This window comes from Mycobacterium sp. IDUB_17 (genome assembly GCF_055419465.1).
On the sequence record NZ_JBVAXS010000009.1, the window covers coordinates 1 to 57,671 of the forward strand.

Genomic DNA, 57,671 nt, shown 5'->3' on the forward strand with positions numbered 1-57,671 from the left:
TCATACCCGCCGGCGGTGCCGTCGTTCATCGCCTTGTAGGACAGGAAGCGGTGCTTGGGCACGAACGCGTCCTTGACCACAAGGGTGTTGCTGCCGGTGCCGCGCAGGCCGACCACGTTCCAGACGTCGTCGATCTCGTAGTCGGTGCGCGGGATCAGGAAGCTACCGAAGTCGACCGGCCGGCCGTCCTTGATCACCGGGCCACCGACGAAGGTCCAGGTGGCGTGCGCAGATCCGGACGACCATTGCCATTCGCCGCTCACGATGTAGCCGTCGCCGGCCTCGGTCACGGTGCCTGCACCCATCGGGGCATACGACGACGATATGCGTGCGGCCGGGTCGTCGCCCCAGACATCCTCTTGCGCCTGCTGATCGAACAGCGCCAGGTGCCAATTGTGCACGGCGAGAACGCCGGCCACCCAACCGGTGGAACCACAGGCACTGGCCAGCCGGCGCACCGCCTCACAGTAGATGGTGGGGTCGCACTGCAGGCCGCCCCACTGTTCGGGCTGCAGCAGCTTGAAGAGACCGATGTCCTCCAGCGCCCTCAAGGATTCTTCGGGAATCGTGCGCGTGTCCTCGGTGACCTGGGCACGCTCACGGAGCAGCGGCAACAACTCGTCGACACCCGCCAGAACCGATTGGGTGTCGCACACCGCTGGGGCATTGAGTAGCTGAACTGAAGTCATGGAACTACCTTCCCAATTGTATTGAGTACATACATTTCTGAATCCTCGGCCGCTATTCGGGGACTGCCGCCGCAGCGTGCTGCCGAAGATTCTCCGCGACTTCGTTGCGCCAATATTCGTTGGCAGCAGCGGTATCCACCTCGTACTCGAACCGATCGGTCATCTCCGGCGTGACCTCTGCGGCGTCGACGTAGAACTGCTCATACCATCGGCGCAGCTGGTAGACCGGACCGTCTTCCTCGACCAGAAGCGGATTGTCGATACGGGTCTTGTTCTTCCATATCTCCACGTCTTGCAGGAACCCGCTGCTGACACCTTCGGTGAACGCCTTCAGCAGCATTTCCGTGGCCTCGGGGGTCAGCCCCTGCGGCCGGCGCACCATGATGCCCCACTGCAGCACAAAGGAATCCGGTGTCACCGGGTAGTGACAGTTCACCAAGATCGCTTCGACTTCGTAGCCGCTGTAGCTGTTGTGCAGCCGGTTGATCATGAACGACGGTCCGAAGTAGGACGCCTCGGAATCGAGTACCTGTTCGCCTGCGTAGTGCGAACCACCCAAGTTGACGTCGGGCCTGCCGATCGTCTGAAGATACTGGGACGCGACCTGCCCTTCGAACACGTTCTTGAAGTAGGTCGGAAACCCGAAATGGATGTAGTAAAAGTGCGCCATGTCGACGATGTTGTCGACGATCTCCCGACAGTTGGAGCCGATGAGCTCAGTGCGCCAAGACCATTCCGTCCAGGTTTCGTCACCAACCTCCGGAATTTCGGGAATGTCGAGGTGCGGCGAGGGCGCGTTCCCCTCCGGGTCGTGCCAGACGAACAGGAGACCTGCACGGACACTTGATATCCACACACGTGTACGTGCGAGGCGTGGAGCACGTTTTGCATACGGGACCTGTGTGCAGCGGCCATTGCCCGCCCACCTCCAGTCGTGGAACGGACACGCGAGGGCATCGTCTTTGACCTCGCCTTGAGACAGATCGCCGCCGAGATGACGGCAGTACGCATCGAGAACATGCACCGCGCCCTCGCTGTCGGAGAAGACGGCCAGCTTCGTCCCGAACGCATTGATCGAATGCGGCTTTCCGTCCAGAAACTGCGAGACCAGCCCCAGGCAGTGCCAGCCACGGGCAAACCGTGTCGGCGGCTTGCCGACATCGATCTCACGCACGCCAGCGCTGGTCGAATCCTTACTCAAATCCGTCACCTCCAGCTACCACTCAGCAAACTAGAACACGTTCCTGATTCCACTGGATCGCTACGTTAAACCCAGGCTACAAAGGCCCAATAGGGACTAATGGCCCTAGTTGCAGCTCGCGCCTGAGCGCAAGGTGATGGGGCGTTGTCATCGCCCGTCCCTGAGAAGCCGAGGAGCGCTCGTCACATGACTCGTCCGAATCTGCCCGAAGGCTTCGATCCGCTCGACGCTGACCTGAATCTCGCGGGCCTTCCCGTCACCGAACTTGCGGAGTTGCGTAAGACCGAACCCGTCCACTGGGTCGACGTCCCCGGCGGCACCGGAGGATTCGGCGACAAGGGCTACTGGCTGGTGACCCGGCATGCCGATGTCAAGGAGGTGTCGAAGCGAAACGACGTCTTCGGAACCTCCCCGGACGGCGCGATCCCGGTGTGGCCCCAGACGATGACCCGCGAGGCGATCGACTTGCAGCGCAACGTGTTGCTGAACATGGACGACCCTCAGCACGCGCGGCTGCGCAAGATCATCTCCCGGGCCTTCACCCCGCGTGCACTCTCGCGGCTCGAGGATGAACTCAACTTCCGCGCGCAGCAGATCGCCAAGAACGCCGTGGCCCTGAGCGCAGGCGATTTCGTCGAGCAGGTGGCGTGTGAGCTGCCGCTGCAGGCCATCGCCGAGCTGCTCGGTGTTCCGCAGGACGACCGCGACAAGCTGTTCCGCTGGTCCAACGAGATGACCGCCGGCGACGATCCCGAGTACGCCGATGTCGATCCGGTCGCATCGTCGGTCGAGCTCATCGCGTATGCCCAGAAGATGGCCGAGGAGCGCGGCAAGAACCCGACCGACGACATCGTCACCGCACTGGTCCAGGCCGATATCGACGGCGAGAAGCTCAGCGACGACGAGTTCAGCTTCTTCGTGATCATGCTTGCGGTCGCGGGCAACGAGACGAGCCGCAACTCGATCACCCACGGCATGATCGCCTTCTCCCAATACCCCGAGCAGTGGGAGCTTTTCAAGCGGGAGCGACCCAAGACCGCCGTCGACGAGATCATCCGTTGGGCCACGCCGGTATCGGCCTTCCAGCGCACCGCCCTCACCGATGTCGAGTTACACGGCGTGCAGATCAAGAAGGGCCAGCGGGTCGTGATGTCCTACCGCTCGGCCAATTTCGACGAGGACGTGTTCGACGACCCGTACAGCTTCAACATCCTTCGTGATCCCAACCCGCACGTCGGCTTCGGCGGCACCGGGGCGCACTACTGCATCGGCGCCAACCTCGCCAGGATGACGATCAACCTGATCTTCAACGCCGTCGCCGATCACATGCCCGACCTCCAGCCGGTCGGCGATCCCGAACAGCTGAAGTCCGGATAGCTCAACGGCATCAAGCACTGGCCTGTCGACTACACCGGCACATAGGTGCTGACTTTCTGGTGACGTCGACGACCGCCCGACTAGCTGTTGCGGGGCGAGACGTTGTTGACGGCTCTCGTCGCGGTTGACATTCAAGTTGGTTGAGGCCCGACGATGTTCGGGTGGCTGACCCAGAGTTGATGTCGATCGGCGTGTTCGCGAAGCTCGCCGGGCTGACCGCGAGCGCGTTGCGGTTTTATGACGACGCAGGCTTGCTTGATCCCGAGCAGGTCGACCCGCTCACGGGGTACCGACTCTATGGCGAGTCGCAGCTCGTTCGCGCCTCGCAGTTGCGTCAGCTGCGTGAGATTGGGATGCCGCTGCCCACCATCGGCAGGTTCTTCACCGCCGGCACCCAAGAGGCGGCGCAGTTGATCGACGATCAAGTCGCCAAGGTCGCCGCGGAGGCAGCCGGGATTCAACGAGCCGCCACGACGCTCAAGGCGTCTCTCGGGGAGCCGGCTCGCCTCAGTATTTGCGCGCTCTCGGGTCCGGTCCTCGCCGCAGCGATCGATCAGGTCGTGACTACCACGATTCACGATCCCGAGTTCCCGGTCCTGAATGGTGTGCGCCTGGAAGCAGATCCAGACGCCATTTCGCTGACGGCGACCGATCGCTATCGCCTGGCCACGCGGACGCTTGTGCCCAACCAACCGCCTGCCGCTTGCTGGGCAGGAACTCTGGCCGCAGACGATCTCCAGACCACAGCCTCGCGACTTCGACGAACCCCGATCGTGACGCTGGAAGCGAGCGAACGGAGCCTCAGCCTGCGCATGGCCGACAGCGCCGTGCTGCACTGCCGCCTGCTGACCGAGACCTTTCCTGACTACCGGCTTCTGGTCAGTTCACTTCCCCCTGTGTCACATCGCGTCAGCGTCGAGAAGCAGGACGTGCTCAAAGCGCTGGAGCAGCAGGTGCCGGAGAAGGTCGGCCTTCGGATGGCGGCCAGCCGGCCGAGCCTCCTACTGCCCGACAGCGCTGTCGAACTCAACGGCACCGTGTCTGGCCCCGACCTGACGCTCTGGTTCGAGCTGACCACGTTGTACCCAGCGGTGAGCCACGCAATTGGCAACGACTTGATGCTCGACCTCCGCGGGCCCGACCAACCGGCCACCGTCCGGTCGGCCGACGACGGTGATTTCACCACGCTCGTCATGCCATGTCGGCATTCTTCGAAGTAGGCCAAGCGATCGTAAGGCGATGGGAGGCCCGGGCGATCTCGGCTGCAACCGCTTTCAGGTTCGCCGGCAGACGTCCCGAAACACGACGCAGTCGGGTCATCTGGGCAAATTTGCGACGGGGCTAATAGGCGTTGTTACAGTGTGCAAGCACTTTGTCGGCTACATCACACTTCGAAGGCGGCCCGCTCGATGTCACAGCCCATCCCTCCCCGTCTGCACAAGGCCAAGGCAGCTGCCACCGCGGCGGCGATCGTCGCCACCACGGCGGCGTTGACCGCAGGTGTTGCGTCCTCCGCGCCGGAGGCGCTCGCGGCCCACAACCGCAGTGTGCAAGCGGATGTCGAGCTGGTCGCCGATGCCGGGCAGATCCCCGACATCGTCGGAATCTACGGAGTGGGCCCGATCTTCTGGACCGCGCAGATCCTCGGGATCACCCCCGAGAACGTGATCAAGGCCGCCGGGGGCTTGACCGGCAACACCGAGCTGGCCAACGTAGCCATCACACTGCTGAACGTTCTGGACAAGATCTCGCCGATCGACGCCGGGGTCAAGGGCCCGATGCCCAGCGACGTGTACAACACCGTCAATGACCTGGACTACACCTTCACCGGGCTTTCCCAGATGTTCGGGCTCGGCGAGAACAATGCCTTCATCAACTGGATCGTCAAACACGCCCCGGTCCTGAATCAGCGCCGCGACATCATCCTGTCCGAGAGCCTGGGCGGTCTCACCACCTCGATGGCCTACCGCGACATGATCAATGCGGTCCAGTCGAATGACCCGAACTGGGATGTCGGGGTGACGGGTCAGTGGCTGATCTTCGTCAACAACGTCAGTCGGCCGGGTGGCGGATTGTTCGCACTGGCAACACCTTTCACCAACCTCTTCGGACTCGACCTCACCACTCCGGATGCGGGCAGCTACACCAATGCCGACAAGACCAAGGTCCTGAACACCTCGATCCTGGATATCACCTGGGCCTACAACCCACTGTCGGATGTGCCCACCACGCTGAACCCGCTGGCCTGGGCCAACTCTCTGGCAGCCGGAGTGTTCCTCACCTACCTGCTCCCAGACGAGGGCAACAACATCGGCAGCCATGTCTTGCCGAAGTTGGGTGCCGGAATACTCGACGGCGTCAAGGTGATGCTGGACCCGACCGGTGGCCAAGGTCTGCAGATGATCCCGGTCCTCGGTGACCTGCTGAAGCTCTTCAACGTGAACGTCCTCAACTACCCCGGCAAGGCCACGTACATCACCTACGACTCGGGCAACCTCCCGTTGCTCGAACCGTTCCGCGTTATCCCGCATCTGGCCAATCTTGTTCCGGGCGTTCATATCCCGACTCCATTGACCGACAGCGTCGAAGATGCGCTGCGGAAGATGGTCAACATGGGCTACCAGGACGTCAACCCCGACACCCTGGAACGCACGTTCGGCGAAGCCGGCGATCAGGCTTACCTGTGGCACTCTCCCCTCACCCCGACGCAGCAGCTGGCCGCCAATCAGGTTGTGTTCAACGCACTGATCGACGGCATTCAGGAGCACGCCCTGAACCCGGAAGCCTGGACCCCGGCGCTTCCGGGTGCCGACTTCAAGCCGATCGTGCAGAACGCGCTGACGGTGGCGGTCGCCAAGGCCATGAGGGATGCGCTCGAAGTCGTCCAGAACGGCGCCAATCCCATGTTCGACGCGGTCGAGAAGGGCCTGGCCCCCGTCACGCACGCGCTCGATGGCATCAACGCTCAGATGGAAACGGCCATCGACAACATGCTCAAGGTCAACGGATCCACGGCCAACAAGCAGTCCGGCAAGCAGGCCATCACGTCCGTCCCGTCGGGCGACAACGTGCTGAAGACGCTCAGCCTCGAAGCCCCCGCCGCCGACATTGAAGGCACCGACGCCAAGGCCAAGGACGCCGACACCGGCGCCAAGCCCGCTCCCGGCAAGGATGTCCTCAAAGCTCTTGGTGTGGACAAGGACTCGCTGCAGAAGACGGCGAGCTCCCGGACGAAGGCCCGCCACGCCGCTGACGCCGGCGATCCCGTCAAGAAGTCCGTCCAGGAGACCGTCGCCAAAGTGCGCGGTGCGGTCGACGATGCCGCCAAGGACATCAAGGACGCCACCAGCGGCATGAAGAAGGATTCGAAGAAGGCGAAGCAGCCCCAGACCAAGAAGGTCAAGGCCGAGAAGAACGAGAAGTCGTCCGACGCGGCCGCGTAATCGCTGACACCCCCGGTGACGCGTCGGTAGCGTGGCCAATATGCCACGCACTGTGCTCGTCACCGGGGCGACCGGCACTCTCGGCCACCACGTGGTGCCTGAGGCGACCGCGGCCGGTCATCAAATCCGCGCACTGAGCCGTCAGGACCGGGTTGGATACACGGGCGTGCATTGGCACCAAGCCGACTTGCTCAAGCCCGACGGTCTGGATGTCGCACTCGACGGCGTGGACGTCGTCGTCCATTGCGCGACTCAAGCCGCCGGCAGTAAGGACATCAGGGCGGCCCGGAACCTGATCGAAGCTGCGCGACGCAAGGGCGTCGGGCACCTCATCTATATCTCGATCGTCGGGATCGACGACATCCCGCTTCCCTATTACAAGACCAAGTTGCGGGTCGAGCAGGCGCTCGAGACGTCCGGTGTCGGGCACACGATCCTGCGCGCCACCCAGTTCCACGAGCTAATCGAAAAGACGTTCTCGGTGCAGCGGTTCTCACCCTTTTTGTGGACGCTGCGCGACGTCCGATTCCAGCCCATCGACACCCGCGATGTGGCCACCCGACTGGTTGCATTGATCGATACAGAGCCGGCCGGACGGGTGCCCGACATCGGCGGCCCCAGCGTCCACAGTCACCCAGAATTGGGACAAATGTATCTCTCAGCACACAACAGCGTGCGTCGCGTGGCCAGATTCACCCTCCCCGGCCGCATCGTCGGCGGTTACAGGTCGGGAGCCAATCTGACCCCGGAAAACGCGGTCGACGGTGCATCGTTCCAGGACTATCTGGGCGCCGGCGGATAGATCGCCTACGCCGAACAGGGTTCACTGTCGCAACCATGGCGACACAGTTCGGCCATCGGTCTTGCATGTGACAGCGATCGTCGTAGGCTCGACACCGATGAGCACTTCAGCGCCGCAGGGCAGGTCGATGCGCGCTGCCGACACCGACCGCATTCAGGTGGCGCAGCTGCTCACTGATGCTGCCGCCGCGGGCCGGCTGCCGATGCCTGAGTACGAGGACCGGCTGGCAAAGGCTTATGCGGCTGAGACCTACGACGATCTGGCGCGGCTGAGTCGCGACCTCCCCGGCGCCGTGAACTGTTCGGCCGGCCACTGTCGCCCCGCCCCCTCGACGGTGCTGCTGGCGATCTTGAGCGGGTTCGAACGCCGCGGCCGGTGGAACGTGCCGAAGAAGCTGACGACATTCGCACTCTTCGGCGGCGGCGTGGTCGATCTGCGCTACGCGGATTTCACCGCGCCCGATGTCGAGGTCCGCACCTATTCGATCTTCGGCGGACAGACCATCCTGGTGCCACCCGAGGTGAATGTGGATGTCGATGGCATGGGCGTGATGGGGAACTTCGATGACAGCGTCGACGGGGCGGGCACGTCCGGGGCGCCGCGTGTGCACATCCGCGGTTTCTCGCTGTGGGGCAGCGTCAGCGTCAAACGCAAGAAGCGCCGTAACCAGACCGATTGAGCGCGGCCCTCACGGGCCTGACACCAAGGCAATAAAGAACGGGCGGGCCCGAAGGCCCGCCCGTCTCTGTGTCCAACGATCAGTGGTTGCAGCTTGAGGCGGCGACGCAGGTCAATGACTTGTTGGCGTTGGAAGGCTTCGCGCTCGAGGCGTTGACAGCCGATCCCGAAATCGCCTTCGGCAGGGTGCCCGGCAGGTCCTTCTCGTCCGGGAGGATCTTGTTGCCGAGGTACTGGTTCGAGTACTTCTGCGTCTCGTTGTAGTAGTACTTGCCGGCGTTGACGTTCAGCTCGCCCTGGATCGCACCGTTGGTGCCCTTGCTGGGATCGGCGTAGTTCCCGGTGCCGAAGTTGGTGTGGTACACCTCGCCCAGCGGGCTGTCGTCGAGCGTCTTGTTGACGCCGGGCGTCTGGTTGAACACCTTGTCGCCGACGGCCTGGGCCGCCCGGACTCCCGGCGCGGGGTTGTCGAACGCGGGCCTGCCCACCGCGTTACCCGACGCGCTGGAGTCAGCGGATGCCAGCCCTGTCGGCAAAGCCACCGCCAACGCACCGCCCGCGATGACACCCCCAACCAACGTCCGCGTCCGCACCGACCGCTCGGACAACTTCCGATGTTTTGCCATGCCTGTTACCTCTCGTGAGTGGCGTTGCGCCGCAGCTAAATTCGGGCCGCGCAGCTGACATTGCCACCGGCCCGCCAGCGAACCTAAGGCACCTCGGGCGCCAGCGATAGGTAGTGGCGACGTTGTTCATTTGCTGTTCGGCACATGATCACGAGAATTCACAGCTCGTCCACAGTGGTCCTCAAGGTACGTGAAAACGCAACGGCCCCCTCCGTTTTGGAGGGGGCCGTTACGTGAACTCAGGCGCTACTAGTCCTTGTTGTCCTTGGTGCCCTTGTTGTCTTTGGTGTCGGTGTTGCCGGCCTTGGCTCCGGAGGAGTCGCTGCCGGTGTCGGACTTGGCGGTCTCCTGCTTGCCCGCACCGGCCTTGGTCGTGGGCTTGAAGGCCTTCTCGAGATTCTTCGTGGCATTCTCGACGAACTTCTCGCCGGCCGACTTCTTGCGCTCGGTGGTGCGCGACTTGGGAGCGAACTTGTTCGGGCTCTTGCTGGCGACCCCCGCCGAACCCGTGTCAGCAGACTTGGTCGAACCCGCATCAGCAGACTCGGTCTTACCGGCGTCAGCAGACTCGGTCTTACCGGACTGCGCCTCGGACTCCTCCTGCGCCGCAGTCTCTTTGACGTCCTTGACCTCTTTGACCGTGGTGCTGGGCGTCAGGTCCAGACCCAGGTCCAGCTTCGGCAGCTTGGGGAGCTCGAACTTCGGAGCGTCAGGCTTCGGCACCTCGACGGCCGGGGTGACGGGGTCGGTGGCGCCCTCGACGACGGTGTCGTCGACCGTGGTCTCTTCCTTGAGGTCGACAGCCTTGACGAGCTTGGGCTCGGCGGGTGCCTCGAGCTGCTCAACCAGCTTCTTGAACGGCGACTCGAAGTTCGTCGGCAGGCTCAGGAGCTTGCTGACGTTCGGCAGGGTGGTGGAGCTGACACCCGACTCGGTTTCCGTCTTTGTCGTTGCCTCGGTCTCATCCTGCGCCGACAGCAGGCTGAAGGTGTTGGCCTTTTCTTCTTCCGGCGGGGCCGTCAACGCTTGCACGGTTTCCACGACGTACTTGACGACGCCCGTGATGCCATCGGTGTAGAAGGTGCCGTTGAGCCCCTTGACCCATTTGCCCACGGCGGTGTCCGGCAGGTTGTCGTTGATCACGCTGTAGACCACATAAGCGGCCCCGCCCGCGAAGAATTCGTCCACTCGCTTCGACAGCTGCAGCCGTCCGGTGGGATCGAACCCGTCGACGACGGCAGCGGCGATCACTGAACCGAGATAAGCGAAGGCTGTGGTGCCGCCCTCGAAGAAGATGTTGTCCAGATCGCCCACCGGCAGGATGTTGTCGCTGAGGTAGTAGGCCAGACCGGTGAAACCGTCATGGCACGCCGCGCCGGTTGCAGAGCAGTTGCCGGGATCGTAGACGTTTTCCAGGGACTTGTTGCCGGCCGCGTCGTAGAACTGGACCTTCTCGCCCATGTCGCCGACCGTGGCGCGGACGAGGTGACCATCCTTCTCGACGTAGAGGGCTTTGCCATTCGCGTCGAACAGTTCTGTCCCAGCCGGGGTCTCGGCCTTCGGATCTACGAGCTTGCCGTCCACAACGACGTAGCCGGCGGTGGGGACGGGAACATAGCCCTGGTAGTAGTAGCCGCCATAGCCATCGCCGAACGCCCCGAGGGCACCCTGCAGCGAAAGCGCCACCAGGTTGATCTGTTCCGCCGTCAGAGTCCGTTGCGCAGGAGCTTCTATGGCCGACGATGCCACCGTGATCTCGTCGCGGGGAACGAACAGCGCAGGGGTCCCGGCAACAAGCGCGCCAGCGCTGAGGAGGGCGACGCCAGTGGTGACAAGCGGACGGACTGCCATATGGGTGTGGCCCCTTTATCTCGTGCGTGAGCTGGATCCGTGAGAATCCGTGCAGGTACCTGCGTAGAACCTTAAAAGTCCTTGAGAAGGGTAATTCCCGTCACGACCTCCCGCAACCTTCATCTGCGGGGGCAGGAGCCACGGACGCACCACCGCAAGCACTCCATTGGCGACGCGACTCTGACAAAAATTTCGATGCACAACGGGACATTCCCGACCGGTGCATCGTCAGCTAATTTCGAATCCCGTTGCAGCCGGGCTCACTGTGCGCAAAGGCGCGGGTTACCGCCTGAGGAATCCGTGGCACACCCACCGCACGTGCGACCCCGGCACACTCGCGGATACGAGCGTGCCGGTTCTGCGGAGACGCCGCGACGAGTCCACCCATTTTCCTAGGTCAGCCCACCCGAAGCCGGTACCGATCGTTGCCGATCGCATCGCCGCTCGACGCGAGCCCCGCCCGGTGTCGCGCCCGCGTCGCCGCTGCGGCAGACCACGCCCGCGGGCCGGCCAATTACCCCCGGGATGCCGCCTTCCCGCACGCCGCGAAAACGGTGACCGCGGCCGCCATTGATTCAAATTGGCACCGCAGGGAAAGGACGGCAACCGGGGATGGGGCGGACACCCCGTTACACATAAGTCAATAAACCGAGGTCACAGGCCCGTAGCGAACACCTCAGGCGCCTTCAGAGCATGAGAGAAACCTGAGATCGCGTTCAGCGGCGGGACCCGTTGACTGTCGTCGGTATCGACGCCGACTCGCGGAGACAGGGCTACTTGTCGCCGCTGTCTCCCTTGTCGTTGTCCTTGTCCTTGCCGGCGCCGGTGGCATCGTTGAAGGCCTTGTCGAGCTTCTTGAGGAACTTGCTGCCGTTGGACTCACCCTTCGGCCCGCCGTCCCCGAAGAGAATCGTCGGCGTGACCTTGTTGCCGCCCTTCGGGTCGGAGCCCTTGTTCGGGTTTTCTTCCGCCGCAACCTCTTTGTCCCGGACCGTGCTCTTGGGGGTGAAGTCGGGCTTCGTCTCTGGCGCCTTCAACTCGGGCGCTTTGAACTCGGGCGCCTTCGGTAGCTCGAACTTCGGAGGCTCCGGCGTCGGAAGCCCGGCAACCAATGGGGCGGCTCCGCCCTCGCCCGGGTTCTCGGTGCCATTGACCACGTCTTGTTCGGTGACGTCAAGATTCTTGACGAGCTTGGGCTCGACAGGGGCCCCCAGCTGCTCCGTGAACTTCTTCCACGGCGACTCGACGTCGAGCTTCGGCGTCGGCAAGCTCAGAAGCTTGCTGAAGTTCGGCAGGCCGGTGGAGGTGGGGGTGGACTCCGTCGTGGTCTTGGCGAGCATCAGGGTGTTCTCATTGACCGGGTCGAGAGTCTGAACCTGATCCCCTGCCGGTCCGAGCGGATTGATGGCGTTCGGGTCAGGCGTCGGAGTGCCCTGCACGATGGCGTCCACCACGTAGGTGAACGCTGCGTAGATGCCGGTGTTGGTGCCGTATCCGAAGAAGAAGGAGTTGGTCACGCCGTAGGCGTAACCGTCCTGCGGCAGGTTGTCGAGCAGCAGATTGCCGACCAGTTTCGTTGCGCCACCGTCGAAGAAGTCGTTGACTCGCTTCTCCAGATCTAGACGCGGCACGACCTGGTCGATTGCATGGGCCACCGTAGCCAGCGCAACCTGCGCGAGCTCGGTGAAGCCGCCCTCGAAGAAGATGTTGTCCACGTTGCCCAGCGGCAGCAGTTCATCGCTGAGGTAGTACGCCAACCCGGTGAAGCCCTTTTGGCAGACCGCTCCGGTGGCCGTGCAGTCGCCGGGTGCGTCCTGTAAGGCCGGGGCGCCGCTGTTGTCGTAAAACTGGATGGGATCGCCCGCTGGACTGAGATCTCCGGTCGTCGCGGGCGTCACCCCGTTTTGCAGGAAGAGCTGGTTACCCGCCGCGTCGTACAGCGGGGCGTTCCCGCCCGGGACGTATTGGGCAGGAGTTTGCCCATTCGGGTCGAGGTAGGCAGTTGCGGGGACTTGACCCGGGGGTGCGTAGCCGCCATAGCCCTGGGTAAATGCCTGCCACGCACCCTGCAGCGACAGCGCGAGCAGATTGATCTGCTCCTGCGTCAACTGGGTCGGCGCCAGCGCAGTCGGGGCAGCGACGGTGACCTGGTCACGCGGTACGAACAACGCCGGAGTCGCGGTAATGAGAGCTGCCGCGCTCAGGAGCGCGGCACCGGTCGTGACAAGCGGACGTACAGCCATGCGGTGAGCCCCTTAGCTAGAGGACGAAACGGCCGTTCCCGAGAATCCGCACCTGCGCCGGCGGCAACTTAGAAACTGCTGAGAATGCTATGGGTCAGTTTGCTCTCCTGCAACCGATAAACGCTGCCAAAAAATAATCAATCCGGCGGCCGCAGCCCGCAATCAAGATCGCCGGATTGCCACCCAATTGGGCGATATCTTCGGCCAGCCCGTTCCACGTATGTCAACACCCCGGGCGCCCGCCTCGCGGCGTTGGGCCGCACATTTCCGCCACTGACCAAGTTCGCAGGTCAGAGCGATATCTATCCAACGATTCCGAGCCGAACCGCTGGGCCCGGTCGATCACCAGCCGCCCAATTTATTGCCAATGCAATGAATTGAAGCAGCCACTCCGGCACGCCTGATCATTGTTGCAGTACGCAATAGTTGTAGCGCCGAAGGCTGATTACACGCTCCACGGCGGCTCCGGTTATTGCCAATGCAAAGAAAAGGGGTTCCATTGACCCGTTGAATAATTTGCGGGCGTGTTACGGCATTGTTCCGAGCCGGGTATTTCCTCAGCTGGGGGTTGAAGCGCGGTCGCCTTCCGACGGTTCTGACCCCGGCGTCCTCGCGGCGCCCTCGCCGCGCAGCTTCTTGGTCCAGGCCCGCACTCCGTCGAACACCGGCTCGCCCGGCAACGCGGCTGCTCGCCGCGGGCCCGCGGCATGGTCACGGCCCAGCGCTTTCGGGGAGAAGTCCGGGCTCTTGCGCAGCAACGGACGCGTCGCCGGCACACGAACCTCCGCCGGCTCGGGTGACGGCCTGGCCGCGGAGCCGCCGTCGCGCAGGATGTTCGCACCCTCCTCGATCCCGGCGGTGAAGTCGTGGACGAAGCGCTCGGTTTCCGCGCGCGTCGGGATCAGTCGGGCCGGGGTGTACTTCTGCGGGTTGGCCAACGGGTCGTTGTCGGGGTAGCCGTAATCGACCACGGCCCGCAGCGCGGGGGTGGCCGCGTCGGCCAGCCGGTTGCCCGGCTCCCCGAACGCCCGCAGCGGTGACACCAGCGGCAGGTTCTCGGACTCGTAGCCGACGTAAGTGGTGTCGTCGACCTTGCTGATCGACACGGTGCCGTCGGCCGTCTGGCGCACGACCGTACCGCCCGAGTCCAGCGTTTCCTGGCACGTGGCGTCGCAATCACGAACGTTGCCCTCGGCGTCGATCGGGAAATCCAGGCTGTCCTGGTTGAGCCGTCGATCGAGATAGGCCATCAACGAGTTGGCCATCGCGGGTGCGTTCCACAAGTACGCCGGGATGTTGGAGTTGATGTCGTACTCGTAGACCACGTTGACCACGGGCACACCCGGGTCCGTCGGCGTCGGGATCGGGTTCACCCCGATTGCCGCGAAGAACGGCAGGCGCGTGCCGAATCCGCCGTTGGGGCTCGCCACGTTGTTGTCGAGGACATACAGAGCGGGCTGGGTGACCACCGGATCGTGGGTCAGCTTGCCGTATGTCAGCAGCAGGCTCGCGTTGGCCGCGCCCCAGCCCGAGGACAGCACCACATTGTTATCGTCACCGCTGTTTTCCCGGATGGCCTGATAGATCCCGAACGGGCCGGTGAAGAAGTTCGCGACAACCGGCTCGTCCCACACCTGCCGGTACAGCCCGCCATAGAAATCCGCGACGCCGTCACCGCCGGGGTTCGTCGAACTCGCACCGATGACGAGCGCCGACAATTGCACCGCGGTCATCGGCTGCGTGACCCCCAGCGCAGCCACCGTCGCCAATGCCATCCCGGCCAGAAGAGATGCCGGCAAAACACGTCCGCCCCAGCGTTGTGTCATGCCGTCGCCTCTCAGCCCATTTCGAATGAGCAGAAGCTACCCGACGGCAAACGACAACATCAGCAAATGCGGGCTAGCGGGGCATGGCTATGCGCATCCCGGCCAACATCACCTGAGCGTCGGCCATGTAGGTCTCGTTGTTGGGTGCCGTGCTCTGCGCGAGCGCCACCACGTTCCACACCTTCGACCCGAGCGGCACCATCACCGTCACCGCGGTCACGTAGATCGTCTTGCCACCTTCGCCGGGCGGCACGGTGTAGTTGGCCATCAACGCCGGGAACCCACAGATCTCGGCAGGTACCTGGGTGATGTTCTGTCCGCCACCGACTTCGAAGCCCTGGACACTGTCGTTCAGCAGATCCTTGGGCGACCTGTCGCCGTCGGTCGCATCCCCGGTGGCCACCGACACGGCGGGATTCGTCACGCCGTCACTGAGCGATACATTGCGAAGCACCAATTTGACTGCGTCCTTGGCCAACTCAGGCACCGGTTCCCAGCCCGGCGGCTGCGCGATGCGCACCCTGGGCTCGTCGGGAGCGGTCCCCGATAGCTCGATCCAGCGATCCGAATGCAGCTGCTCGCACGCCTGGGCCTTGTAGCCGGGCGATCCGGGCGCCGTCGGATCGGCCGAACCCGTCGAGTGCGCGGACGGTTCGAACCCGGCCGTCGCCGTGCCCTCCGTCGTCTGCGTACACCCGCTGAGAATCAGTCCGGCCGCCACCACGGCCACACCCGCGACTCGCTTCATTTCCCCCATCGCAAACTGAGACTACGCGAGCGCATTTCACGCCGAGTGCGACGCAGGGGTCGCTCCGCCGCGTTGCCGGCGACATCCGCATCGCACTCGGTGCGGCGAGGTCTCAGCGTCGCCTCGAGTGCAGGTAGTCGCCGACCACCGCTGCGCCCAGGCCGTCGAGATCGGGCACCACCACACGGCCCTGCACCCGCCGGGCAACCTGATCGATGAACCGGGCCAGGCCGGGATCGGTGCCCAGCCGGAAGATCGTCACCTGTGCGCCGAGGCGGGCCACCTCGTCGAACCCCCGGACGGTGTGAGCGATCGTGCGCGGGTGTGGCGGGTAATCGAAGAAGACTTCCGGCGGCTGAGCCGCCGAGTTAGGCCCGGGCCGTTCTCCGTATCCCTCCAGGTGCGCGGTGGGCTCACCATCGGTCACCACCAGCACGACCGGTTGGGCGTTCGGATGACGACGCAGATGCCGGGTCGCCAGGGCCAGCGCATGGTGCAGATTGGTGCCCTGCTCGTACACACCCTCCAGCCCGGTCAGCTCACCCGCGGTCACCGTGCGCGCGTACCGGCCAAAGGCGATGATCTGCAACTCATCTGAGCGGAACCGGGTGCTCACCAGATGGTTGAGCGCCAACGCCGTACGTTTCATCGGCAGCCAGCGGTTCTCCATCACCATCGAGAACGAGGTGTCCACCAACAGCGCCACGCAGGCCTGAGTGCGGGTCTCCGTCTCGGAGATCTCCACATCCTCGACCGCGAACCGAATGGGCCGTTCCACGATCCCGGTCCCGGCCTGGCGCAGCACGGCGTTGGTCACCGTGCGGGTGACGTTCCACGGCTCGGTGTCGCCGAACTGCCAGGGCCGGGTGGCCCCGGTCAGCTCCCCGGCCGCACCGGCCCGGCGGGTGTCGCGTTCCCCGTGCCGACCCGAAAGCTGTTGCGCCACATCACGCAGCGCGGTCTGGCCGAGCTGGCGCATGGCCTTGGGCGACAGCCGCCATTGGCCGTCGGAGCCGCGGTCGATGAAGCCCTGGTTCACCAGGGCCTTCTCGAGCTCGGACAAGGTGCGGGCATCGATCGCGGCGTCGTCACCGAGTTGACGGGCCAGCGCCTCGAGGTCGACGTCGTCCATCGACGCCCCGGAATAGCTCTGCGACAACGCGTCGGCCAACTGCTCCAGCTCGGCGATGTCGGACAACGCCTGGGCGCCCTCCCCCATGCCGAGCGGATCGCCACCGGAAAAGCGCTCCGAACCGGTCCAATCCTCGCCCGGCCGGGCGTCCTGCAGGTGCGCGTCGAGCCGGCCCAGCGCATTCATCAACGACGGCGAACCAAAAGCCTGCTGCGCCAGAGAATCCAGCTCGGCACGCTGCTCGGCCGACAGGCTGTTGCGGAACCGCTGCGCGGCGGCGGCCCGCTTGGCCAACGAGTCCAGCAGCTCGTCGATGTTCTGCGGGCCCTCCGGGAAGAACTCGCCGTGCCTGTCCATGAAGTCTTGAAAATCCTGCGGGGTATCCTCACCGCGGGCGTGCTTGTCCAGTAGATCGTTGAGGTCGTCGAGCATGTCGTTGACCCGCTGCCGATCCTCGTCGGTGGCGTTCTCCAACGCCTCCTTCATGCCGGCGAAACGTTGATCCAGCATCTCCCGGCCGAGCAGATCCTTGATCTGCTCGTACTTCTGCCGCGCCTCGGGGCTGCGCCAGTCGTAGTCGGCCAGTTCCTGAACGGCTTTGGCCGGCGACGGCGAGAGCGCCTCCATCTGCAGCTCGCCGAACCGCGCGTCGTCGTCGAGTGCGCGGGCCAGCTCCTTGCGCTCGGCCAGCACGGCCTCGTCGAGCAGCTTCTTGATCTCCTGCAACGTGCCGTCAAGGTTGTGTCGCTGCAACAGCTCCCGGCGCTTCCGGTTGGCCTCGGCGGCCAGCCGGTCGGTGCCGCGCATCCCCTCGGTGCCGCGACGCATCAGCTCGGAGAGGGCGCGGCGCGGCGAGCTGCCCTCCATGACGCTCTGACCGATCTGCTCGAGGGCGTCACGCAGATCGATCGGAGGTGCCAGTGGGTCGGGGCCACCGGTGTATCGCGAATACCGCGAGGTGTGCCCGTGCGCCCGACCGGGATCAGCCATAGACCGTCTCGCCCTCCCCCGTCACCTTGTCCACACGCTTGGCCAGATACAGCGCCTCCAAGGCCAATTCGACCGCTGCGGCCCGCTCACCGACCGACACCGCCCCCAACCTGGAGGCGAGCGTATCGACGACGGCCAGATCCGGCAGCGCGGCCAGGACGTCCTTGGCCGAAACCCGCTCACCGGTAGTCACCGGCGAGCCCTCCTCGACCGCGGCCACCAGTGGGGCGACGTCGATGCCGCCCAGCAGCCGCTGTGCGGTGTCAGCGGTGGCACGTCGCAGCAGGTGCTCCAGCACCGCCTGCTCACGCCCCTCCTCGCCCGTCTCGAACTCCAATTTGCCGCGCAGCACGTCGATCACGGTGGCCAGGTCAACCACCCGGGCCACCGGATCGTCCTCGCCGAGGATCGCCGAGCGGTGCCGCGCCGAGGCCGCCACCGTCTCGGCCGCGGCGATCGCGAACCGGGCCGACACACCGGAACGCTGGTCGATCGAGCTCGATTCACGCAGATTGCGAGCGAACCGGGCCAGCACACCGAGCAGGTAATCCGGGACCTCGGCAGCCAACTGGGCCTCCTGGCGGATCACCCCGATCTCGTCCTCGATCTCCAGCGGGTAGTGCGTACGGATCTCGGCGCCGAACCGGTCCTTGAGCGGGGTGATGATCCGGCCGCGGTTCGTGTAGTCCTCGGGGTTGGCGCTGGCCACGACGAGCACGTCCAGCGGCAGCCGCAACGTGTAACCGCGGACCTGAATGTCGCGCTCCTCCATGACGTTGAGCATCGACACCTGAATACGCTCGGCGAGGTCGGGCAGCTCGTTGACGGCCACGATGCCGCGGTGTGCCCGCGGGATCAGCCCGTAGGCGATCGTTTCCGGGTCACCGAGGCTGCGGCCCTCGGCCACCTTGATCGGGTCGATGTCGCCGACCAGATCGGCCACGCTGGTGTCCGGGGTGGCCAGCTTCTCCGTGTACCGCTCACTGCGGTGACGCCACTCGATCGGCAGATCGTCGCCGGAATCGGCGGCCCGGCGGATCGACTCCGGTGTGATCGGGCTGTACGGGTGCTCGCCCAACTCGGACCCGGCGATCACCGGCGTCCACTCGTCGAGCAGCCCGGTCAACGCACGCAACAGCCGAGTCTTGCCCTGGCCGCGCTCACCGAGCAACACCACGTCGTGCCCGGCGATCAGGGCCCGCTCCAGCTGCGGGATCACCGTGTCCTCGAATCCCAGGATGCCCGGCCACACGTCGCGACGATCCGCGAGTGCAGACAGCAGGTTCTCTCGAATTTCGGCTTTGACGCCCCGCTCACGATGGCCCGAGGCACGCAGCTCACCGACGGTACGAGGCAGATCGCCGGAGCCGGCTGGCCGGCGACCATCGTTTTTGGGTTGGCTCACCACTCCACGCTACGACTGAACACGCGCGCGCACATCGCCACCCGCCAGAATCACGACCCGCCGCGTGCGGCCACAGCCGGACATAGTCGTTGTCCGAGCGGCGCGACCGGTAGTCTGCGCTCCATGCCGTTGGCTAGCGGTCAGGAATTCGCAGGGTTCACCATCGTCAGGTTGGTGGGCACTGGTGGCATGGGCGAAGTCTATCTGGCGTCCCACCCGCGGTTACCCCGCGAGGACGCCCTCAAAGTGCTGCCCATCAGCGTCAGCTCGGACAATGAGTTCCGGCAACGATTCATCCGCGAGGCGGATATGGCCGCCACCCTGTGGCATCCCCACATCGTCGGCGTGCACGACCGCGGCGAGTTCGAGGACCGGCTGTGGATCTCGATGGACTACGTCGACGGACACGACGCCGCCAAGCTGCTGCATGATCAGTACCCCAAGGGCATGCCGGCCGAGGACGTCATCGAGGTCGTCACCGCCGTCGGCGACGCGTTGGACTACGCGCATCAACGCAAGCTGCTGCACCGTGACGTCAAGCCGGCCAACATCTTGCTCACCAGCAAACAGGGCGCCAAGCGCCGCATCATGCTGACCGACTTCGGCATCGCGCGGCGCGCGGACGAGGTCAACGGACTCACCTCGACCAACATCACCGTGGGTTCGATGTCCTACACCGCGCCCGAACAGTTGATGGGCCAACCCCTTGACGGTCGAGCCGACCAGTACTCACTGGCCGCGACCGCCTACCGCCTGTTCACGGGTACCCCGCCGTTCGCACACAGCAACCCGGCTGTGGTGATCAGCCACCACCTGAACTCCCCGCCACCCAAGCTTGCCGACACGAAACCCGAACTGGCCGTGTTCGATTCGGTGATGGCGAAGGCACTGTCCAAGGACGCCAAGGACCGTTACGACACCTGCCACGACTTCGCCGTCGCCCTCGCCGAGGCGGCCACCGGAACCACCCCCGAGGTGCGCACCCCGGCACCCGCTCACGAGCCGGCGCCACCGACCACCCCGTTGATCATCCCGAAGCCGGCGAACCCGCCGGCCGCCCCGCTCTCGCCGTCGAACCCGCGGGCTGCATCCCCGTCGGAACCGCCGGTGTTCACCTCGTCGTGGGCGGGCAACGAAATCTCCTCCCGCAAACCCGTTGCGGGCGGTGCGCCAGTCGGGATGCAAGGCCCCGCCGGGCCGTCAGGGCCCGTTGGGCCGCCGGCAGGACCGGTCGGGCCGCCACAACAGCAGACCAACTTCGGACCGCCTCCGTTGCCGCACAACCCGATCCCGAAGAAGTCGAACAACCGGCGCAACATCATCGTGGCCGCCGCCGCAATCGGTGCGGCGGTTCTGCTCGTCGGCGGCATCACGCTGGCAGTGACTGCCGGCGACGACAACAGCAACGGCGGCGGGGGCGAGACCACCTCCGCGGTCGCCACGGATACATCCGACCCGGAAACCACCACCGCTCCGAAACCACCGGGGCACGCCTTCACCATCGCCGACTACATCAAGCAGAGCGGCATCGTCGAAACGCCCGTCCACCGCGGCGAGCCGGGCGCACCGGTGTTCACCATGCCGACTCCGCCCGGATGGATCGACGCCGGTCCCCGCACCCCGGCCTGGGCCTACTCGGCGATCGTGAACGACCCCGCGAACCCGACCGAGCCGCCGTCGGTCGTCTCGCTGATCTCCAAGCTGGCCGGTGACGTCGACGCCAACAAGCTGCTCGAGTTCGCCCCCAACGAGCTGCAGAACCTGGCCGACTACAAGTTCAGCGGTGACGTGACCCGTGGCGAGATCAGCGGGTTCCCCACCGTGCACCTGGCCGGTACCTATGCCAAGGGCGGCCAGCGTCGCGCGATCACCCAGACCACTGTCGTGATCCAGGCGCCCGGCAGCGTCTACGTGCTGCAGATCAACGCCGACGCCAACGAGCGCGACAAGACGACGTTGACCGACATCAACAAGGCGATCGAGGCCCAGGCCACCATCGTCATGCCCTGAGTCGGGTCTGAACCGGGTGCGTTCAGGTACCCGGTACCCTGGGTATCGTGAATTCGCTCGATTGGCGTAGCCGGCCCACCACCGTGCACTTCGGCCCCGCATCTTTGCAGTCCAGGGCACTCGGCTGGACCACCGCGATCTTCGTCCGTCCATTGCTGGGCCTGCTGACCCTGATCGGAATGGGCATCAACCGCGTCGCCCCCGCCCTGCTGCAGCGCGCACACCTCGACGTCATCGACCGGCCCCTGCGGGTCATCAAGCCGCTGCCCGGCACCGAGGTGACACCGGTGGCGCTGCCCAACTGCCCGGCCGAATGGGTGATCGCCCCCGAGGCCCGCGACTCCGATCTGGTGATCGTCTACCTGCACGGCTCGGCGCTGGTGACCCTCGGCCTGAACTCGCACCGCCGCTTCGTGTCGAAGCTGTCTGCCAGCACCGGGGCACGCGTGCTCAACGTCGGCTACCGACTGGCCCCGCAGGCCGACATCGACGATGCCGTCGCCGACGGGCTCGACGGCTACCGCTTCGCACTGTCGCTCGGGTTCGCACCCGATCGGATTGTCCTGGCCGGTGATTCAGCCGGTGGCCTGATGGCCGCCGACACCGCGTTGGCCGCGCGCGACGCCGGACTGCCGGTCCCCGCCGGGCAGGTACTGCTCTCCCCGTTGACCTCGTCCGACATGGATCTGAAATACCGTGCCCTGCAAGAGCATCGCGACGTGCTGTTCCCGTTCATGACCGTGAAGTTCATCTACGACGTGTTCGCCACGGTCAACGGCACCCGGCCGACTCCGGTGATGCCGCCCGAGGCGGACCTGCACGGACTCGGGCCGTTCCTGTTCCAGGTCGGCACGCACGAGATGCTGCTCAACGACACCTTCGCCCTCGCCGACAAGCTCCAGGCCAGCGGTGTTCCCGTGTGGATTCAGGTGTGGGACAGGGCAATGCACATGTTCCAGCTGAGCTTCGACATCAACCCCGATGCGCGACACGCGGTCGAGGAGATCACGTCGTTCATCGAGTACGCGACCACCGAGGTCGAGGACGAGGCCAGCGCGTAGGGGGTTGGCGTTGCGGCCTGACGTCGGGGTCTCCCCTGCGCGTTCCCTTGCGCTTGCCTTGCGCTTCTCCCTCCACGCCGTTTTCTACCCCTGCGTCGTAGGCCGCGTGGGTTAGCGACCCTGATGTAGAAAACGGCGTCGGTGCCTTTTTCCCTCCACGCCGTTTTCGACGCCTGCGTCGTAGACCGCGTGGTTCAGCAACCCAGGTGTAGAAAACGGCGCCGGTGTCTTTCCCTGTGCGCCGCGCATTCCGCGCCATCCACAGCGCACGGTTCATCCACAGCCTCAGCTGAGACGCATGCCGGCGCCGTCAATCCGTCGGTCGCGCTGCTGATCGTCGTGGTCCATGAGCTTCCCATTAATCGGACCGGAAGCGGTCGCGGCCGGCAGCCTCACCCCGGGCCAACTGCGATGGCGATACGCCCCGGCGCATCCACGCGTCTACCTGCCGAAGGGCGCCGTTCGAACCCTGAAGGCCAACACCATGGCGGCATGGCTGTGGACTGGCCGTCGCGGGATCATCGCCGGCCGGGCAGCCGCAGCTCTGCACGGTGCGCAATGGGTCGACGACGATGCCCCGGTGGAACTGATCATGGAGCACGAGCGTCGCAGGCCCGGCATCATCGTGCGCGAGGAACGCATCAGGCCCGACGAGATTTGCCGGATCGGCGATTTCAGCGTGACCACACCGCTACGCACCGCGCTTGATCTCGCGCGTTTCCTTCCCCGTGACGACGCGGTCGCCCACCTCGATGCGCTGGCCATCGCCACAGCCGTCGACGCCGGGCAAGTGCTCGAATTGGCCGGCAGGTATCGCGGGCTACGTGGAATACGAAGCGCCCGTACAGCACTCGATTTGATGGATGCCGGTGGGCAATCTCCGCGGGAGACCTGGCTGCGGCTGCTTCTCATCGACGCGGGCTATCGGCGTCCGCGTACGCAGATCCGGGTGACCGACGGCTTCAATGAGGCGTTCCTCGATATGGGCTACGACGACGTCAAGGTGGGCTTGGATTACGAAGGTAAACACCACGCCACGGACCGTTCGCGTGTGGTGCGCGACATCGGCCGCAATGAGCTCATCGAACGCGAAGGCTGGATAGACATCCGTGTCGTGGTCGAACACAGCAGGGCGTTCATCCTGCACCGGGTTCGAGAGGCATTTGCCCGGCGTGGTGGTTCACCGTTTTCTACCTCCGGGTCGTGACGACGTAATCATCACAGCCCAGGGGTAGAAAACGGCGAGCACAACTAGTGCGCGCGACGCCGCTTTCTACGCCAGGGTCGCTAAACCACGCGACCTACAACCCTGACGTAGAAAGCGGCGGGCCAAATAGGCGGTGCACCGGGCCAATCGATTGAGACCGAAGAAACTAGTGCGCGAAATGCCTTGCACCGGTGAGGTACAGCGTGATGCCAGCGGCCTCGGCAGCAGCGGTCACCTCGGCGTCACGTACCGAGCCACCCGGGTGCACGATCGCCTTGACGCCGGCATTCGTCAGCGTCTCCAAGCCGTCGGGGAACGGGAAGAATGCGTCGGAGGCGCCCACCGAACCGGGCACGCGGTCGCCCGCACGCTGCACGGCCAACCCGGCCGCGTCGACGCGATTCACCTGTCCCATACCGACGCCCACGGTCGCGCCGTCCTTGGCGATCACGATCGCGTTGGACTTCACCGCGCGGCAGGCCCGCCAGGCGAACACGAGATCGCTCAGCGTCTGCGGGTCGGCCGGCTCACCGGTGGCCAGCGTCCAGTTCGCCGGATCGTCACCCTCGGCGTCGAGCGCGTCACGCTGCTGCAGCAGCACCCCGCCACTGATCTGGCGCATCTCGATGCCACCGACCAGCGGCTCCGACGCCACGAGGATGCGGATGTTCTTCTTGCGGGCCAGGATCTCGACCGCTCCGGCCTCATACGCCGGGGCGATGATGACCTCGGTGAAGATGTCGGCGACGGTCTCGGCCATCTCGACGCTGACCTCGGTGTTGGAGGCGATGACGCCACCGAACGCACTCAGCGGATCGCACTCGTGCGCCTTGCGGTGCGCGTCGGCCACCGACTCCGAGGAGATCGCGATGCCACACGGGTTGGCGTGCTTGATGATCGCCACGCAGATCTCTTCGTGGTCGAACGCGGCCCGCCACGCCGCATCGGCGTCGGTGTAATTGTTGTAGGACATCTCCTTGCCGTGCAGCTGCTCGGCCTGGGCCAGTCCGGGCCACGCGGAGTCGTCGCGGTACACCGCGGCCTGCTGATGCGGGTTCTCGCCGTAGCGCAGGACCGCGCTGCGGTGCCAGGTACCGGCGAACCAGGCCGGCAGCGGCTGAGCGGGCTCCTCAGGAGCCAGCGTCGACCCCATCCAGCCGGCGACGGCCACGTCGTACTCGGCGGTGTGCCGGAATGCCAACGACGCCAGCTTCTTCCGCTCGTCGAGGGTGAACCCGCCGGCCCGGACCGCGGCCAGCACACCGTCATAGCCCAGCGGATCCACGACCACGGCCACGCTGGGGTGGTTCTTGGCGGCCGCACGAACCATCGACGGCCCACCGATGTCGATCTGCTCGACGCACTCGTCCACCGATGCCCCGGACTCCACGGTCTCGGAGAACGGGTACAGGTTCACCACCACGAGCTCGAACGCCTCGACCTCGAGCTCCTGCAGGGCCGCAACATGTTCGGGCTTGCGGGTATCGGCCAGCAGACCGGCATGCACGCGCGGGTGCAGAGTCTTGACCCGGCCGTCGAGCACCTCGGGGAAACCCGTCACCTCTTCCACCGGGGTGACCGGAACACCTGCGGCGGCAATGGTTTTGGCGGTCGACCCGGTTGAGACGATGGCCACGCCCGCCTCGTGCAGGCCGCGGGCCAGATCGGCCAGGCCGGTCTTGTCATAGACACTGATCAGCGCTCGGCGGATCGGTTTCTTCTCGCTCACCCTATGGTCGCCTTTCGTCCAGTCCAGGTCACGCCGCGGGTTGCCAGCGCGGCCAGCACATCCACCAGCAGTCGACGTTCGACCACCTTGATGCGCTCATGCAAAGTCTCTTCGGTGTCATCATCGAGCACCTCGACAGCCTGCTGGGCCAGAATCGGCCCGGTATCCATGCCGGAGTCCACGAGATGCACCGTGCAGCCCGTCACCCGCACGCCGTACGCCAACGCCTCGGGCACCGCATGCGCCCCGGGGAACGCGGGCAGCAATGCGGGATGGGTGTTGACCACCCGGCCGGGGAACCGGGAAAGAAATTGGCCGCCCAGAATTTTCATGAACCCGGCCGAGACCACCAGGTCCGGCTCATGTTCAGCGGTGGCCTCGGTGAATGCGACGTCCCAGGCGTCGCGGTCCGCATGATCACCCAGCCGCACGGTGTAGGACGGCACCCCCGCCGCCGCCGCGATGTCCACCGCGGCACATTTGCGGTCGGTTCCGACTGCCACCACACGCGCCGGATAGTCGTCTTCGGCGGCGGCCAGTAGCGAGGCGAGCAACGATCCTGTCCCCGAAGCCAGCACTACCAGCCGTGCCGGTGTACTCGGAGGCACATGTAACGGTTGCTGCACGCGAGCAGCCTAGTCGCCCGCACGGCGAGGGTTGTCGCCGGTCACTGGGCCGTCTGGCATGTCGTCGACGATGAAGTGGTCCTCGGGGTCCTCATCGAGGTCGTCATAGCGCCGCGGGCGGGGCTCATAGACGGTTTCCTGCACGTCCTCGTAGTCGTCGGGCTCGTCCGCCGCCGGCTCCTCGGCCGACCACGACACCAACGGCTGGTCGGGTTCGAGCTCGGGTTCGGGATCTGCCTCGGCGTACTCGATGTCCTCGTCGACGTAGTCGTCGCCCACTTCGGACTCGAACTCGGGTTCAGGCTGCGGCTCGACCGGTTCCGGTTTGGGCGGGAGTACCGGTCGGGGCTTGCGGGTCAGGCCACCGGACATCGCCACGGTCAGTCCGCCGACCCCGGCGAACCAGAGGAACACCGCAGGCGCGAACGTCGATTGATCCACCCCGACGTCGCCGAAATTGCCCAGCCGCCCGCCGCCGGCGTAGCCGAGCAGCGCCATCGTCACGGCCGCCAGCGCCGACGCCACCAGCAACTTGCCTGTGGCCGCCCCGATCGGCTGGGGACGCCGCGCACACTGCTGGCCCAATGCGACTGCCGAGGCCGCACCCACGATCAGGAGCGCCACCCAGATGGGGCCCAACGGCGGCGTGGGCACCGCGGCCAGCACCGGCACCGCAGGGATGTCACCGCCGAACACCGTGAATGAACTGAAGGCGGCCAGCCCGACATGGGCACTGGATCCGACCGCGATCGCCGAGGCACCGACGATCACGTTGGGGATGTAGAGGATCGACAACAGAGTCAGGCTGAGCTGGCCGAACAGGCTGTCGGTGATCGCGAACAGGTCGTGCATCGTGGCCCAGTGCACCACCAGCGACACCGCCGTCACCGCCCCGGAAAGACCGAATAGGGCCAGCACACCGGCGGTCGCGGCACGGAACGCCTCGGGCAGCCAGTCCGGCAGCGGCGAGGCGGCCAGCGTCCGTCGACCGACCTTCGAGCCGACGCCGATCAGGGCACCGATTGCGTGCACGATCAGCACGCTGCAGAACGCGCGCAGGGCGCTGGGAGTCTGAAGTTCGCTGATCACCGAGGCTGCGTCATGAATGACGGCCAGCAGGAGCGCCGCGATCAGAATCGGCCCGCCCAAGGCCGAGGCGACCACCCAGCGGGTGACGAACCAGGAGGAATTGGGGGCGGTGGCCGCGGCCGTGGTGCGCGCGGTGCCCCAGATCATCGCCAGCACCGGCAGCAGGGGCATCACCCCGAGCTCGCGGCCGCCGATCGACACCGGCACCTGGTGCACGCCGAGCCACATGCTGGCGATCGCACCGAGCGCGCCCGTCATGTCGCTGTTGGCGATCAGCAGTTGCAACAGCACAACCGCGGCGATGACCACCAGCGCGACGACGGACGGCCCGAACGCGACCCGGAGCAACTCACGCGCCTGGCGGGTGCCGACTGGCCGGTTACTCACTTGGTGGGCTGCTCCTCGCAATGATCGGCGCGTGCGCGGGAAGCGCACGCGCCGATCAGCTTACGACGGTGCAGTGCCAGATTGCTGTGAAGGCGACTGCTGTGCCTGCGGCTGTGCCGGAACGGCACTGGTGGGCGCTGACGAACCCGACTGCTGCTGCGGCTGGCCGTAGGTGGGGTAACCGGTCGGAGGGGTCGGCGGGCCGCTCGGCTGCTGACCCTGCGGGCCCTGCTGGCCCTGAACGGGGAAACCACCGGTGTTCGGACCACCGGAGTAGCCGCCGTACTGCGACGGGTAACCGGGACGCTGCGGCTGAGCCTGCTGGTAGGGCTGGCCACCGTGCTGCGGCTGGTGCTGCTGACCGTAGTACTGCGACGGGCCACCGTACTGGCCGTACTGCGGCTGCTGATCGAACTGCGGCTTGGGTGCCGGAGGCGTGATCACGCCGGCGTCGAACAGGAGCGCGGCAATCGCGGCACCGGCCTGGATCAGGGTGAGGGCCAACAGCACCCACAGCGTCCAGTCACCTTCTCCACCGCTGGATACCGCGGCGCCGATCACGAACAGGAACGGAATCGTCGCGGCGATTGCGGCGGCTGCCGTGTAGTTCTTCTGTTTGGGCAGCAGGCTGACGCCGGCCAACAGACCCGCCAACAGCGGAAGCGCCACGAGCAGGATCATCGCCTGAGCGGTCGAGGCGTCGAGGGCGAAGCTCACGAAGTAGATGAGCAGGCCGGCAACGGCAACGACCCCGAGCAGGATCTCGGGCAACTTGTTCTCACCAGGTGCGGCACTGGCCGGTGCGGCCGGGGCGGCGGGCACAGGAGCGGGGGCAGCCTTGGCGAACTGCTGGGTTGCATCGAACTGCGAACCCGACTGCGGCGGGTATCCGGGATTACTGGGCGGGTAGGTCATGACCTCTCCTGTGCTATCGAGCTTCGCGACGTGTGTTCACGCAGGCATGAATACCGACCACGTGAGCGATTCGAGCTTCCACGCTAGCGCACCCAGCTGGGTGCCGGGCGCTCGTGTTTGGTGTCGGAGCGGTCTCAAGCTGATACCAGGACGGGCGCGTCGGCGGAATCCGTTTCGGTGGACTCGATTTCGCGGACGAGCGGCAGCACCTTGGCGCCGAAGTACTCGATTTCCTCTTGGAAATGCAGGAATCCGCCCAGGATGAGGTCCACGCCACGTTTGCGGTATGCGGCAATGCGTTCGGCGATCTGCTCGGGTGTGCCGATCAATTGGGTGCGGAAGCCGTCGTTGTACTGCACCAGGTCCTCGAAGCTGGAATCGGCCCACATGCCCTTCTTATCCCCGGTGGAGTTGCCGGCCTGCTGTACCGCGCCGCGGAAGCCCTCGACCGCGGGCTTGTTGGCCTTCGCGACGATCTCTTTGAGCGTCTCCTTTGCCTCTTTCTCTGTGTCGCGCGCGATGATGAACCCGTTCAGCCCGAACTTCACCTCGCGGCCTGCGTCACGGGCATGGTCGCGCACCTCGACGACCTGTTCGGTGATGCCCTCGAAGCCTTTGCCGTTGGAGAAGTACCAGTCGGCGTAGTAGCCACCGTTGCGCCGGGCGGCCGTCGAATTGCCGCCCTGGAAGAGCTCGGGATTGGGGCGCTCGGGCGTGTTGAGCGGCTTGGGCTTCAGGGTGAAATCGTGGATGCGGTAGAAGTCGCCGCGGAAATCCACGTCGTCTTCCGTCCATATCTTCCGCAGGACCTGGAGGAACTCCGCGCTGCGGCGGTAGCGCTCGTCGTGTTCGAGCCACGGCTCGCCCAAGTGGGTGAACTCGTCCTTGAACCAGCCTGAGACGACGTTGACGGCGAAACGGCCATTGCTGAGGTGGTCGGCGGTGGCGCCGAGCTTGGCCAGCACCGCCGGCTGCCACAGACCAGGGTGCACTGCGGCGATGACCTTGAGCCGCTGCGTGGCGAGCAACAGCGCGAGGCTGAAGCTGGTCGATTCATGCTGGTACTCCGCGCCGTAGCTGGCCTCATAGCGAACCTGGCTCAGGGCGTATTCGAAACCGTTGTTCTCCGCGGTCTGCGCCAGCTTCTTGTTGTAGTCGTAGTTCCAGTCGGTGCGCTGCTCGATATCGCTGGTGACCAGGCCGCCACTGACGTTGGGCACCCAATAGGCGAACTTGACGTGGTCGGCGATGCGTTCAGTCGTCATGTCGGTGATCCCAGCAAACGTGCGCGCACCCGTCGCGGGTATCACTCGCGGTGAAGTTTTCTCGCGGTCGGGACAACTAACGAGACGCACCGTCTTGCTACTCGGACTGAAACACGTTCTAATTCTGGTCATGGACTATGGGCTCGTTCTCTTCACCAGTGACCGCGGCATCGCCCCGGCCAAGGCCGCCAAACTCGCCGATGATCACGGCTTCACGACGTTCTATGTGCCCGAGCACACCCATATCCCGATCAAACGCGAGGCCGCTCACCCCACTACCGGTGACGAGTCCCTGCCTGACGACCGCTATATGCGCACCCTGGATCCGTGGGTGTCACTGGGCACCGCGTGTGCGGTTACCTCGCGGGTGCGGTTGTCGACGGCCGTCGCGCTGCCCGTCGAGCACGATCCGATCACCCTGGCCAAGTCCATCGCCACCCTGGACCACCTGTCCGGCGGGCGGGTGTCGCTGGGTGTCGGATTCGGTTGGAACACCGACGAACTCGCTGACCACAACGTTCCCCCGGGCCGCCGCCGCACCATGCTGCGCGAGTACCTGGAGGCCATGCGTGCGCTGTGGACCGAGGAAGAAGCCTCGTACGAAGGCGAATTCGTGAACTTCGGCCCGTCGTGGGCCTGGCCCAAGCCCGTGCAGTCACACATTCCCGTGCTCGTGGGTGCGGCCGGTAATGAGAAGAACTTCAAGTGGATCGCGAAGTCCGCCGACGGCTGGATCACCACGCCGCGCGACTTCAACATCGACGAGCCGGTCAAGCTGCTGCAGGACACCTGGGCCGCGGCCGGGCGTGACGGCGCACCTCAGATCGTGGCGCTGGACTTCAAGCCGGACCCCGAGAAGCTCGCACACTGGCGTGAACTGGGCGTCACCGAGGTGCTGTTCGGACTGCCGGACAAGTCCGAGGCCGAGGTGTCGGCGTACGTCGAGCGACTCGCGGGCAAGCTGGCCTCGCTGGTCTAGTTCTGGCTTCGCCAGGTTGAGCCGGTTCACGCCGGCCTTTCGCGCCGAGATCAACGCCAGGGTCGTGAATATTCGATGAGAACGACCCTGGCGTTGATTTCGTCGTTACGCTGACGCGGGTGCGCACCGCTGGACGTGGACGAGGCTGTTCTGAGGAGGGTTCACGTGAAGATTCACGCCGCCATGACGAGTGCAGCACTTCTCGCAAGCATCACCGCCTGTTCTGATCAGACGGCGACGCCCGATCCCACCACCACGCATGCCCTCCCGGCGATCAACGTGACGATCCCGTCGACCACACCGCCGCCGGAGTACCTGGAGGATTGCGGCGTCGTACATCAATACGGCCCGACCGAAGAACATGCCGTGCGTGGCAGCGCGAACATCGACTGCGCCGAGGCCCGTCGGGTCGGCAAACTCTGGTACGCGACGCCCTCAGGACGGTCTGCCGGCTACTACGTGACATTCGAGAACTGGGAGTGCATTGGCGGCAACGCCAACGAGTACCTGACCCGTTGCGTCCGCTCAGATTCCGCAGTGGTTTACCTACGGATCCACACCGCCGAGTGAGCGGGTCGGGATCCGCGCGGCCGCGCTACGCCAGCGTCGCGGTGTTCCGCTTCTCGCCGGACTGCACGACGATCGATGCGCCAAGCGGCTCACCGTCGGAGAGTAACGTCACCAGCGCCTCGTCGGTCGTCGTCGCCAGGAACCGGCTGCCGTCGGAATCCAGACGCCCGACGATGATGCCGGTGCGCGGCGTCCAGTCGTAGCGGACCGTATAGGTCTCGATTGTGGCTGGGCCGTCGGCCTTTTCGATGATCGTCACACGCTCTTGCGCGTTGAACTCGTCCTGCAGAGCAGCGCTGCCGTCGGCCACCCAGTCCGCCGCCTCGGTCGAGTAGATACCGACCGAGTACTTGCTCGCGATACCACCATTGCCGCCGACAAGCGCGAATTGGCCCGGCTTGTCACGCATTTCATTGACGGCCTCGGCGATACCGTGCATCGAGTAGTTGTTCCCCGGGCCACCGAAGAAGGGCAGGCCACCGGTGAGCGTCAAGCCGCGTTCGTCGTCGGGCGCCAGGCCGGTGCCGTCGCAGATGTTGAACACCGGGAACGGGAAGCAGCTGTAGAGGTCGAAGGCCGCGACGTCGTCAAGCGTGATTCCGGCAACCCGCAAGGCCTCATTGACCGCGATCACCGCGGCCTCGCTGTAACCGAGTTCGGTGCGCTCAAGGAGCTTGATTTCCTTCATGTCGGCGTGCCCGCGCAGGTATACCCACTTCTCCTCGGGCACATCGAGTTTCCGGGCGGTCTCGACCGACATCAGCAGTACGGCCGCACCCTGGTTGACCTGATCGCGCGCCACCATCATGCGCGGGTACGGGTCACAGATCATCCGGTTGCTCTCGGTAACCGTGGCCAGCTCCTGGGCCGAGCGCTCCACCGGGGCAGACGAATACGGGTTCTTGGCGGCCACCTTCGAAAACGGTGCGAACAGTTCCGCCATCTGGGTGCGATAGTCGGCCACCGACAACCCCTGCCGGGCGCGGCGCGCGTTCTCCAGCAAGCCGTACTGCACCGGGGCTCCGATCAGCCCGTGCTTGATCGTGTACTCGTCGAAGATGCCGTCGTATCCGTAGCCGCGGTCCTCGAGCTGACCGTCGATGGTCTCGGAGTGGTCCGGCTTGTCGTCGCACTTGGAGAAGTGGCGCAGCGTCGAGGTGTTCTCCGAGCCGAACAGCAGCACCACCTCGGCCTCGCCCGCCGCGATGGCCGCCGAGAACTCGGTGACGAGGTGTTGGGGGCTCTGACCGCCGATCACCTCGAGAATGGCGCGCGCCGGCTCGGCTCCGACGTTGCGTGCCACCGAGCGCGGGTAGTTGTCAGACACCCCGAGGGTTGGCGTCTGCGGGCCGGAGATCTCGAACTGCCGCGTACCCGCCACAGTGTCGATTACCTGCGCCACGGCGGCAGCGTCGGCCCCGCAGTCGTGCAGAGCCGCCTTGGCTGCCTCAGTGGCCAACTCGACCGAGGACATCCCGCGATACCCATCGAGGTCGATGCGTTCGGTGAACTGTCCGACGCCGACGATGACGGGGGTGCGCGGATCGACCATGACAATCTCCTTGACGGGTGTTAATTCGCGAGGCTAACCGATTGGGGTTTCGCGAGTGAAATCGGTGCATATCTGCCCTCATCAGGGGCGTTGAACCTTCTGGATCCGTCGCTTTCGACACCCGGGTCGCTCGCCGAAACTCACCACGACCGTGGTGCAGAAAACGGCGACGAAAACCCCGCTCACCAGCACACCTTGACGGCACTGTCACTTAGTGACACATTAGAGCTGTCACTAAGTGACAAGTACTGGAGGTGAGGGCGATCGGCGAAAAACAGGACCAGGCGCGCCTCGCGGTGTCACGACATGCCTGCGCATTGTTCTGGGAACGCGGCGTCGCCGGCACCAGCGGTGACGACATCGCCGCGGCCGCAGGGCTTTCCACCCGTACGATCTGGCGTTACTTCCGCGCCAAGGAAAGCTGCGTCGAACCGGTGCTGGCCAAATCCGCGGACCGGTTCATCGACATCCTGAACCGCTGGCCGCATGAGTTGTCATTGGCCGAACACCTTGCCGCCGATGGGATTTCGCATCCATTGGCACCCCAGGACGTCGAGGACGAGATCAGCGCGATGCGGATCGCCACCATGACCCCGTCCGAACCCGCCCTGCGCACGGCTTACCTGATGGTGCATGACCGAATGGAGCAGGGCTTCATCCCGGTGATCGCCGACCGCCTGGGGCTGCCCGAGACAGACCTCACCGTGCGTCTCTGCGCGGCCGCCGTCACCGGGGCGTTCCGTGTCGTCGACGAGGACGTGAGCGTGGCGGTGATCGTCGAGGGCAAGAAAGTCACCGAAGAGCAGGCGCTGGCCCTGATCGACCGGGCGATCCGTGACGCCACCAACGGGCGGTTGGGCGGGCCAGTCGAGTCCTGATCACAACCCGAAAGAGCTTGTCCGCACCCGCGAAAGGAGCGTCATGGCGTTGCCCGAAATGATCTCGGTAGAGGATTTCTTCAGCCCACCCGAGCGCACAGCCGCCAAGATTTCACCCGACGGCACCAAGATCGCCTACCTGGCGCCGTGGAAGAACCGCCTCAACGTCTGGGTTCAGGATCTCGACGGCGACGCACCGCCGCAGTGCGTCACCGCGGACGAAACCCGCAGCGTCTACCTCTACTTCTGGACCGACGATCCGCGCTGGCTGCTCTACATGCAGGACTCCGGCGGTGACGAGAACTGGCACATCTATCGCGTCGACCTGGATCACCCCGAGGCCGCGGCCGTCGACCTCACCCCGTTCCCCGGTGCCAGAGCAGACCTCGAGCTGCCGAAGGGCCGCCCGGGAAAGGCCATCGTCCAGATCAACAACCGCACGCCGGAACTGCTCGATGTCTACGAACTCGACGTCGCCACTGGCGAGCTCACGATGCTCGCACAGAACCCGGGCAACGTGGTCGGCTGGCTGTCCAGCCGGACCGGTGAGCTGTTCAGCTCGACACTGACAGCTGACGGCGATGTCGAACTGTCGCAATGGGATCCGGCGACCAACTCGCTGCGGACGATCATCACGTTCGACGGGACCGACTACCCGCTGGGCATGCACCCGATCACCATCACCCCCGACGGCACCGGCATCTGGCTGGGCGCCAACACGGGCACCGACCGCACGCGCCTGGTCCGGATCGATGTGGCGACAGGTGAGGAGACCGAGGTGGACAGCCACCCGACATTCGACCTGGCCGCCCAGATGGTGCTGCCGTCACCGATGATCCTCAGCGAGCGCACGGGCGAACTGATCGGTGCCCGCTACTACGGCGAACGTCAGGTGATCCACGCCCTGGATCCGAATTTCGCTGCGGTACTGGAGAATCTGACCAAACTGTCCGACGGCGACCTCGGCGCCATCTCTTCCGACGACAGCGGACAGCGCTGGGTGGTCAACTTCACCCATGACCGCGATCCCTGGGCCACCTACTTCTACGATCACGCGACTGGCGAGAGCCGGCTGCTGTTTCAGCCATACCCGAATCTGAATTCAGATTCATTAGCACCGATGACCCCGGTGACCATCACCGCGCGCGACGGACTGCAGCTGCACTCGTACCTGACCCTGCCCGTCGGGGTCGAGCCGACCGACCTGCCGATGGTGCTGCTGGTACACGGCGGCCCGTGGGCGCGGGACTGCTGGGGCTTCCAACCCGACGTGCAGATGCTGGCCAACCGCGGATATGCGGTGCTGCAGGTCAACTTTCGCGGCTCGACCGGCTACGGCAAGGCCTTCACCAAAGCCGCTATCGGCGAGTTCGCCGGCAAGATGCACGACGACCTGATCGACGCGGTGGACTGGGCCGTCAAACAGGGGTACGCCGACCGTGACAAGGTGGCGATCTTCGGCGGCTCCTATGGCGGCTACGCCGCGCTGGTGGGCGTGACGTTCACACCGGACGTGTTCGCCGCGGCGATCGACTATGTCGGGATCTCCAGCCTGGCCAATTTCATGCGCACGCTACCGACGATCGCCCGGCCGTTTCTGGCCAACAACTGGCACCTGTACGTGGGAAATCACAACGATCCCGAGCAGGAAGCCGACATGCTGGCCCGCTCCCCCATCACGAAGGTCGATCAGATCCGCACGCCACTGCTTGTGGTCCAGGGCGCCAACGACTCTCGCGTGGTCCAGGCCGAATCCGACAACCTCGTGGAAGCGCTCCGGAAGCGCGGCGTCGAGGTCGAATACATGGTCAAGGACGACGAGGGGCACGGATTCCTCAACCCGGACAACCAGATCGACATGTACCACGCCGTCGAGCGGTTCCTGGCCGAGCACCTCGGCGGTCGCGTCTAGCCCCCAAAAACGAAACTGCGCACAGATCGTGAATATCGACGAAAACCCGATCTGTGCGCAGATTCGACGCAAAAGAAAAGGCCCCCGCCGCAGCGGGGGCCTTTCCGTTGAACAGACTTACAGGTTGGCGAGCAGCTCGCGCGCCTTCGCGGCGGTCTCGGACGGCGTCTTGCCGACCTTCACGCCGGCAGCCTCCAGGGCCTCCTGCTTACCGGCCGCGGTGCCCGCGCCGTCGGACACGATGGCGCCGGCGTGGCCCATCGTCTTGCCCTCCGGAGCGGTGAAGCCCGCGACGTAGCCGACGACCGGCTTGGTGACGTTGGCCTTGATGTAGGCCGCGGCCTTCTCCTCTGCGTCGCCGCCGATCTCACCGATCATCACGATCAGCTTGGTCTCGGGATCCTTCTCGAACGCCTCGATCGCGTCGATGTGGGTGGTGCCGATGACCGGGTCGCCGCCGATGCCGATGGCGGTGGAGAAGCCGAGATCGCGCAGCTCGTACATCATCTGGTAGGTCAGCGTGCCCGACTTCGACACCAGGCCGATCGGGCCCTTACCGGTGATGTTGTTCGGCGTGATGCCGACCAGCGACTCGCCGGGGGTGATGATGCCGGGGCAGTTCGGACCGATGATGCGGGTCTTCTGCCCCTTGTCGACGTTGTAGGCCCACGCATAGGCGCTGTCCTGCACCGGGATTCCCTCGGTGATGACCACCAGCAGCGGGATCTCGGCGTCGATGGCCTCGATGATGGCGTCCTTGGAGAAAGCCGGCGGCACGAAGGCGATCGACACGTCAGCGCCGGTCTCCTTCATCGCCTCGGCGACCGAGCCGAAAACGGGCAGCTCGACGTCGTTGCCGTCTTTGTCCTTGTGCGACACGGTGGTTCCGGCCTTGCGGGCGTTCACGCCGCCGACGACCTGGGTGCCGGCCTTGAGCATCAGAGCGGTGTGCTTGGTGCCCTCACCACCGGTGATGCCCTGGACGATGACCTTGGAGTCCTTGTTCAGAAAAATCGACATGTCAAGTGTCCCTTACTTGTTCGCCAGCTCGGCGGCCTTGTCGGCACCGGCGTCCATGGTCTCGGCCTGGACAACCAGAGGATGGTTGGCCTCGGCGAGAATCCGCCGGCCCTCTTCGACGTTGTTGCCATCCAGGCGGACGACCAGCGGCTTGTTGGCCTCGTCGCCGAGGATCTGCAGCGCCTGCACGATGCCGTTGGCCACCGCGTCACAGGCGGTGATGCCGCCGAACACGTTGACGAACACGCTCTTGACCTGGCTGTCGTTCAGGATGACGTCCAGACCGTTGGCCATGACCTCAGCCGAGGCGCCGCCGCCGATGTCGAGGAAGTTGGCCGGCTTTACGCCGCCGTGCTTCTCGCCCGCGTAAGCGACCACGTCCAGCGTCGACATCACCAGGCCGGCACCGTTACCGATGATGCCCACCTCGCCGTCGAGCTTGACGTAGTTGAGGTCGTTCTCCTTCGCCTTGAGCTCGAGAGGATCGGTCGCGTCCTTGTCCTCGAACTCGGCGTGGCCGGGCTGACGGAAGTCGGCGTTGGCATCCAGGGTGACCTTGCCGTCCAGTGCCAGGATCTGGTCGTCAGGGGTGCGCACCAGCGGGTTGACCTCAACCAGGGTGGCGTCCTCCTTGACGAACACCTCCCACAGCTTCTGGATGGTCACGGCCGCGGCGTCGAGCACCTCGGCGGGCAGGTGACCCTGCTCGGCGATCGAGCGCGCGAAGGCCAGATCGACACCCTTGACGGCGTCGACGGGAACCTTGGCCAGCCGCTCGGGCTTGGTGGCGGCGACTTCCTCGATCTCCATGCCGCCCTCGACCGAGCACATGGCCAGGTAGGTCCGGTTGGAACGGTCGAGCAGGAACGAGATGTAGTACTCCTCGGCGATGTCGCTCGCCTCGGCCACCAGCAACTTTTTGACGACGTGACCCTTGATGTCCAGACCGAGGATGTTGGTCGCGTGGGTGAACGCGTCATCGGGGGTGGCTGCGTACTTCACACCGCCGGCCTTACCGCGGCCGCCGACCTTCACCTGTGCCTTGATCATCACGGGCTTGCCGATTTCGGTGGCGATCGCCTTGGCGTCCTCGGCCGAGTCGGTCACGCGGCCCGGAGTCGTGGGGACGTTGTGCTTGGCGAACAGCTCTTTTGCCTGATATTCGAAGAGATCCATGTGCTTCCTAGATAGGCGTTGTCTGTCTGCGTTGACTTAGAAACTGCCCGGCCTGTACTTGCCGGACGGGCCCGCTGGCACTTTATCCACCACCGAGTGATGGATTAGCATCGCCTCCGGCTCATGTGGTAGATCTCACCGCCCATGGGAGGTGATACGGATCACATTCCGGCGCGGAATAGACCCATAAGTTGCCACCATCATTGGGATTTGGTTAACGTGCCTCTGGTCCAGATAACGTTCAGGTCACGACGAAGAAGGATTCTCGAGTCTTGCCGCAGCATCGTTCGTCCGCAGCTCCGCGAGGGGTGCCGACGGACGCGCGCCGGCACAGGCACCGTGTTTCACCTGATGAGCTGGACGCCGCAGAGGTCACCGACGTCATCCCGTTCAGCGCTTTCGAAGCGTTCGACGATCGCGCCGAAGAAGATCACGGCGACTCAGATGACCGCGAATCAGGTGTGATCTACGCCCCCGAACTCGACGACATGGACGACACCGACGATCTGGTGCCCGTCCGCCTTGCCGTCCCCTCACGCTTCCGCCCCGACGCGGGCAGCGAGCGCAACCCCCGGTATGCCTACCGCGACAGCCACACCGATGTGAGCGACGGCATCGCCGCGACGGACGTGATCAACATGTCCGGTCGCCGAGGCGCCCACCGCAAGGAGCACGCCGGCGCCGTCAAGAGCCGCCTGATGATCGCCGCCATGGCCGCGGGAGCCACCGCCGCAGGCGCCTACTCGTTGGGCAACCCCACCGAGACACAGGCGGACGACACGATCCTGGCGTCCGAGGGCACCCGCGTCGAAGGTGCGTCCGTCACCGGCTCGGTCGACGGAATGCAGATCGTCTCGGTCTCCTCGACCGCCGACACCTCGGTGCATGCCGAGGAGATCACCAAGGCCGCCGCCTTCGCACAGGAACGTGCCGAGCGCGAGGCCCGGCTGTCGCGCCCGCTGTTCGTCATGCCCACCAAGGGCTACGTCTGGACTTCGAACTTCGGCTACCGCTGGGGCGTGCTGCATGCCGGCATCGACCTGGCGAGTCCGATCGGTACCCCGATCGTGGCGGTCTCCGACGGCGTCGTGATCGCCGCTGGCCCGACCGCGGGCTACGGCGCCTGGGTCAAGCTGCGCCACGCGGACGGCACCGTCACGCTCTACGGTCACATCAACACCTGGCTCGTCAGCGAGGGCGACCGTGTGATGGCCGGCGACCAGATCGCCACCGTCGGTAACCGGGGTTACTCCACCGGCCCCCACCTGCATTTCGAGGTTCTGCAGAACGGCACCAGCCGCATCGATCCGGTGCCGTGGCTGAACAAGAGAGGTCTCAGCCTCGGCAGCTATGTTGGCTGAGTGAGCGACGACGGGCAGTTGGCAGCCGATCACGCCGACGAAGACGACGACCGCACTCGCATCATCAGGCGTCAGCCGCAGGAACCCGTTTCCAAGCCTGTACCGGTCGGCGACGAACCGCAGACCAGCATCATCCGGCGCCATCCGACGGGCGCCATTCCCACCGCAGCCGGCGCGGAACCCCAGACCAGTCTGATCTCCGGCGTCACCGGCAATGAAGCGCAGACGGGCCTTATCGGCCGTGCGGAAGACGACGCCAGGACGAGCTACGTGCCCCGCATCCGGGCCGTGGCCATCCCCGACACCTCGGTGGGCACCGACCCCCGCACGGCGATCGTGGCGGCCACTTTCGCGATCCTCAGCGGCTGGGCCACCGGCGTCATCGCCACCGATCTGATCGCCGGCTGGTGGCGCACCGACCGATTGTTCTGCGTGGCCATCGGTTTCCTGGCGGCGATTTCGGCTGCAGCAACCATCGGCGGGCTCATCGCATTGTTGCTGCGGCGGCGCATGGGCCGGCTGCTGGTCATCGTCGGCGCCGTCATCGGGCTGCTGATCTTCGCCAGTCTGTTCATCGCCGGGGCCCGACTGCATCCGGTCGTCTACGCGATGCCGGCGCTTCCGCTGACCGCCATCCTGTTCACGGCGCTGCCCTCGACCGGGCGCTGGAGCGCGCGGAGTCAAGCGTGAAGGCATACGCCCCGGAGAAGTCCCCTAGAACCTGACCGGCAACCTCGCCCAGCCGCGAACACTCGACGTGTGGGCGCGAAAAGCATTGGGATAGTCGACTTCCCAGTCCGTCCACCGCTTCAGGACTTCCTCGAACGCGACCCGGGCCTCCAGCCGGGCCAGCGCCGAGCCCAGGCAGAAATGCAGGCCCTGGCCGAAGCTCAGATGACCGCCCGTGCGGTGGATGTCGAAGCGGTCGGGATCGGTGAACTTCGACTCGTCGCGATTGGCCGATCCGTTGAGCAGCAGCATGTATGAGCCCTCGGGGATCGCCTGCCCGTAATGCTCGACATCCTGAGCGACGTACCGGGCCTGCACCGGTGACGGCGGTTCGAAGCGCAACGTCTCCTCCACCGCACCCGGGATCAGGCTCGGATCGGCCACGAGCTCGCGCCGTTGGTCGTGATGCTCGCCGAGCAGCTGCCCCATGAAACCGATGAGCCGAGCGGTGGTTTCGTTGCCCGCGCCGGCGATCATCGCGGTGTACGCGAGCACCTCGGTGCGGGTCAGCAGCCGCTGCCTTCCGGCCCCGTCATCCACCTCCGCGGTGAGCAGATCGGTCATCAAGTCATCGGACGGATGCGATGCCCGCCAGTCGATGTATTCGGCGAACATCGTGATGGCGTCCTGGAAAATCGTCGGGCTCACTCCGTCTGCACTGGCATCGACCGAGGCGACCGTGATGGCCTTGTCATTACGGTCCCGGATGCTCTGCTGCTCTTCCTCGGGAATGCCGAGCAGATAACCGATGGTCCGCATGGGCATGAACGCCCCGAGGTCCGCGACGAAGTCCAGACCGTCCTGCCCGCGCAGGGGGTCCAGCGCTTTCGCGCAGAAGTCGCGGACCAGTTCCTCGACCGCCAGCATGCGGCGCGGCGTGAAGACCCGGGAGAGCAGCCGACGGTGCAGATCGTGCAGCGGCGGGTCCTCGAACAGCAGGATGCCCGGCGGGACCTCGATACCGCTGAACAGGATGTCGGCCGTGGTGCCGCGTCCCGATCGGTAGGCCTGCCAGTTGGGTAGTTCCCGGGCCACATCGTCCCAACGGCTCAGCGCATAGAAGTTGTACTTCTCGTTGAAGTAAAGCGGCGCCTCGCTGCGCATCCGCTTCCAGATCGGATACGGGTCGTCGTCGATGTCATTGTCGAACGGGTCGTAGTAGAGCTCCACCGCCTGTTGCGTCGTCACCGATCCACTTCCCCGTCCTCCGTACCAAATAGTTGTTCCAACGTACTTTGGGACGCGTCCCCCGGTCAATCACCCGCTCACAGTGCCTTTTAGAACAGCGGGTTAACAGTCAGCATGAGCCAAACCGTCGACCCGAAATCGGGCCGGGAGTCTACTGGGGCGGATTCGCGTGTGTGCTCACGCATTGACACCCTTCGGAGGCCCGCTCCCATGTTCAACCGCTTGTTGCGCACCGCCTTTGCGCTCACCCTCATCACCACGGCGATCTCCTGCAGCAGCAACGACGACAACGCCGCGGGCTACACGCTGCGGGTCGGCGCCACGTCGGTGACCGGGACTCCCGCGGGCTCGCTGGGCTGGGGTGACAAGCAGGGCATCCTCACCGAGCAGCTGAAGTCCGCGGGCGTCGGCAAGATCGAGTACTCGTTCTTCCAGTCCGGCAGCGATGTCGCCTCGGCCCTGTTCGCCGGCGCCATCGACGTGGCCGCCATCGGCGACAACCCGGCCCTGCGGGCCCGCAGCCGAGACCCGAAAGTCGTTCTGCTGTCGCTTGATTCGATCAACGGCGACGCGTGGCTGGTGGGCGCCAAGGGCGGCCCCACCGAGATCAAGGGCTTGGTCGGCAAGGACATCACCGCCCCGCAGGGCACCATCCGTGACCGCGCCGCCCGCCAGCTGATCGATGCCGCCGGCCTGACCGACCAGATCCACGTGCGGGACGTGCCGACGCCCGAGTCCATCGCCGGGCTGAGTTCCGGCAAGATCGACGCGGCCATCCTGACCGGCGCCAGCGCGGCTGAGCTGGAATCCAAGGGCTTCCCGATCATCGACAGCCTGTCGCGTCACGGCTTCGGCAGCACCGGCACCAACATCGCGCTCACCTCGTTCACCGACGCGCATCCGGAGTTCGTCGGCGCCTGGCAACAGGCCGTCACCACCGTCAACCGCGACATCACCGAGAACTTCGACGACTACCTGGCCTGGGTCGCGAAAACCGACGACACCGACCTGAAGTTCGTGCAGAAGTCCACGCAGGCTGACGAATTCAATACCGAACCGTTCCCGGCGGCCGGTGTCGACCAACTCGAAGCCGCATACAAGTTCCTCAACGCCGACGGATCGTTCGACAACGAATACTCGGTCCGCGAGTGGGCCGGAGCCAAGTCGTGACCGCAGCTGTCACCAGCACCACGGCAGTCCGGACAGCGGCCACGCCCCTGGAACTCGTCGAGGTCGTCGGCGGCCGCGGCCGGCGAAAAGGCCTGTGGGCGCGCCTCCCCCGACCGGTACGCCGGCTGATGGGCCCGGCACTGATCCTGGCGGCCTGGACCATCGGCTCGACGACGGGGCTCCTCAACACCGACCTGTTCCCACCCCCGACCGAGGTCGCGGCCACCGCGTGGCGGCTGCTCGGTGACGGCCAACTCGCCACCCATGTCGGCGCCTCGGCCGTCCGCGTGCTGACCGGCACGGTGCTGGGCATCCTCATCGGCGTCCTGCTCGCGGTCGTCGCCGGACTCACCCGCACAGGCGAGGACCTGCTCGACTGGACCATGCAGATCCTCAAGGCCGTACCGAATTTCGCGCTGACACCACTGCTGATCATCTGGATGGGTATCGGTGAGGGTCCCAAGATCGTGTTGATCACCACGGGTGTGGCGATAGCGATATACATCAACACCTATTCGGGTATCCGCGGCGTGGACCGGCAACTCGTCGAGATGGCGCAAACCTTGGAAGCTTCGCAGCGGACACTCATCTCGCAGGTGATCCTGCCCGGGGCGATGCCGAATTTCCTTGTGGGCCTGCGGCTCGGGCTTTCCAGCGCGTGGCTGAGCCTGATCTTCGCCGAGATGATCAACACCACCCAGGGCATCGGCTACCTGATGTCACGGGCCCAGACCAACCTGCAGTTCGACGTCTCGCTGCTGGTGATCGTCATCTACGCGGTGGCAGGACTGCTGTCCTACACACTGGTGCGGGCCTTGGAACGGCTGCTGCTGTCGTGGCGTAACGGGTTCGAGGGACTCGGAGCCGAGGGATGAGCACCGTCGTCGACGTGCACGGCCTGCAGCGCGCATTCGGCGATCAGCAGGTGCTGAAGGATCTCGAACTTCAGATCGAGGACGGCGAATTCGTCGCGATGCTGGGGCGGTCCGGTTCCGGCAAGAGCACCTTGCTGCGCGTGCTGGCCGGCCTCGACGGCCAGGTCACCGGATCGGTGCGGGTGCCCCGATCCAGGGCGGTGGTGTTCCAGAACCCGCGGTTACTGCCGTGGCGGCGCGCCCTCGCCAACGTGACCTTCGCCCTGTCCGACGCCGGACCCGACGCCCCCAGCCGGGCCGCTCGGGGACGCGCCGCACTCGAGGAGGTGGGTCTGGCCGACAAGGCCGTCGACAAAAGCAGAGCCTGGCCCCTCTCTCTTTCCGGCGGTGAGGCGCAACGCGTTTCATTGGCACGTGCCCTGGTCCGCGAACCTGACCTGTTACTGCTCGATGAGCCGTTCGGCGCGCTCGACGCGCTGACCCGGCTCAAGATGTACGGGCTGCTGCACGAATTGTGGTCACGCCGGCACATGGCAGTCCTGCACGTCACCCATGACGTCGACGAGGCGATCCTGCTGGCCGACCGGGTGGTGGTGCTCTCGGGCGGACGGGTCTCACTCGACCGCCGCGTCGAGTTGCCCTTCCCCCGCACCCGCAGCGATGACGGATTCGACGACCTGCGCCGTGCGCTGCTGGCCGAACTCGGCGTCCGAGAAGAGGTAGGTCATGACCGCTCCCGCTGACCCCGACGAACTGAGCACCGATGTCCTGGTGATCGGCGGCGGCCCCGCAGCCACCTGGGCCGCCATCTCGGCCACCGAATCCGGGGCCCGGGCCATCCTGGTGGACAAGGGGTATTGCGGCACCAGCGGGGCGACCGCCGCCGGCGGCAACAACCTGTGGGCGATCGGGCCCGGCCCGCGGCGCGAGGATTCCGTACGTGAACGCGAACTGGCTGCCGGCCGGATCACCGACTCCGAGTGGATGTTCCGGGTACTGGCCACCTCATGGGACCGGCTCGGACACCTCTCCGAGTGGGGCTACCCGTTCCCGGTCGGTGCCGACGGTCGCGAGATGCGCAGCAGCCTGCAGGGCCCCGAGTACATGCGCCGCATGCGCCGCAAGGCCCATCGCAGCGGCGTACGCATCCTCGATCACCACCCAGCGCTGGAACTGACCGCCGACCGCGACGGCGTCATGACCGGCGCCACGGGCATCGCGCGCCAGGACGGCGGCCGGCCGTGGCGGATCACCGCGGGCGCCGTCGTGCTCGCCACCGGCGGAACCGCCTTCCTGTCCGGGACGTTCGGCACCAACGTCGACACCGGCGAAGGTCTCCTGATGGCCGCCGAACACGGGGCGCACCTGTCCGGAATGGAGTTCTGCACCGCCTACGCGCTGGCGCCCGAATGGGGCGTACACACCAAAGGTCGAATGCTGCAGTGGGGCAGCTTCTATGACGAGCACGGCCGTCCGTTCACCACCCAGCGCGGGCTGAGCGGACGCCAGGACGCCCAGCGGGCGCTGACCCGCGGCGAGCGGGTGTTCGCCCGCCTGGACCGGGCACCCGAACACCTCCGTCAGACCATGCGCGACGCCCAGCCGAACTACTTCCTGCCGCTGGACAAGGCCGGCATCGACCCGTTCACCACCGCCTACCCGGTCCGCATGGTCTACGAAGGATCGGTGCGCGGCACCGGCGGCCTGCGACTCGTCGGGCCCGATTGTGCGACAACGGTTCCCGGCCTGTATGCGGCAGGTGATGCGGCGACCCGCGAGCTCATCACCGGCTCGCTGTCCGGCGGCGGCAGCCGCAACGGCTCGTGGGCGATCGCCTCGGGCACCTTCGCCGGCCGCGGTGCCGCCGAGTTCAGCCGCACCCGGCGCGGGCACGTGGCCGGGTCCGCCTCGATCACCCCGCGCTCACGGATCGGCGCACCCTCCGTCGAAGAGGTGGTGGCTGCCGCGCAGTCGCACGTCCTGCCACCCCAGCGCAGCTACCTGAAATCCGAACAGCGGCTTCAAGAGTCCGCCAATGCGCTGGAGACCCTGTGGCGCGACATCGCCGGCGGCCTGGCCCCGCTGCCGGCCCGCGACGTCTACAAACTGCGCCAGGCGGAGGCCATGGTGGCCGCGGCGCGCTGGATCACCGCCGCATCCCTGGCCCGGCCTGAAACCCGCGGCCTGCACCGCCGCGAGGACCTGCCCGATTCCGATCACCGCTACGAGCACCGCATCCTGGTCGGCGGCCTGGACCAGGTCTGGACTGCGCCCGATCCCGTTGCCCCGCAGCTCATCTCCTCGGAGGCAGTGGCGTGATCGAAATCGTCAGTGAGACGGCCTGCATCAAGTGCGACGTCTGCATCAAGGTGTGTCCCACCGACGTGTTCGACCGGGGCGCTGACGGGACACCTGTCATCGCGCGCCAGTCCGACTGCCAGACCTGCTTCATGTGCGAGGCCTACTGCCCCGCCGATGCGCTCTATGTCTCCCCGGTCGCCGCACCCGTCGGCGCCGACAGCCCGCATGCTTCCGAATCCGCGGTCAGCGGTGCGGGGTTGCTCGGCGGGTACCGGGAGATGGTCGGTTGGGGCGGCGGCCGCACACCCGGATCCCGCCTGGACCAGAACCCGGTGCTGACCTCGATTCCACCGCTGGCCGAATCACGCCTGGGTGCTCCTGCGGTGCTGGCGGAGGGACCCTGGAATCACCGCCAGGTGTGAGGGCGCTAGAGCTTCTGCACCGGAGCGTGGTTGTGCATCAGCTTGACCCGACCGGCACTACCGAAGTCGATCAGTGACATCGCCGTTTCGCCCATACCCGTGACTTCCTCGACGCGGCCCAGCCCGTACTTGTCGTGGGTGACCCGGTCGCCCGGTTCCAGCGTGATCACCGGACGGTTGCGGGCGGGCGCGGGCCGCGACGGCGACGGGCGTGGGCTGCCATAGCTGCCCGCGTTACCGACCGGCGCACTGAACGAGGACGACGGCTGCTCGATGCGCCGCCAGTTGATCAGGTCCTCCGGAATCTCGCGCAGGAACCGCGATTCCGGGTTGAGCATGGGCTGCCCCCACGACGACCGCACCTTGGCCCGGCTCAGATAGAGCCGTTGGCGCGCACGGGTGATGCCGACATACGCCAGCCGTCGTTCCTCAGACAACTCGTTGGGATCACCCAGGGCCCGCATGTGCGGGAACATGCCGTCCTCCCAGCCGGTGACGAAGACCACCGGGAACTCCAGCCCCTTGGCGGTGTGCAACGTCATCATCGTCACCACGCCCGCTCCGTCTTCGGGGATCTCGTCGGCGTCGGCCACCAGCGACACCCGCTCCAGGAACTGGGCCAGCACCCCGGTGTCGGGGATGTCCTCGTCGACCGGCTCCCCCTCGCCCTGTTCGGCCAGTGCCCGGGCGTTGGCCAGATCGGTGCTGAACTCGTGTGCGACGCTGACCAATTCGTTGAGGTTGTCCAACCGGGCCAGATCCTGCGGATCGCTGGACGCCTCCAGCTCCCGGCGGTAGCCCGTGCGCTCCAACACCGCTTCGACCAGGTCCCCCAGCTCGTCATCGAGCTTGCCGCGCAGCGAGTCGAGCAGCTGAACGAACGATGCGATGGCCTTCTCCGAGCGGCTGTTGAGCATCGGCACCCGCCCCTCGGCGGCGGCCTGCAACGCATCGTTGAAGCTGGCGCCGGTGTTCTCGGCGTAGACGGCCACACAGGCCTCGGCCCGGTCACCGATGCCGCGGCGCGGGGTGTTGAGGATGCGGCGCATGCTCACCGAGTCACCCGGATTGTCCAGCACCCGCAGGTAGGCGACGATGTCGCGGATCTCGCGGCGCTCGTAGAACCGCACGCCGCCGACGACCTTGTACGGGATGCCTGCGCGGATGAACACCTCCTCCAGCGCGCGCGAGGAGTTGTTGGTGCGGTAGAAGACCGCGACGTCACCGTATTTCACGCCCTCGCTGTCGGCGAGGGCGTCGATCTCCTCCGCGACGAAGCGGGCCTCGTCGTGCTCGTTGTCGGCCACATAGCCGACGATCAGCTCGCCCTCGCCCTCCTCGGTCCACAGCCGCTTCTCGCGGCGGCCCGCATTGCGGGCGATCACCGAGTTGGCCGCGTTCAGGATGGTCTGGGTGGAGCGGTAGTTCTGCTCCAGCAGGATCGTCGTCGCGTCCGGGTAGTCGCGCTCGAAATCCTCGATGTTGCGGATGGTCGCACCGCGGAACGCGTAGATGGACTGATCGGCGTCACCCACCACACACAGTTCCGACGCCGCCACCCCGTCGTTCTCGTCGAGATGGTGACCCACCAATTCCCGCACCAGCACGTACTGCGCGTGGTTTGTGTCCTGGTACTCGTCGACCAGGATGTGGCGGAACCGGCGGCGGTAGTACTGCGCGATCTGCGGGAAGGCCTGCAGGATCCCGACCGTCTCACCGATCAGATCGTCGAAGTCCAGCGCATTGGCCGCGCGCAGCCTGCGCTGATACTCGCCGTAGACCTGGGCGATGATGCCGGCCATCTCCTCGGCGGCCTCCGAAGCCTCGGCCGCGGCCTGCTCCGGCCCGATCAGCTCGTTCTTCAGATTGGAGATGCCGTTGGCCAGCAGCCGCGGCGAATACCGCTTCGTGTCCAACCCCATGTCCTTGCCGATCATCATCAGCAGACGCCGGGAGTCGTCGGAGTCGTAGATCGAGAAGTTGGAGTTCAGGCCCGGCAGCAGCGAGGCCTGGTTCCGCAGGATCCGCACACAGGTCGAGTGGAACGTGGAAACCCACATATTCCGAGCTCTGGGGCCCACCAACTGGACCACGCGCTCGCGCATCTCGGCGGCGGCCTTGTTGGTGAACGTGATCGCCAGGATCTGCCCCACCCCGACGTCACGCGCGGCCAACATATAGGCGATACGCCTGGTCAGCACCGCCGTCTTACCCGACCCCGCGCCCGCGACGATCAACAGCGGCGAACCATGGTGCAGCACCGCTTGGCGCTGCTGCGGGTTCAAGCCGTCAAGAAGGTCATCAACATCTGCAGCAGCCGGCGGTGCCATGTGGGAAGTAGTGGTCATCTTGCGTTCAAACTTACCGCTGAGCGGGGACAGTTTTGCGCTGGCACGAGCCGACTGGGACTATCAGCTTGTGCCTGAGATCGATGACCTGCGTCGGGAGATCGACGAACTCGACGCCACCATCATTGCCGCCATCCAACGACGCGCCGAGGTCTCCAAGGAGATCGGCAAAGCCCGGATGGCCTCCGGCGGCACCCGGCTGGTGCACAACCGCGAGATGCAGGTCATCGAGCGCTACAGCGTGCTCGGCCCCGAGGGCAAGGACATGGCGATCCTGCTGCTGCAGCTCGGCCGCGGCCGGCTGGGCCACTAGAGCCTTATCGGCCCGCGGGCTTCGCCGGCGTCTTCAGCGAGTCCAACAGCCAAGGCGTCAACCACTGCACCGCCTCGGACGTCGGGTGCACGCCATCGCTGCGCATCCTGACCCCGTTGATCTTCGCGGTGTACTTGCCGTCCGGGTTGAGCTTGTCATTGAAATCCAGCACCGACACGTTCGGCCGTTGCGCGGCCACATTCCGCAGCATGGTGTTCCACGCCTGCACCCGGCCGGGCTGGTCCTCGGGGTACAGCGTGCCGTCCGACCGCTCACCGCGCCGGTTGTACGGCGCAGTGGTCACCACGACGCGGGCCCCCGTCGAGCTGAGAATGTCGAGCGCACGCTGTAGCTCACCCTTGAGATAGGCGTCGAAGGCGTCGTTGCCGATATGCGTCCACCGCCCGCGCCACATACGGTCGACGGCCTCCCAACGCCCGATCATCAACAGCACGGTTTCCGGGCGGTCGTGGGCGATCCGCTGCGCCCAGCGCTCCGGCCAGGAGTCGCACTCCGGCTTCTGGTTCAACGTCTCCCCGGCCGACCGGTACGGGCCGCCGCGGGCGATGCCGCAGCCGATCGTCGTGTAGTCGCTGAAGTGAAAACCCGGGCTGGCGGGCAGATACCGCATCAGCGTCCACGCCACCGAGTCACCGAACACCGCGACCGTCCGCGTGCCGGGCGGCAGCGCCGGCGGCGGTCCCACCGGGACGGGCCGCTCCGCGCCGACGTCCTGCTCGGACGCGGCCGCGGCCATCACGTCTGGGCCCGCGGGCCGGGTCGGCACCCCGACCGGAACGACCGTCATGGTCGCCACCGCGGCGGTGGCCACCGTTGCCGCGGCCAGCCGCAGCATCGGGACATGCTGCGGGCGCCAGTGCCGGACCGGCTGCTCGATCGCCCACCACGACACCCACGACACCGCGATCGTCACGGCACACCGCAGTGCGAGCAGCGACCAGCCCTGCAGGCCGGTGCGCTCGCCGTTGAGGATCTGGAAGATCGGCCAGTGCCACAGGTAGACGCCGTAGGAGATGACGCCGAGCGTGACGAGCGGATACCAGGCCAGCGCGCGGGCGACGTAGCCGTCCTGGTCGAGTGCGACCGGGGCGACGACGAACACCGCGCCCAGCGCCACAATGATCAGCAGACCGTGGTGGAACTCGTCGGCGCTGCCGGCCGCCAGGTGCGCGGCTGCCGCCAGGACCGCCACCCCGATCACCGGCAGGACCCAGGCGATCCAGCGCCGCCACCGGGCCCGGATCAACGTGCCCGACATCGTCAGCGCCGACCAGTCACGCACGAGCAGTGCCGCGGCGGCCGCACCGACCAACAGCGCCTGGGCCCGGGTGTCGGTACCGAAGTACACGCGGTTGAGCTCACCGGCATCGCCCGACATCCAGATCGCCGCGACCGCCGAGCCGACCAGCCCGAGCACCGCGAGCACGAACACCGTCACCCGCACCGCGCCGGCAGAGCGGCGACGCACCAGCAACGCGGCGGCCAGCACCAGCAGCGGCCAGATGACGTAGTACTGCTCCTCGACCGCCAGCGACCAGGTGTGCTGCAACGGCGACGGAGCACTGCCCTGACTGAAGTAGTCGGTGTCGGTGGCGACGAACATCCAGTTCGCCATCCAGAAGAACGCCGCGACGGCGTCCTCGCGAAGCGTGGTGACCGCATCCGACGGGAACAGGGGCCGGGCGATCACCACGGCCAAGGTCATCAGCACCATGGCGGGCAGCAGGCGCTTGGCCCGGCGGATCCAGAACCCCTTGAGGTCGATGCGCTCGGTGCGGCGGTACTCGTCGAGCAGCAGTGACGTGATCAGGAATCCACTGAGCACGAAAAAGACGTCGACGCCGATGAACCCCCCGGCCATACCCGGCACTCCGCCGTGGCCGGCCAGCACCAGGGCCACCGCGATGGCGCGGATGCCGTCCAGTGCCGGGATGTCACGGCGGATGGAGGCACGCCGACGCCGGCTGGCAGCACGGACTGGCGCCGCAGTCACGTCATGCCCTCCCGTCTTGGCGTCCGAGCCCCAGAGTTTAGGGGGCATCGGGCGCCGAGTCGGGAAGGCGCGACGGAGCGCTAACGGGTTAGCGCAATATATTTCGTATCGAGGTACTCCTCGATGCCCTCGGTGCCGCCCTCACGGCCGAAGCCGGATTCCTTGATGCCGCCGAACGGTGCGGCCGCATCTGAGATGACACCGCGGTTGACGCCGACCATGCCGGACTCGATGCCCTCGGCCACCCGCAACGCGCGGTCCAGCGACTGCGTGTAAACGTAGGCAGCCAAGCCGTATTCGGTGTTGTTGGCGGCGGCCACCCCCTCGTCCTCGGTGTCGAACCCGGTGATCGGGGCGACCGGGCCGAAGACCTCCTCCTTGAGGATGCGGGCATCGGCGGGCACATCGGCCAGCACCGTGGCCGGGTAGAAGTTGCCCGGCCCGTCCGGCGCGACGCCGCCGACCGCGACGGTCGCACCGCGCGACACCGCGTCGGAGACCAGTTCGGTGACGGTGGAGACCTGCTTGGAATTGATCAGTGGGCCCAACGTGGACGTGGGGTCGATGCCCTTGCCGAGGGTGAACTCGCTCATCCGTTTGACGAGCTTCTCGGTGAACTCCTCGCGCACCGAGTTGGCCACGTGGAAGCGGTTGGCCGCCGTGCAGGCCTCACCGCCGTTGCGCATCTTGGCCAGGATCGCGCCGTCGACCGCTGCGTCGACGTCGGCGTCGTCGAACACGATGAAGGGGGCGTTGCCACCGAGCTCCATCGACGTGCGGAGCAGCTTGTCGGCGGACTGCTTCACCAGAGCCTTGCCCACGCCCGTCGAGCCGGTGAAAGTCAGCTTGCGCAACCGGCCGTCATCGATCAGCGCGGTGCTCACCGTGCCCGGGTTGCTGGTCGGCAGCACCGAGAGCACGCCCTTGGGCAGGCCCGCCTCATCCATCAGCTTGGCCAGCAGCAACATGGTCAGCGGGGTTTCCTGCGCGGGTTTGACGATCATGGTGCAGCCCGCGGCGAACGCCGGGCCCATCTTGCGAGTGCCCATGGCCAGCGGGAAGTTCCACGGGGTGATGGCGTAGCACGGGCCGACCGCCTGCTTGGTGACGAGAATGCGGCCGGTGCCCGCCGGTGCCGGGGTGTAGCGACCGGCGATGCGCACCGCCTCCTCGGAGAACCAGCGGAAGAACTCGGCGCCGTAGGCGACCTCGCCCTTGCTCTCGGCGAGCACCTTGCCCATCTCGAGGGTCATCAGTGCGGCGATGTCGTCGGCACGTTCGGTGATCTTCTCGAACACCGAGCGAAGTATCTCGCCGCGTTTGCGCGGTGCGGTCGCGGCCCACTCGGCCTGGACCGCACAAGCGGCGTCCAATGCGGTGACGGCATCGGCGGCGGTCGCGTCGGCCACCGTGGCCAACACCTGATCGTCGCTCGGATCCAGCACATTGAACGTCGATGCGGCCTGGCGTTCCTCACCACCGATCCACAGACCCGTGGGCACGGATGAAATCAAGTCTTCAATGGCCATACATCCATCATGTACACCCATCAGCCGAGCGCCACACTAAGGTCAGCGGAATGAGTGCTGACATCACCGCAACCCCGGCATGGCAGGCATTGTCGAAGCACTACGACGAGATCCGCGACATCCATCTGACGGAGCTTTTCGCAGAGGATCCGAACCGCGGCACCGAGCTCGAGCTGACGGTCGGCGACCTCTACATCGACTACAGCAAGCACCGCATCACCCGCCGGACCCTGGAATTGCTGGCCGATCTGGCCCGCGCTGCCGGGCTGGAAGCCCGCCGCGACGCGATGTTCGCCGGTGAGCACATCAACACCTCCGAGGACCGCGCGGTACTGCACACCGCGTTGCGGTTGCCTGCGGACGCGTCGTTGACCGTCGACGGCCAGGACGTGGTGGCCGACGTGCACGAGGTGCTCGATCGCATGGGTGGGTTCACCGACCGGCTCCGGAGCGGCGAGTGGTCCGGGGCCACCGGCGAGCGCATCAAGACCGTGGTGAACATCGGCATCGGCGGTTCGGACCTGGGGCCGGTGATGGTGTACGACGCACTGCGCCACTATGCCGACGCCGGCATAACGGCCCGCTTCGTGTCGAACGTCGACCCGGCCGACCTGGTGGCGACGCTGGCCGACCTGGACCCGGCCACAACGCTTTTCATCGTCGCATCCAAGACGTTCTCCACCCTCGAGACCCTCACCAACGCGACGGCCGCGCGTCGCTGGCTGGTCGATGCACTCGGCGAGGACGCGGTGGCCAAGCATTTCGTGGCAGTGTCCACCAACGCGAAGCTCGTGCAGGAGTTCGGCATCGACACCGACAACATGTTCGGGTTCTGGGACTGGGTGGGCGGGCGGTACTCGGTGGACTCGGCGATCGGGCTGTCGGTGATGGCCGTGATCGGCCGCGAGCGGTTCGCCGAATTCCTGTCCGGATTCCATCTGGTCGACGAGCACTTCCGCACCGCGCCGCTGGCCGAGAATGCTCCGGCACTGTTGGGTCTGATCGGGCTGTGGTACTCGAATTTCTTTGGTGCACAATCGCGTGCAGTGCTGCCCTACTCGAACGACCTGTCCCGGTTCGCGGCCTACCTGCAGCAGCTGACCATGGAGTCCAACGGCAAGTCCGTGCGCGCCGACGGCTCCCCGGTGACCACCCAGACCGGTGAGATCTTCTGGGGCGAGCCGGGAACCAACGGCCAGCACGCCTTCTACCAACTGCTGCACCAGGGCACCCGTCTGGTTCCCGCCGATTTCATCGGCTTCTCGGAGCCCACCGACGACCTGCCCACGGCCGACGGCACCGGCAGCATGCACGACCTGCTGATGAGCAACTTCTTCGCCCAGACCCAGGTGCTGGCGTTCGGCAAGACCGCCGAAGCCATTGCCGCCGAGGGCACTCCGTCCGCGGTGGTCCCGCACAAGTTGATGCCCGGAAACCGACCGACGACGTCAATCCTGGCAACCAGGTTGACGCCGTCGGTGGTGGGGCAGCTCATCGCCCTCTACGAACACCAGGTGTTCACCGAGGGAGTCGTGTGGGGGATCGACTCCTTCGACCAGTGGGGCGTCGAGCTGGGTAAGACCCAGGCCAAGGCACTGCTGCCGGTGATCACCGAATCGGAATCACCAGGCAAGCAGTCGGATTCATCTACCGATGCGCTGGTGCGGCGTTACCGCGTCGAGCGCGGACGCTCTGTCTAGGGCTCAGGCCCTACTGCCCCGGGATCGTCGCGCAGCCCACGTTCGGGATGCAGCCACTGACACCGCCGGGACCGGCCGTACCGACAGGTCCGTTCGGGATACCGCCGGTGGCCCCACCGGGCCCCGCGGTCCCACCCGGGCCATAGGGAATCTCGCCGGTGGCGCCGGCCGGTCCGGCCGTTCCGCCGGGGCCGAACGGAATCGAGCCGCTGGCACCGCCCGGGCCTGCTGTACCGCCGGGGCCACCGGGAATCTCGCCGGTTGCGCCGCCGGGGCCGGCCATGCCCGCGTCGGCGCATGCCGTCCCGTCGGCGTTGACGCACGGCGGCGGAGCCGGAGGATCAGCCGCGGCAACCGGAACGAATGCGACGGCCCCAGCCGCAGCGCCTGCAAGGAACATCGAGGCAATCAGTCTTGAGGTCATGACGGTGGGCTACCCAGGTTCCCTCGGTGCTGAAACACGGCCCCGAAATTAGCCTCACGGGCAACACTGCCCTCTGAGGCACCAAGGCCACCTCGCGTACGCCGCGATTTGGGCTGCCTATGACACCGAGACTGCAGTCAGGGACAAAATCGGCGCGATTTTTGTCCCTGCGTACAGTCTCGGCGACCGACCTACCTGACCGGCCAGCGCCGACCCCGAAATCAGGCGAAACGCTTGGTGTACTTCGGCGGCAGCAACCGGAGCACCTGAGTCAGCGGTGCCCACGGCCAGCGCGGCACCACGGCCCGGCCTTTCTCCTTCTCGATGGCCTCGACCATCGCGCGCACACCGGTCTCGTTGTCGACCATCAGCATGGTCGTCGCCGATTTGGCCGTCATCTCCGACTCGATGTAGCCCGGCTCGATCACAGTCACCCGGATCGGACCCTTGTCGTACTCGGCGCGCAGCGACTCGCCCAGCGACGTCATACCGGCCTTCGAAGCGCAGTAGGCAGCCTTGCCGCCGGGCACACCGGTGTTGCCGAGGACCGACGAGATCAGCACCAAGTGACCACTTCCGGACTTCTTGAACATCTCCAAAGCCGTCTCGATCTGCACCAGACCGGCGATCAGATTGGTTTCGATGGTGGCCTTGTTCGCCCACGGCTTGCCCTCGCCCAGCGGCCAGCCCTTACCGATGCCGGCGTTGACGATCACGCGATCGATACCGCCGAGTTCCTCGGACAGCTCACCGAACACCCGCGGCACGGCCTCGTGGTCGTTCACGTCCAGCGCAGCGACAGCCACCTTGACGTAGGGGTGCCGGTCGGCCAACTCGGCCTTGAGCTCGTCGAGCCGATCGGTGCGGCGGGCACACAGGGCCAGGTCACGGCCCTTGGCCGCGAATTGACGGGCCATTCCCGCGCCCAGCCCAGAGCTGGCACCGGTGATGAGGATCTTCTGACGGGTCATCGCTGCAGGATAACCGAGTTAGACAACTGTCAAAAATGCGGCCGCTACTTGAGCAGCCTGGACATCCGCCGGTCGGCCAGCACCTTGCCGCCGGTCTGACACGTCGGGCAGTACTGGAACGACTTGTCGGCGAAAGACACCTCCCGCACGGTGTCCCCGCACACCGGGCACGGCAGCCCGGTACGCGCGTGCACGCGAAGACCAGAACGCTTCTCCCCCTTGAGCGTCGCGGCCTGCTGTCCCACCGAACGCGTCACCGCATCGGTGAGCACCGAGATCATCGCGTCGTGCAGCGCACCGAGTTGGGCATCGGTCAGCTTGCCCGCAGTGGCGAACGGCGACAGTTTGGCCACGTGCAGGATCTCGTCGCTGTAGGCGTTGCCGATCCCGGCGATCACCTTCTGATCGGTGATCACGGTCTTGATCCGTCCGCCCTGCCCGGCCAGCACACCCGCCAGCCCGGCTGAATCCAGCGACAGCGCATCAGGTCCCAGCGCGGCGATCTGCGGTACATCAAGGGGATCGGCGACCAGCCACACCGCCAACCGCTTCTGAGTCCCGGCCTCGGTCAGGTCAAAGCCCACGCCCTCCCCCAAATGCACCCGCAGGGCGATCGGGCCCTTGCCGGGCTTGAGCGGCGTCGTCGCCAACTTGTCCGACCAACGCAGCCAACCCGCCCGCGACAGATGCGTGATCAGGTGCCAGGGACCGACTTCGAGACCAAGGTACTTGCCCCAGCGGTTCGCACCCGTCACGGTCTGTCCGTGCAACGCCGTCGGCGGCGGATCGAACGTCTTGAGCACCGACAACGCGGACACGTCGATCCGGGTGACCACCCGGCCCGTCGCGTTCCGGCGCAGATGATCGGCCAACGCCTCCACTTCGGGCAGTTCAGGCATGGCTCCAGTGTGTCAGCGAAATGCCGAGCATGCTGTAGACATGTCCAACCGGCCTGCCCCCGGAGCGACCAACCCGATACGCAGTATCTTCGTGATCAACAGCGTGCCGCGCCGGTGGCCGTTCGCTCTGCGGGCCGGAATCTGCATGGCCGTACCTGTTCTGGTGGGCTGGCTGGCCGGCGACACCACTGCCGGATTGATCGCCACCATCGGCGGATTCACCTCGCTGTACGGCAGCGGCCGGCCCTACCTCAATCGCGGCGGATACCTGGCGGTAGTCGTGGTGTGCTTCGCCGCCGCAGTGGCACTCGGGGATTGGGCATCATCGGCACCATGGCTGGGCGTGCTGACCGTGACGATGATCGCCGCGGTGGCCACCCTGGTCTGCCACGCCCTGAGCATCGGACCGCCCGGGGCCTACATGGTGGTGCTGGCCTGCGCGGCCGGGACCGGCACCCCGACGACTCTGCATCTCAGCCCGGGCCATCACGCCGCGCTCGTTCTGGCCGGCGGCTCGTTCGCCTGGCTGGTGCACATGTCCGGCGCACTGATCCGACCCCGCGGGCCGGAGAAGGCCGCGGTGGCTGCGGCTGCCGCCGCCGTGGCGGCCTACATCGACAACATCGAGGGTGAGCCGGCCGCCCGCGCAGCCGCCCGGCACCGGGCCGCGCTGCTGCTGCACACCGCGTGGGTCACCCTGGTCACCTATCAACCGGTGCAACCGAAACCCGACCAGACGCTGTACCGGCTGCGGGTGGTCAACCGCCGGCTGCACGTGTTGTTCGCCGAGGCCATGCGCGCCGCCGACGCCGGTGAGACGCTGGCATATGACGGCGCGGCCCTGGCCCGGCACCTGGCCACCGTGCCCGCCGATGCGGTCACCGATGAGCATGGCGCCGAAGGGATTCCGCTCGGCCGGCCGAGCGCGTTGCAACTGCTGCGGCGGGCGCTGACGCCGGGCTCGGTATCACTGCAACTGGCGCTGCGCGTGGGCATCGCGGTCGCGATCTCGGGTGTCATCGCCGTGCTGATCTCACAGGCCCTGACGATGACGCATGCCTATTGGGCGATGGCGGCCGCGGTGCTGATGCTGCATCAAGGTTTCGACTGGCAACGCACAGTGGCCCGGGGCGTGGAACGAACGCTGGGCACCTGGCTCGGCCTCGGCGTTGCCGGCGCGATCCTGGCGCTGCACCCGCAGGGTCTGTGGCTGGCACTGGTGATCGGAGCGCTGCAATTCGCCATCGAGATGTACGTGGTGCGTAACTACACCCTGGCCGTCGTGTTCATCACGCCCGCCGCACTCACCATCGCCTCGGGAGGACAGCCCGTCGACAATCTCGGCGAACTGCTGCTCACCCGCGGTAGCGACACCCTGATCGGATGCGCGGTGGCCCTGGCCGTCTACTGGGCGACCCAGCGTCTCCGCCACCCGAGGGGCCTGCGCACTGCGATCACCACCACGCTCGACGCCGTCTCCGCCACCCTGCCCCACCTGGCGGCCGACGACGCCACCTCCCCGGCGGCCCGCACCGATCGGCGCGATCTGCAGTTGCGGGCCATGGAACTGTTGCCCGCCTATGACGCGAATGTCGGCGGATCAGCAGCGCAACGCCTTGGGGCCGAACGCATGTGGCCGACGGTCGTGGCCACCGAACAACTCGCCTACCGCACACTGGCGGCTTGTTGGGGCGCCGAGCGTGACCGCGATACGGAGTCAGGCGCCGAGGCGGCCGCAGACACCGCGGCCGCGTTGAGCGAGCAGGCCGCCGCCCTACGCGAGGGCCTTGACGAACGACAGTAGCCAGCTCACCAGCGACAGCACGATGGCCGCCCAGATGGCGGTCCACCAGAACTGGTCGATGTGCAGACCCCAGTGCGTGGTGTGGTCGGTGATCCACGACGTGATCCACAGCATCAGCGCGTTGATCACGATGTGGATCAGCCCGAGCGTGAGGATGTACAGCGGGATCGAAAGGATCTGAACGATCGGCTTGACGAACGCGTTGACCAGACCGAAGATCACCGCGACGACGAAGA

47 protein-coding genes and 1 pseudogene (1 of these 48 running past the window's edge) are annotated in these 57,671 nt (G+C 66.0%); 22 read left to right on the top strand and 26 right to left on the bottom strand.

Features of this window, described 5'->3' with window-relative positions; translation table 11 throughout:
- Both ACZYZ7_RS29530 and ACZYZ7_RS29535 read right to left on the bottom strand, forming a co-directional pair.
- On the bottom strand, positions 1 to 689 hold a 689-nt coding region (locus tag ACZYZ7_RS29530; RefSeq protein ID WP_463742365.1), incomplete at its 3' end, for an acyl-CoA dehydrogenase family protein.
- A gap of 52 nt (positions 690 to 741) precedes the next feature.
- Positions 742 to 1,890: a Rieske 2Fe-2S domain-containing protein gene (locus ACZYZ7_RS29535; RefSeq protein WP_450072699.1), complete on the bottom strand. Its 1,149-nt coding sequence runs from the start codon at positions 1,888 to 1,890 to the stop codon at positions 742 to 744.
- 186 nt (positions 1,891 to 2,076) lie between these two features.
- On the opposite strand from ACZYZ7_RS29535, the gene ACZYZ7_RS29540 reads away from it, so the two are divergent.
- The 5 genes from ACZYZ7_RS29540 (at position 2,077) to ACZYZ7_RS29560 (ending at position 8,191) form a co-directional block, all read left to right on the top strand.
- Entirely contained in the window at positions 2,077 to 3,267 is a 1,191-nt protein-coding gene (locus ACZYZ7_RS29540) for a cytochrome P450 (RefSeq protein WP_463742366.1), read from the top strand.
- A gap of 161 nt (positions 3,268 to 3,428) precedes the next feature.
- Positions 3,429 to 4,487 (top strand): DNA polymerase III subunit beta family protein, encoded by a 1,059-nt coding sequence (locus ACZYZ7_RS29545; protein ID WP_463742367.1) that lies wholly within the window; start codon positions 3,429 to 3,431, stop codon positions 4,485 to 4,487.
- A 189-nt stretch (positions 4,488 to 4,676) separates the two neighbouring features.
- Complete coding sequence (locus ACZYZ7_RS29550) at positions 4,677 to 6,710, top strand: PE-PPE domain-containing protein (RefSeq protein WP_450072696.1); 2,034 nt, start codon at positions 4,677 to 4,679, stop codon at positions 6,708 to 6,710.
- A gap of 40 nt (positions 6,711 to 6,750) precedes the next feature.
- Entirely contained in the window at positions 6,751 to 7,512 is a 762-nt protein-coding gene (locus tag ACZYZ7_RS29555) for an SDR family oxidoreductase (RefSeq protein ID WP_450072695.1), read from the top strand.
- A 97-nt stretch (positions 7,513 to 7,609) separates the two neighbouring features.
- Complete coding sequence (locus ACZYZ7_RS29560) at positions 7,610 to 8,191, top strand: DUF1707 SHOCT-like domain-containing protein (RefSeq protein ID WP_450072694.1); 582 nt, start codon at positions 7,610 to 7,612, stop codon at positions 8,189 to 8,191.
- A 79-nt stretch (positions 8,192 to 8,270) separates the two neighbouring features.
- On the opposite strand, the gene ACZYZ7_RS29565 is transcribed toward ACZYZ7_RS29560, so the two are convergent.
- The 7 genes from ACZYZ7_RS29565 to ACZYZ7_RS29595 all read right to left on the bottom strand — a co-directional run bounded on the left by ACZYZ7_RS29565 (position 8,271) and on the right by ACZYZ7_RS29595 (position 19,011).
- Positions 8,271 to 8,816: a hypothetical protein gene (locus tag ACZYZ7_RS29565; protein ID WP_135457973.1), complete on the bottom strand. Its 546-nt coding sequence runs from the start codon at positions 8,814 to 8,816 to the stop codon at positions 8,271 to 8,273.
- Positions 8,817 to 9,065: 249 nt separating this feature from the next.
- A complete protein-coding gene (locus ACZYZ7_RS29570; RefSeq protein ID WP_463742368.1) occupies positions 9,066 to 10,667 on the bottom strand; it encodes a hypothetical protein in 1,602 nt (533 codons plus the stop codon).
- A gap of 773 nt (positions 10,668 to 11,440) precedes the next feature.
- Positions 11,441 to 12,910 (bottom strand): hypothetical protein, encoded by a 1,470-nt coding sequence (locus tag ACZYZ7_RS29575; RefSeq protein ID WP_463742369.1) that lies wholly within the window; start codon positions 12,908 to 12,910, stop codon positions 11,441 to 11,443.
- A gap of 557 nt (positions 12,911 to 13,467) precedes the next feature.
- The gene (locus ACZYZ7_RS29580) at positions 13,468 to 14,736 is read right to left on the bottom strand and encodes a PE-PPE domain-containing protein (protein WP_463742370.1); all 1,269 of its coding nucleotides are present in this window, start codon (positions 14,734 to 14,736) and stop codon (positions 13,468 to 13,470) included.
- Positions 14,737 to 14,809: 73 nt separating this feature from the next.
- The gene (locus ACZYZ7_RS29585; protein ID WP_135457979.1) at positions 14,810 to 15,484 is read right to left on the bottom strand and encodes a hypothetical protein; all 675 of its coding nucleotides are present in this window, start codon (positions 15,482 to 15,484) and stop codon (positions 14,810 to 14,812) included.
- Positions 15,485 to 15,596: 112 nt separating this feature from the next.
- The gene (locus ACZYZ7_RS29590) at positions 15,597 to 17,606 is read right to left on the bottom strand and encodes a vWA domain-containing protein (RefSeq protein ID WP_463742371.1); all 2,010 of its coding nucleotides are present in this window, start codon (positions 17,604 to 17,606) and stop codon (positions 15,597 to 15,599) included.
- On the bottom strand, positions 17,599 to 19,011 hold the full coding sequence (locus ACZYZ7_RS29595) for a sigma 54-interacting transcriptional regulator (RefSeq protein ID WP_210115577.1): 1,413 nt from the start codon (positions 19,009 to 19,011) through the stop codon (positions 17,599 to 17,601). Before ACZYZ7_RS29595 ends, ACZYZ7_RS29590 begins: the two co-directional genes overlap by 8 nt.
- A gap of 123 nt (positions 19,012 to 19,134) precedes the next feature.
- Between ACZYZ7_RS29595 and ACZYZ7_RS29600 the strand changes: the two genes are divergently transcribed.
- The 3 genes from ACZYZ7_RS29600 (at position 19,135) to ACZYZ7_RS29610 (ending at position 23,289) form a co-directional block, all read left to right on the top strand.
- Positions 19,135 to 21,021 carry an LpqN/LpqT family lipoprotein gene (locus tag ACZYZ7_RS29600; RefSeq protein WP_135457983.1) on the top strand — a complete coding sequence of 629 codons (1,887 nt, stop codon included), beginning with the start codon at positions 19,135 to 19,137 and terminating at the stop codon, positions 21,019 to 21,021.
- 47 nt (positions 21,022 to 21,068) lie between these two features.
- Positions 21,069 to 22,082 carry an alpha/beta hydrolase gene (locus tag ACZYZ7_RS29605; protein WP_463742372.1) on the top strand — a complete coding sequence of 338 codons (1,014 nt, stop codon included), beginning with the start codon at positions 21,069 to 21,071 and terminating at the stop codon, positions 22,080 to 22,082.
- Positions 22,083 to 22,428: 346 nt separating this feature from the next.
- Positions 22,429 to 23,289 (top strand): hypothetical protein, encoded by an 861-nt coding sequence (locus tag ACZYZ7_RS29610; protein ID WP_463742373.1) that lies wholly within the window; start codon positions 22,429 to 22,431, stop codon positions 23,287 to 23,289.
- A 166-nt stretch (positions 23,290 to 23,455) separates the two neighbouring features.
- On the opposite strand, the gene purH is transcribed toward ACZYZ7_RS29610, so the two are convergent.
- The 5 genes from purH to sfnG all read right to left on the bottom strand — a co-directional run bounded on the left by purH (position 23,456) and on the right by sfnG (position 29,300).
- Positions 23,456 to 25,018, bottom strand: coding sequence for a bifunctional phosphoribosylaminoimidazolecarboxamide formyltransferase/IMP cyclohydrolase (purH, locus tag ACZYZ7_RS29615; RefSeq protein WP_135457989.1), 1,563 nt, complete (start codon positions 25,016 to 25,018; stop codon positions 23,456 to 23,458).
- A complete protein-coding gene (gene purN / locus ACZYZ7_RS29620; RefSeq protein WP_167857970.1) occupies positions 25,015 to 25,644 on the bottom strand; it encodes a phosphoribosylglycinamide formyltransferase in 630 nt (209 codons plus the stop codon). The genes purH and purN overlap by 4 nt, the downstream gene beginning before the upstream one ends.
- Before the next feature lie 9 nt (positions 25,645 to 25,653).
- Positions 25,654 to 27,120: a cell division protein PerM gene (locus ACZYZ7_RS29625; protein ID WP_463742374.1), complete on the bottom strand. Its 1,467-nt coding sequence runs from the start codon at positions 27,118 to 27,120 to the stop codon at positions 25,654 to 25,656.
- 60 nt (positions 27,121 to 27,180) lie between these two features.
- Complete coding sequence (locus ACZYZ7_RS29630; protein ID WP_135457994.1) at positions 27,181 to 28,035, bottom strand: DUF5336 domain-containing protein; 855 nt, start codon at positions 28,033 to 28,035, stop codon at positions 27,181 to 27,183.
- Between the two features lie 134 nt (positions 28,036 to 28,169).
- Positions 28,170 to 29,300 (bottom strand): dimethylsulfone monooxygenase SfnG, encoded by a 1,131-nt coding sequence (sfnG, locus tag ACZYZ7_RS29635; protein ID WP_450072687.1) that lies wholly within the window; start codon positions 29,298 to 29,300, stop codon positions 28,170 to 28,172.
- 130 nt (positions 29,301 to 29,430) lie between these two features.
- Here sfnG and ACZYZ7_RS29640 point away from each other — a divergent pair, with 130 nt between their 5' ends.
- Together ACZYZ7_RS29640 and ACZYZ7_RS29645 are read left to right on the top strand one after the other, a co-directional pair.
- Positions 29,431 to 30,279 (top strand): LLM class F420-dependent oxidoreductase, encoded by an 849-nt coding sequence (locus ACZYZ7_RS29640; protein ID WP_135457997.1) that lies wholly within the window; start codon positions 29,431 to 29,433, stop codon positions 30,277 to 30,279.
- A 165-nt stretch (positions 30,280 to 30,444) separates the two neighbouring features.
- Positions 30,445 to 30,849 (top strand): hypothetical protein, encoded by a 405-nt coding sequence (locus ACZYZ7_RS29645; RefSeq protein ID WP_463742375.1) that lies wholly within the window; start codon positions 30,445 to 30,447, stop codon positions 30,847 to 30,849.
- A 25-nt stretch (positions 30,850 to 30,874) separates the two neighbouring features.
- On the opposite strand, the gene ACZYZ7_RS29650 is transcribed toward ACZYZ7_RS29645, so the two are convergent.
- Positions 30,875 to 32,401 (bottom strand): acetyl-CoA acetyltransferase, encoded by a 1,527-nt coding sequence (locus ACZYZ7_RS29650; protein ID WP_463742376.1) that lies wholly within the window; start codon positions 32,399 to 32,401, stop codon positions 30,875 to 30,877.
- A gap of 263 nt (positions 32,402 to 32,664) precedes the next feature.
- On the opposite strand from ACZYZ7_RS29650, the gene ACZYZ7_RS29655 reads away from it, so the two are divergent.
- Both ACZYZ7_RS29655 and ACZYZ7_RS29660 read left to right on the top strand, forming a co-directional pair.
- On the top strand, positions 32,665 to 33,279 hold the full coding sequence (locus ACZYZ7_RS29655; protein WP_450072710.1) for a TetR/AcrR family transcriptional regulator: 615 nt from the start codon (positions 32,665 to 32,667) through the stop codon (positions 33,277 to 33,279).
- A 43-nt stretch (positions 33,280 to 33,322) separates the two neighbouring features.
- Complete coding sequence (locus tag ACZYZ7_RS29660) at positions 33,323 to 35,191, top strand: S9 family peptidase (RefSeq protein WP_450072685.1); 1,869 nt, start codon at positions 33,323 to 33,325, stop codon at positions 35,189 to 35,191.
- Between the two features lie 117 nt (positions 35,192 to 35,308).
- Here ACZYZ7_RS29660 and sucD read toward each other — a convergent pair whose 3' ends face one another.
- Positions 35,309 to 36,211, bottom strand: a complete 903-nt coding sequence (gene sucD, locus ACZYZ7_RS29665; protein WP_135458008.1) for a succinate--CoA ligase subunit alpha — start codon at positions 36,209 to 36,211, stop codon at positions 35,309 to 35,311.
- Positions 36,212 to 36,223: 12 nt separating this feature from the next.
- Positions 36,224 to 37,387 carry an ADP-forming succinate--CoA ligase subunit beta gene (gene sucC, locus ACZYZ7_RS29670; RefSeq protein WP_090427258.1) on the bottom strand — a complete coding sequence of 388 codons (1,164 nt, stop codon included), beginning with the start codon at positions 37,385 to 37,387 and terminating at the stop codon, positions 36,224 to 36,226.
- Between the two features lie 272 nt (positions 37,388 to 37,659).
- Here sucC and ACZYZ7_RS29675 point away from each other — a divergent pair, with 272 nt between their 5' ends.
- Together ACZYZ7_RS29675 and ACZYZ7_RS29680 are read left to right on the top strand one after the other, a co-directional pair.
- Positions 37,660 to 38,748 (top strand): M23 family metallopeptidase, encoded by a 1,089-nt coding sequence (locus ACZYZ7_RS29675; protein ID WP_463742377.1) that lies wholly within the window; start codon positions 37,660 to 37,662, stop codon positions 38,746 to 38,748.
- Positions 38,749 to 39,438: a hypothetical protein gene (locus tag ACZYZ7_RS29680; protein ID WP_463742378.1), complete on the top strand. Its 690-nt coding sequence runs from the start codon at positions 38,749 to 38,751 to the stop codon at positions 39,436 to 39,438.
- Between the two features lie 24 nt (positions 39,439 to 39,462).
- Here the strand turns inward: ACZYZ7_RS29680 and ACZYZ7_RS29685 are convergent, their stop codons facing one another.
- A complete protein-coding gene (locus ACZYZ7_RS29685; RefSeq protein WP_463742379.1) occupies positions 39,463 to 40,665 on the bottom strand; it encodes a cytochrome P450 in 1,203 nt (400 codons plus the stop codon).
- A gap of 210 nt (positions 40,666 to 40,875) precedes the next feature.
- Between ACZYZ7_RS29685 and ACZYZ7_RS29690 the strand changes: the two genes are divergently transcribed.
- From ACZYZ7_RS29690 to ACZYZ7_RS29710, 5 genes are read left to right on the top strand one after another with little or no spacing between them, the layout of a single operon-like run.
- Positions 40,876 to 41,835, top strand: coding sequence for an ABC transporter substrate-binding protein (locus tag ACZYZ7_RS29690; RefSeq protein ID WP_135458014.1), 960 nt, complete (start codon positions 40,876 to 40,878; stop codon positions 41,833 to 41,835).
- The gene (locus ACZYZ7_RS29695) at positions 41,832 to 42,710 is read left to right on the top strand and encodes an ABC transporter permease (RefSeq protein ID WP_463742380.1); all 879 of its coding nucleotides are present in this window, start codon (positions 41,832 to 41,834) and stop codon (positions 42,708 to 42,710) included. The genes ACZYZ7_RS29690 and ACZYZ7_RS29695 overlap by 4 nt, the downstream gene beginning before the upstream one ends.
- A complete protein-coding gene (locus ACZYZ7_RS29700) occupies positions 42,707 to 43,453 on the top strand; it encodes an ABC transporter ATP-binding protein (protein WP_463742381.1) in 747 nt (248 codons plus the stop codon). The genes ACZYZ7_RS29695 and ACZYZ7_RS29700 overlap by 4 nt, the downstream gene beginning before the upstream one ends.
- A complete protein-coding gene (locus ACZYZ7_RS29705) occupies positions 43,437 to 45,029 on the top strand; it encodes an FAD-binding protein (protein ID WP_463742382.1) in 1,593 nt (530 codons plus the stop codon). The genes ACZYZ7_RS29700 and ACZYZ7_RS29705 overlap by 17 nt, the downstream gene beginning before the upstream one ends.
- The gene (locus ACZYZ7_RS29710; protein ID WP_463742383.1) at positions 45,026 to 45,433 is read left to right on the top strand and encodes a 4Fe-4S dicluster domain-containing protein; all 408 of its coding nucleotides are present in this window, start codon (positions 45,026 to 45,028) and stop codon (positions 45,431 to 45,433) included. Before ACZYZ7_RS29705 ends, ACZYZ7_RS29710 begins: the two co-directional genes overlap by 4 nt.
- Positions 45,434 to 45,438: 5 nt before the next feature.
- Here the strand turns inward: ACZYZ7_RS29710 and pcrA are convergent, their stop codons facing one another.
- Positions 45,439 to 47,781, bottom strand: coding sequence for a DNA helicase PcrA (gene pcrA / locus ACZYZ7_RS29715; protein WP_463742384.1), 2,343 nt, complete (start codon positions 47,779 to 47,781; stop codon positions 45,439 to 45,441).
- On the opposite strand from pcrA, the gene ACZYZ7_RS29720 reads away from it, so the two are divergent.
- The gene (locus tag ACZYZ7_RS29720) at positions 47,774 to 48,094 is read left to right on the top strand and encodes a chorismate mutase (protein ID WP_286175134.1); all 321 of its coding nucleotides are present in this window, start codon (positions 47,774 to 47,776) and stop codon (positions 48,092 to 48,094) included. The genes pcrA and ACZYZ7_RS29720 overlap by 8 nt on opposite strands.
- A gap of 4 nt (positions 48,095 to 48,098) precedes the next feature.
- Here the strand turns inward: ACZYZ7_RS29720 and ACZYZ7_RS29725 are convergent, their stop codons facing one another.
- Together ACZYZ7_RS29725 and ACZYZ7_RS29730 are read right to left on the bottom strand one after the other, a co-directional pair.
- Positions 48,099 to 50,156, bottom strand: coding sequence for a DUF459 domain-containing protein (locus tag ACZYZ7_RS29725; RefSeq protein WP_463742385.1), 2,058 nt, complete (start codon positions 50,154 to 50,156; stop codon positions 48,099 to 48,101).
- Positions 50,157 to 50,188: 32 nt separating this feature from the next.
- Complete coding sequence (locus ACZYZ7_RS29730) at positions 50,189 to 51,637, bottom strand: NAD-dependent succinate-semialdehyde dehydrogenase (RefSeq protein ID WP_463742386.1); 1,449 nt, start codon at positions 51,635 to 51,637, stop codon at positions 50,189 to 50,191.
- A gap of 50 nt (positions 51,638 to 51,687) precedes the next feature.
- Between ACZYZ7_RS29730 and pgi the strand changes: the two genes are divergently transcribed.
- The gene (pgi, locus tag ACZYZ7_RS29735; protein WP_463742387.1) at positions 51,688 to 53,337 is read left to right on the top strand and encodes a glucose-6-phosphate isomerase; all 1,650 of its coding nucleotides are present in this window, start codon (positions 51,688 to 51,690) and stop codon (positions 53,335 to 53,337) included.
- A 10-nt stretch (positions 53,338 to 53,347) separates the two neighbouring features.
- Here the strand turns inward: pgi and ACZYZ7_RS29740 are convergent, their stop codons facing one another.
- The 4 genes and pseudogenes from ACZYZ7_RS29740 to ACZYZ7_RS29755 all read right to left on the bottom strand — a co-directional run.
- Positions 53,348 to 53,761: a hypothetical protein gene (locus tag ACZYZ7_RS29740; RefSeq protein WP_463742388.1), complete on the bottom strand. Its 414-nt coding sequence runs from the start codon at positions 53,759 to 53,761 to the stop codon at positions 53,348 to 53,350.
- Positions 53,762 to 53,982: 221 nt separating this feature from the next.
- Positions 53,983 to 54,732 (bottom strand): SDR family oxidoreductase, encoded by a 750-nt coding sequence (locus ACZYZ7_RS29745; RefSeq protein WP_450072678.1) that lies wholly within the window; start codon positions 54,730 to 54,732, stop codon positions 53,983 to 53,985.
- A 44-nt stretch (positions 54,733 to 54,776) separates the two neighbouring features.
- Positions 54,777 to 55,265: a zinc finger domain-containing protein gene (locus tag ACZYZ7_RS29750; protein WP_450072709.1), complete on the bottom strand. Its 489-nt coding sequence runs from the start codon at positions 55,263 to 55,265 to the stop codon at positions 54,777 to 54,779.
- 123 nt (positions 55,266 to 55,388) lie between these two features.
- Positions 55,389 to 55,631 (bottom strand): annotated as a pseudogene (locus tag ACZYZ7_RS29755) (DNA-formamidopyrimidine glycosylase family protein); the annotation flags it as partial.
- A 40-nt stretch (positions 55,632 to 55,671) separates the two neighbouring features.
- Between ACZYZ7_RS29755 and ACZYZ7_RS29760 the strand changes: the two are divergent.
- Positions 55,672 to 57,435: an FUSC family protein gene (locus ACZYZ7_RS29760; protein WP_450072677.1), complete on the top strand. Its 1,764-nt coding sequence runs from the start codon at positions 55,672 to 55,674 to the stop codon at positions 57,433 to 57,435.
- Here ACZYZ7_RS29760 and ACZYZ7_RS29765 read toward each other — a convergent pair.
- Positions 57,406 to 57,671: the 3' portion of a phage holin family protein gene (locus ACZYZ7_RS29765; RefSeq protein ID WP_358025334.1), read on the bottom strand. 118 nt of this gene lie beyond the right edge of the window; only the last 266 of its 384 coding nucleotides appear in the window; its start codon lies off the right edge, out of view; it ends in the stop codon at positions 57,406 to 57,408. The two genes, ACZYZ7_RS29760 and ACZYZ7_RS29765, sit on opposite strands and share 30 nt — an antisense overlap.

Bases quoted from the DNA above. Each gene is read 5' to 3' on its own strand.
- ACZYZ7_RS29540 (WP_463742366.1), top strand. From the start codon at position 2,077: ATGACTCGTCCGAATCTGCCCGAAGGCTTCGATCCGCTCGACGCTGAC.
- ACZYZ7_RS29550 (WP_450072696.1), top strand. From the start codon at position 4,677: ATGTCACAGCCCATCCCTCCCCGTCTGCACAAGGCCAAGGCAGCTGCC.
- ACZYZ7_RS29555 (WP_450072695.1), top strand. From the start codon at position 6,751: ATGCCACGCACTGTGCTCGTCACCGGGGCGACCGGCACTCTCGGCCAC.
- ACZYZ7_RS29560 (WP_450072694.1), top strand. From the start codon at position 7,610: ATGAGCACTTCAGCGCCGCAGGGCAGGTCGATGCGCGCTGCCGACACC.
- ACZYZ7_RS29565 (WP_135457973.1), bottom strand. From the start codon at position 8,816: ATGGCAAAACATCGGAAGTTGTCCGAGCGGTCGGTGCGGACGCGGACG.
- ACZYZ7_RS29570 (WP_463742368.1), bottom strand. From the start codon at position 10,667: ATGGCAGTCCGTCCGCTTGTCACCACTGGCGTCGCCCTCCTCAGCGCT.
- ACZYZ7_RS29575 (WP_463742369.1), bottom strand. From the start codon at position 12,910: ATGGCTGTACGTCCGCTTGTCACGACCGGTGCCGCGCTCCTGAGCGCG.
- ACZYZ7_RS29580 (WP_463742370.1), bottom strand. From the start codon at position 14,736: ATGACACAACGCTGGGGCGGACGTGTTTTGCCGGCATCTCTTCTGGCC.
- ACZYZ7_RS29585 (WP_135457979.1), bottom strand. From the start codon at position 15,484: ATGAAGCGAGTCGCGGGTGTGGCCGTGGTGGCGGCCGGACTGATTCTC.
- ACZYZ7_RS29590 (WP_463742371.1), bottom strand. From the start codon at position 17,606: ATGGCTGATCCCGGTCGGGCGCACGGGCACACCTCGCGGTATTCGCGA.
- ACZYZ7_RS29600 (WP_135457983.1), top strand. From the start codon at position 19,135: ATGCCGTTGGCTAGCGGTCAGGAATTCGCAGGGTTCACCATCGTCAGG.
- ACZYZ7_RS29610 (WP_463742373.1), top strand. From the start codon at position 22,429: ATGAGCTTCCCATTAATCGGACCGGAAGCGGTCGCGGCCGGCAGCCTC.
- ACZYZ7_RS29630 (WP_135457994.1), bottom strand. From the start codon at position 28,035: ATGACCTACCCGCCCAGTAATCCCGGATACCCGCCGCAGTCGGGTTCG.
- sfnG (WP_450072687.1), bottom strand. From the start codon at position 29,300: ATGACGACTGAACGCATCGCCGACCACGTCAAGTTCGCCTATTGGGTG.
- ACZYZ7_RS29640 (WP_135457997.1), top strand. From the start codon at position 29,431: ATGGACTATGGGCTCGTTCTCTTCACCAGTGACCGCGGCATCGCCCCG.
- ACZYZ7_RS29650 (WP_463742376.1), bottom strand. From the start codon at position 32,401: ATGGTCGATCCGCGCACCCCCGTCATCGTCGGCGTCGGACAGTTCACC.
- ACZYZ7_RS29660 (WP_450072685.1), top strand. From the start codon at position 33,323: ATGGCGTTGCCCGAAATGATCTCGGTAGAGGATTTCTTCAGCCCACCC.
- sucD (WP_135458008.1), bottom strand. From the start codon at position 36,211: ATGTCGATTTTTCTGAACAAGGACTCCAAGGTCATCGTCCAGGGCATC.
- sucC (WP_090427258.1), bottom strand. From the start codon at position 37,387: ATGGATCTCTTCGAATATCAGGCAAAAGAGCTGTTCGCCAAGCACAAC.
- ACZYZ7_RS29690 (WP_135458014.1), top strand. From the start codon at position 40,876: ATGTTCAACCGCTTGTTGCGCACCGCCTTTGCGCTCACCCTCATCACC.
- ACZYZ7_RS29700 (WP_463742381.1), top strand. From the start codon at position 42,707: ATGAGCACCGTCGTCGACGTGCACGGCCTGCAGCGCGCATTCGGCGAT.
- ACZYZ7_RS29705 (WP_463742382.1), top strand. From the start codon at position 43,437: ATGACCGCTCCCGCTGACCCCGACGAACTGAGCACCGATGTCCTGGTG.
- pcrA (WP_463742384.1), bottom strand. From the start codon at position 47,781: ATGACCACTACTTCCCACATGGCACCGCCGGCTGCTGCAGATGTTGAT.
- ACZYZ7_RS29725 (WP_463742385.1), bottom strand. From the start codon at position 50,156: ATGCCCCCTAAACTCTGGGGCTCGGACGCCAAGACGGGAGGGCATGAC.
- ACZYZ7_RS29730 (WP_463742386.1), bottom strand. From the start codon at position 51,637: ATGGCCATTGAAGACTTGATTTCATCCGTGCCCACGGGTCTGTGGATC.
- pgi (WP_463742387.1), top strand. From the start codon at position 51,688: ATGAGTGCTGACATCACCGCAACCCCGGCATGGCAGGCATTGTCGAAG.
- ACZYZ7_RS29740 (WP_463742388.1), bottom strand. From the start codon at position 53,761: ATGACCTCAAGACTGATTGCCTCGATGTTCCTTGCAGGCGCTGCGGCT.
- ACZYZ7_RS29745 (WP_450072678.1), bottom strand. From the start codon at position 54,732: ATGACCCGTCAGAAGATCCTCATCACCGGTGCCAGCTCTGGGCTGGGC.
- ACZYZ7_RS29760 (WP_450072677.1), top strand. From the start codon at position 55,672: ATGTCCAACCGGCCTGCCCCCGGAGCGACCAACCCGATACGCAGTATC.